The sequence below is a fragment of the Poseidonocella sp. HB161398 genome (assembly GCF_005870025.1).
GTDB lineage: Bacteria > Pseudomonadota > Alphaproteobacteria > Rhodobacterales > Rhodobacteraceae > Mangrovicoccus.
In genome coordinates, this window is the sequence record NZ_VATA01000031.1 from 1 (window position 1) to 55,630 (window position 55,630).

Genomic DNA, 55,630 nt, shown 5'->3' on the forward strand with positions numbered 1-55,630 from the left:
GAACCCAAGCCCTATCGCTGGCACAAGTCCGCAGACGAAATTCTCGCCTCAGTGAAGCGCTTCTGCCAAAAGACCGTATGTCAGGGACTTTAGTTCCAGGTGACTAATCCCCCGGATCAATTCCTGATCCTCCTTACCGCTGCGTGCCTGCCCGCGGGGGCGCCCCACGGAAGGCGCCGCTGCCCATTGCATCGAAGGATCGAACCAGACGGTCTGCGATCCGCGCTGCCTCGGCGCCTCGCTCGCCGTTGCGCTCGGACCGGTGGCGCGCAACGGCTCGCTAGCTACGCCAGTTGGTGGTCTTGTGCGCGGTCTTCGCCGGTCTGCTTATGGCCGCCAGCTATCATGCTGGATTCGGCAGTGAATCCCCAGACGCATTTGCGCAACAAGGCCTCTCGGGATCAATCCCTGATCCGGCTGCGATCTGTCCTGTCTTCCAATCCTCCATCTGGCTCGAAAGCCGGCTTCAGGGAGGACCGCTTTTCAGGGGCAAGGCCGGCCGGAGATGGCCGGAGGCGCGGCCCGCCGCGGGCGTGGTCAGATCAGGTAGGGCTCCAGGGCGCGGGCGATGCGGGCCCGGACCAGGTGGCGGAAGCGGCTGCCGCCGGCCCGGGACGGCAGGTCTGCGCCGGGCATGTACTGCTGGAGGAGCGCTTCGGGCAGGGCCTCTGCCGTGTCGATGCGCTCGGCCAGGGCCGCGACGGCGTCCTGCACGCCGGGCTGCGCCCAGTAGTAGCGGATCCTGTCGGCCAGGCCGAAATGGCGCATCAGCTTGACGTCATGCGCGTTCGAGCCGTGGTAGTGCCCGCGCCAGGGGCCGGGATCGGCCTGCATCGCCGCCTCCATCAGTGCAGACAGATGCGGGGTGCCGTTCAGCCAGCCATCGACATGCGACAGCGCATAGACCGCCTCGCGATAGGCGAAGGTCAGGGCCGGGCCGACCTTCAGCACGGCGAAATGGCGCCGGGCTAGCTCGGCGAAGACCGCGGCCTCCTGGTAGTCGGTCGAATGCGCCTCGAAGGCGAGGCCGGGGAAGCCGTCGAGCACCGGGCTGAGGAGATCGGGCAGCGCGGCGTCGAAGCGGTCGACATGGGCGGGGCCGAATTCCAGCCCGGGCTGCACCACCAGCGCGGCGACGCGCGGCCAGGCATGGGCGAGGCCCGCGGCGGCGAAGGCGTCGCGATGGGCGGCGAGGGTGCGGCGGGCATTGGCCGGATCGGTCGGCGCGACCAGCTCGCCCTCCTGCCGCGCGCCGCCGGGCGGCGGCACTTCGGTGCCGATGACATAGCTCAGCCGCGACGGGTCGGGCGCGGCCGCCTCGCAGGCCAGCGCCAGCCGCGCGGCGCGGGCGGCCACGGTAGCATCGCCGAGCTGGCGCGGCTCGCCCAGGCAGCCCTCGGAGCAGTCGAGATGGATCTTGGTGAAGCCCGCCCGGACGAAATCCGCGACCAGGGTCCCGGCCAGGGCCAGCGCCTCCTCGGCGGGGCGGTCGCGCCAGGGCTGGGTGCCCAGATGGTCGCCGCCATAGCTGACCAGCTCCGCCGGGCAGCCTTCCTGCCGCGCGAGGTCCTCGGCGAAGCGGCGGAACCCGGCCGGGGTCATGCCGCTATAGCCGCCGAACTGGTTCACCTGGTTGCAGGTGGCCTCGACGATGACCGGCCGGTTGCGGTCGCGCGCCAGGCCGAGCGCGGCGGCCAGCACGTCGGGATGGGAGGAGCAGACCGAGGCGAAGGCGAAATCGCCCCGGGCGCGGTTGCGGCGGATGCCTGCGGGCAGGTCGAGCATGGCGCGCGCTCCTCAGGCCGCCCAGGGGTAGAGCGTCACCCCCGAGACCACGCGCGAGAGCGTGCCCGCGGAGAAGGGGTTGTCGACCTCGAGCCCGAGCTCCGCCGACCAGCGCACCGCCCAGACTTGCGCGGCCAGCACATGCAGCACGGCCGCCGCGCGGGGATCGCCCGCGGCGACCTCCAGATCGCAGCCGTCCGGGCCCAGCGTGACGACGGCGATGCCCGGATACTGGCTGCGCAGCTCGGCCGCGACATCGAGATCGTAGCGCGCGGTATAGGGGTCGGGATGGATCATCACGGCGACCAGCGTGCCCGGCGCGATCGCCGCCTTCGGCCCGTGGCGGTAGCCGAGCGGGCTGTCCCATTGCGTCGGGCAGGCGCCCGCGGTCAGCTCCAGCACTTTCAGCGCCGCCTCCCGCGCCAGCCCCTTCAGCGGACCGGCGCCGAGGAAGACCGCCCGCTCCGGGCAGCGTGCTTCGGGCTCGGCGGCGAGCGCGGCCAGGAGCGTTCCGGCCTGATCGGCCAGCTCCGGCAGCTCGGCCGCGGCGTCGAAGCCGGGATCGAGGCAGGCCAGCGCCGAAAGCAGCATCGTGGTGAAGCTCGAGGTCATGGCGAAGCCGGTGTCATGGGTCGCCTCGGGCAAGCGCAGCACGCGCAGCCGCCCGGGATCGGGCGCGGCGCGGCAGGCCAGCGCGCCCGTGGGATTGCAGGTGACATGCAGCCGGTGCGCCCGGGGCATCGCCGCATCCAGGAGGTCGAGCATGCCGATGCTTTCCGAGCTGTCGCCGGAGCGGCCGAACTGCACCACCAGAAGGCCCTCGCCGCTGCCGACATAATCGGCCGGGCAGGCCACCGCATCGGTCGTCGCCACCGCGCGGATCCGTGCGCCGCCCGGACCGGTGGCGATGCCCGCCGCAAGGACGTCGCCGATGAAGGCCGAACTGCCCGCGCCGCAGAGCCAGATTTCGCGGATGCCCGCGGCCGCGATCCAGTCCCGCGTCGCGGCCGCCTCGCGCGCCAGCGGCTCCGCCCAGCCGCGCCAGATTTCCGGCTGGGCGAGGATTTCGGACCAGGTGGCGGAAGAATGTTCGAAACTCATTGTCTTGCGTCTTTCATCGGAGGGGCCGGGTCAGCGCGCGGCGGCGCGCAGCGGTTCGGAACGGAGCACCGGGTCGATGCGGGTTCCGCTGCCGGGGTCGAAGAGATGCGCCGCGCCGGGCTTCGGCGCGATCCGCAATTCCTGGCCGGGCGCCAGCGGCAGGCGCTCGCGCAGGAGCAGGCAGAGGCTGCCTTCGCCGAGGATGGCCGGGTTGCGCAGCATGACGATGGTCTCCGCGCCGGTGGGCTCGATCACGTCGATCTCGAAGGGGATGCCGGTCTCGGAGGGCAGCAGGTCCTCGGGGCGCAGCCCCAGCCGCAGGGCGCGGCCCGCGCCGCCCTCGACATGGCCCGGCAGCGCGACATGGCTGCCGTCGCCCAGCACCGCCGATGCGCCATCCGCCGAAAGCACGGCATCGAGCATGTTCATCGAGGGCGAGCCGAGGAAGCCCGCGACGAATTCGTTGGCCGGACGGTCGTAGAGCTCGATCGGCGGGCCGGCCTGCTCGACGATGCCGTCGCGCATCACCACGATCCGGTCGCCCATGGTCATCGCCTCGACCTGGTCATGGGTGACGTAGATCATCGTCGCTTTCACCTTGCGGTGCATCTGCTTGATCTCGGTGCGCATCTGGACGCGCAGCTTGGCGTCGAGATTTGAGAGCGGCTCGTCGAAGAGGAAGAGCGCGGGCTCGCGCACCACCGCGCGGCCCATGGCGACGCGCTGGCGCTGCCCGCCCGAGAGCTGGCGGGGGAAGCGGTCGAGCAGATGGCCGAGCCCGAGGCTTTCGGCGGCGGCCTCGACGCGGGCATTGCGCTCGGGCAGGGGCACCTTGCGCAGCTTCAGCGAGAAGCCCATGTTCTCGCGCACCGTCAGATGCGGGTAGAGCGCGTAGTTCTGGAACACCATGGCGATGTCGCGCTTCTTGGCCGGGACCAGGTTCATCACCCGCCCGTCGAAGGCGATCGCGCCCGAGGTGACGTCCTCGAGCCCGGCGATCATCCGCAGGAGCGTGGATTTCCCGCAGCCCGAGGGGCCGACCAGCACCACGAATTCGCCGCTTTCCATGGCGATGTCGATGCCGTGCAGCGCCTCGTGATGGCCGTAGGACTTGCGCAGCTGCGCGATCTGGACCTGGGTCATCGGCGCGCCCTCAGCGAAGCTGCGGCAGCATGTTGCCATGCGCCTCGATCATGTCGGAGACAAGGGCCGCGATCTCGTCGGGGGCGAGTTCGGCGGCGGTGTGCGGGTCGAGCATCGCGGCCTGCTCGACATAGTGGCGCTTGCCGGTCAGGGCGGCGGCGACGGTCAGCTCCTGGACATTGGTGCTCAGCCGGATGACGGCGGCAAGCTCGGGCGGCATGCGGCCGATGCGCACCGGCTGGATGCCGTTGCGGTCGACATGGCAGGGCACCTCGACCGAGGCCGCCGGGTCGAGATTGGAGATCAGCCCGCGGTTCGGCACGTTGCCGTAGATCAGCTCGGGCTCGCCGGTGACGACGGCATTGAGGATGGCGGAGGCGTATTCGTCCGAGCGGCAGACCTCGATCGGCCTGGCGCCCTCGAGCTCGCGGCGCTGCTCCTCCCATTCGCCGATCCGGCGCTCGCAGCGGCGGGGGTATTCGTCGAGCGGGATGTTGAGCCTGTCGATCAGCTCCTCGTGCCCGCGCTTGATGTACCACGGCACGTATTCCGAGAAATGCTCGGAGCTTTCGGTGACGAAATGGCCGAAGCGGCGCAGCATGTCGAAGCGGACGCGGTCGTCATCGGGCACCTGTCCCGAGCGCGCCAGCTCCTGCAGGCGGGGATAGAGGTCCTCGAACGAACCATCGGCATGGCGCTTGCCGTATTTCAGCATGAAGGCGACGTGGTTGATGCCCGCCGAGACATAGTCGATGTCGCGGATGTCCTCGCCCAGGCATTCGGCCAGGTGCTGCGCGGTGTGCTGGACCGAATGGCAGAGCCCGACGGTCTGCAGCTCGGGCGCCAGTTCCGCCAGCGCCCAGCAGTTCATCGCCATCGGGTTGACGTAGTTCATCAGGAGCGCGTCCGGACACAGCTCCTCCATGTCCTGCGCGATGCCCTGGAGCACGGGGATGGTGCGCAGCGCGCGGAAGATGCCGCCGATGCCCAGCGTGTCGGCGATGGTCTGGCGCAGCCCGTATTTCTTCGGCACGTCGAAATCGATCACGGTCGAGGGCCGGTAGCCGCCGACCTGGAACATCAGGATGACGAAGCGCGCATCGGCCAGCGCCGTGCGGCGGTCCATCGTCGCCTCGATCCGCACCTTGGACAGCCCCAGCGCCTCGCAGATGCGGCGGGTGACGATCTCCGAGGTGGAGAGCCGGTCGCCGTCGATGTCGTGCAGCGCGATGGTGCAGTCGGCGAAGGCGGGGCGCGAGAGGATGTCGCCGAGGATGTTCTGGGCGAAGACGGTGCTGCCCGCGCCGATGAGGGTGATCTTGGTCATGGGTCTCTCCGAAAGGTCTACTTGCCGGTGCCGGCCATCAGGCCGCTCAGCAGGAAGCGGTTGAGGAAGATCACGACCAGCGCGGGCGGGATCATCGCGAAGACCCCCGCGGCGTTGATCAGGCCGTAATCGACATAGTTTTTCGTGGCGAATTCCGGGATCAGCACGGTCAGCGGCTTGGTCGCGGCAGTGGGCGCGAAGACCAGCGGCACGGCGAACTGGCCCCAGGCGCCGAGGAAGGTCAGGATCGCGGCCGCGATCAGCCCGGGCAGGGCCAGCGGCATGACGATGCGGACCATCGTGTAGAGCCGTCCCGCGCCGTCGAGGAAGGCGGCCTCCTCGATCGACAGCGGCAGCGACTCGTAGACCGAGCGCATCAGCCACATCGAGAGCGGCAGGTAGGCCGAAATGTAGATCAGGATGATCCCGCCATAGGTGTCGACCCAGCCGAGCCCGACCATCATCCGGTAGAGCGGGATGAGCACCGTGTAGCCCGGCACGGCCAGCGTGGCGACGATCATGTAGAAGACCAGGTTGCGGCCCGGGAATTCCAGCCGCACGGCGGCATAGGCGGCGATGGCGGCGATCGCCGTGGTGGCGATGGTCGCGCCGCCCGCCAGCACCAGGCTGTTCCCCAGCGCGCGCAGGAAGTCGCGCCAGATCCCGGTCTCGTCCGGCTGGCCGAAGAGGCCGCCCACCAGCTTGGCGTAATGCTCGAAGGTGATCGACGGCGGCACCAGGTTGACCGGCGAGGCGGCGATGTCGGTGGGCTTCATCAGCGAAGTGGCCAGCGCCCAGTAGACCGGGCCGAGCGACCAGATCAGCAGGAGGATCGCGGCCAGCGCCATTCCCGCCCGGCGCAGATGGAGGGCAGTCATCAGTCGAACCTCGTTTCGCGGTAGATGCGCAGCACGTAGACGGAGGAGACCAGGATCGAGACCAGCATCACCGTGATCGACATCGCCATGCCGTAGGAGAATTTCAGGTCCTGGAAGGCGGTCATGTAGATCTGCCCCTGGATCGGCCGGGTCAGCGCGCTGGCCTTGGCGAGGATCCAGGCCTCGTCGAAGATGTTGAAGGCGGTGATCGTCGATTGCGTCAGCGCGATGCCGAGCGCGCCCGAGATCAAGGGCAGCGTCACCAGCCGCAGCGTTTTCAGCCGTCCCGCGCCGTCGACCTCGGCCGCCTCGTAGAGCTCGCGCGGGATGGTCTGCAGCGCCGCCAGCAGGATCACCGCATTCAGCGGCATCATCCGCCAGACATGGACCAGCGTGACGCAGATCAGCGCACTGGCCTGGTCGTTCATCCAGACCCGCGCCTCGCCGATCAGGCCGAAGCGCATCAGGAGCCCGTTCAGGAGCCCGTAATGCGGGTTGTAGATCCAGGACCAGACCATGGCATTGACGACCGGCGGCAGCGCCCAGGGCAGGATCACCGCCGCCAGCAGCCAGCGCCGCCCGTGCTTCATGCCGTTGAGCAGCAGCGCCGCGCCGAGGCCCAGCACCAGTTCCAGCGAGACCGCGGCGGCGACATAGAACCAGGTGTTCCACCAGGCATTGCGCACCGCCGGATCCGACAGCATCCGGGTGTAGTTCCGGAAGCCCACGAAGGGCTCTCCGGGAAGCATCGGCGTGACCCGGTGGAAGCTGTCCCAGGCGGTCAGCGCCACCGGCACGAAGACGAAGGCGGCCATCAGGATCACCACCGGCAAGGCCAGCACGATGCCGAGCCCGGCATCGCTGGAGACCCGCTGCAGAAGGCCGGGCTTCGGCACCTCGGCCGCGAAGGGTGGCGCCAGGGCGGCGTCGGGTGTGCTCATGCGGGCTGCCTCCGTCCTCTTGCCTGGCTCAGTACTCGGCCCGCGCGTCCTCGGCGGCGCGCGCGATCGAGGCGACGGCCTCGTCGACCGACATCTGGCCGATGGCGACCGCGTTCACGGCCGCGGCGGCGGCGTTGGAGAAGGGCGGGTACCAGGGCGGGGTGCCGCCGTCGAAGAGCGGTCCGACCGCGCCGACCTGCGCGACGATCGCGTCGCCCGATTCCAGCGTGCCGGCTGCGTTCAGATCGGCCAGCGCGTCCTTGCGCGTCGGCAGCGTGCCGTCGAGCGTGTAGACATTCTCCTGCATTTCCTTCGACATGACGAAGTTGATGAACTTGACCGCGGCATCCTTGGAGCCGGAGGCGGAGGGTACGGCCAGCGCCTCGGGCAGGCCGTAGGTGCGGGTCTCGCCCGAGACATTGGGCACGACCGAGGCGGCGCTCTGCCCGGCAATGGCGGATTTCTCCGGGTCGTTATAGGTCGACAGCGGCCCCGGCCCGTCGGAGAGGATGAAGGAGATGTCGCCGGCCTTGAAGGCCTCGCGCACCTCGGGGTTGCCATAGGCGGTGGAGGCCGGATCGATCAGCCCCTCCTCGACGGCGGTCCGGATGAACTCGAGCGCCTTGTAGCCGCCCGACTCGGGGTCGGTGAAGGCGGGGTTGCCATCGGCGTCGAAGAGGTCGCCGCCATACATCATGGTGATCAGGTACCAGGCGGTGGAGGTCGCCTCGCCGACCGAGAGGGGCAGGCCGAAGGGATGCTCGGTGATGCCCGCCTCCTTGACGGCGCGGCCTGCGGCCAGAAGCTCGTCCACGGTTGTGGGCGGCGCGGTGATCCCGGCCTTTTCGAGATGCGCGGTATTGACCACCATCATCTTGAAATCGTTGTTGTAGGGGGCGCCCAGCGTCTTGCCGCCGGCCTGGAAGATCGGCAGCACCGAGACCTGTTCCAGCGCCGAGGGGTCGAGCACGTCGTCAAGCGGCTCGAGCCAGCCGGCCGCGCCGAACTGGCCGACCCAGGACCAGTCGAGCTCGATCACGTCGGCCGGGGCGGTGCCCGCCACCAGCGCGGTGATGATCCGGGTGTGCAGCTGGTCCCAGGCCAGGGTCTGCTGGTCGACTTCGATCCCGGTCTCGGCGGTGAACTCCTCGATCACGCTCGCGGGATAGCCGCCGCCTGGCAGCAGGACGGTGATTTCCTCGGCTTGCGCCATGGCGGCGACAAGCGCGGCGGACAGGGCAAGGGGCAGTCCGAGCACGCAGCGGCGCGCGCGGAAATGGTCGGAGAACCGCATCTCTAACTCCATGTTGGGTGTCTTGTCGTTTTTTCCGGAACCGGACCCCGACATGAGTCCCGTTCTCTGAGGAAAGCGTTAAACGCTCAAATAAGATCATCAAGTCCTTTCTAACGTGAGCGATTAAAGACGCTATCTTGCCCAATATGTGAGCGATTCAATCAGTCGAACTGCCGAGATTTTGCGCGAAACGGCCGAATACGGCCTCATATTCAGGAAAGTCGGGGGATTTTGCGTCATGGGTGAGCGATAAAGTTTCGGAATCATGACGTATAATGAGCGAATGGCTTGACCCGGTGGCGCGAGTTTCGTTGACTGGGCGCGAACAATGCCGGGACATCGCCAATGAAATCCAGCCGCCTCGACGCCATCCTCGCCCATCTCTATGCCCATGGCACGACCAGCATCGGCGAGCTGGCCCAGGCGACAAATGCCTCGATCGCCACCATCCGCCGCGACCTCGCCCAGCTCGAGGAGGACGGCACGATCGACCGCTTCCATGGCGGAGCGCGGCTGGCGCAGGGCTCGAGCATCGAGCTGGGCTTCGACATGCGCGAGAGCCAGGACATCGCCGAGAAGCGCGCGATCGCCCAGGCCGCCTATGCGCTGATCGAGCCGCATGGCTCGGTCTTTCTCGATGCCGGCACGACGGTGATGCAGGTCGCCAGCCTGATGCGGCTGGAACCGGTCCCGGGGCTGGTCTTCACCAACGGGCTGCGGGTCGCGCAGGAGCTCTTCAATGTCGCGCGGCTCAGGGTCAACCTGATCGGCGGCACGCTCCGGAACGAGAATGCCAGCTTCGTCGGCCCGCTGGCCGAGCAGATGCTGCGGTCGATCTGGCTCGACACGCTGATGCTGGGGGTCGGCGCGATCGACGAGGCGGGGATGATCTATTCGGTCGACAGCAGCGAGGCGCAGCTCAACGCGCTGATGATCGAGCGTTCCAGCCGCCGGCTGATCCTGGCGACCGCGGCGAAATTCGGCCGCCGCGCGACCTTCGCGGTCGGCCATGTGCCGCGCGGCGCGACCATCGTCGGCAGCTCGGCTCTGGCGCCGGAATGGCAGGAACGGGCGCGCGACTGGGGCTGCGAGCTGATCATCGCCGAACCGGCCCCGGCGCTGACCCTGGCGGAGGGCGCGCGGAAATGACCCTGGTCCTCGGCTTCGACGGCGGCGGCAGCACGGCGCGGATGGCAATCGCGGAGGACGACGGCCAGCCGGTCTTCCGCGCCGAGGCGGGCGGGGTCAATCCGCAGGACAATCCCGCCTGGCAGGCTGCCTATGACCAGCTCTTCGCCGCGGCCGGAGCGCTGGCCGGGCAGGTCTCGGCCGCCTGTCTCGGCCTGCCGGGCTGGGGCGAGGCGGCGGCGCTCGACGCGCAGGTCGCGGACTATCTGCGCGCGCGGCTCTCCTGTCCGCTGGAGCTGATGAACGATGTCGAGCTGGCGCATTGCGGCGCCTTCGGCGGCGGCGCGGGCGTGCTGCTGCTGTCGGGGACCGGGTCCATGGCGGTCGGGCGGGCCGCGACGGGCGGCTGGCTCCGGGCGGGCGGCTTCGGCGCGGAGATCGGCGACGAGGGCAGCGCCCATGCCATCGGCCGCGCCGCGCTGGCGCGCCTTTCGCGCGAGATCGACGGGCGCAGTCCCGGGACGGATTTCGGCCGGGCGCTGCTGGCGCATCTGGGCGGCGCGGGCGATCCGCTGCAGCGGCTGATGGGCTGGCTGGCGGCGGCGGCGCATCCGCGCTCGGCGATTGCCGGGCTGGCGCGCAAGGTCGACGCGCTGGCCGGGGCGGGCGATCCGGTGGCCGGTGCGCTGCTGGCCGCGGCCGGCGCCGCGCTGGCCGAGCATCACGCCGCGCTTGCCGCCCGCACCGGTCCCTGCGCTTGGAGCCATGCCGGCAGCACCTTCCGCTCTGCCGCCTTCGCCGATGCCGTCGCCGCCGCGGTCGGCACCCCGCCGCAGCCGCCGGTCCGCGACGCGCTCTCCGCCGCTCTATTGCGCGCCGCCGCGGCGGCCGCCCGCCCGGCAATGCGCCGCGGGGCATGACGCGCGGATTCAGTCCCCGTCGCCGGGCAGGGCCGGTTTCTCAGCGTTGCCGCGTCATTCGAATTGCGGTTGGCCGCTCGGCGATGTGACGCGTGGCGCTCGGACTTCGTCTCCGGGGCAAAGCGACGCTGGTTTCTTGAGCTGCCGCGTCGTACGGATTCTGGTCGCCCGCCCTTTGATAGGTCGCAGCGCGTGACGTGCGGCGCTCGGTCCTCGTCGCGGCGCCGGGCACAGCCGGTCTCCTTGAGAGGCTGCGCCCACGGGATTGCGGCCGTTTGCACAGTGATGCGTCGCGGGGCGTGATGAATAGAGGTCAGTTGCCGGGCAGGGCGGTGCCGGTCTCCTTGAGCGCCCGCGCCAACCGGCTCATCGCGGCATAGAGCGCGCCGGCCTCCGGGCGCCAGGCGGTCACGGCAGCTTCCTGCAGGCGCATCAGATCGGTGTCGCCGCGCGCGGCAGGGCCGGTCAGCGCTGCGGCCGGGCCGAGGCGCCCCACGCTTTCCGCCGTGCCTGAGAGCAGCGTCCGGCCGAGCTCTGCGGCGATCTCCTCCGGCACCCCGGCCTCCAGCCAGGCTTCGCGGGCGACCGCCTGCAGCACGGTGGCGAAGTTGTTCGAGAAGACCGCCGCCGCGTGGTAGAGCGCCTTGCGCTCCGGATCGACATCGAAGGGCACGCCGCCGCAGTCCGAGACCAGCCGGCGGGCCAGCGCCACGGCCGGGGCGTCGCCCTCGATGGCGCAGCAGGTGCCGGGGAACTGGCGGGCGGCGATCTGCGGATCGGCAAAGCTCAGCACCGGATGGCAGCTTGCCGCAGCCCAGCCCTGCGCGCGCAGGGGCTCGAGCGCCTGCGCCGGGAGGAAGCCGCTGCAATGGAGCGCCGCGGCCGCGTCGCCGCGCGCTTCGGCCAGTGCTTGGGCCACCTTGGCGATGCTGTCATCGGGCACCGAGAGCACCCAGAGATCGGCGGGGCGCATCCCGGCGAGCGTGGCCGCGGCGCGCCCGGCGCTGGTGGCGGCGACGGCCTCCGCGGCAGAGGCAGGGCTGCGGCTCAGGACGTCGCGCAGCTCCGTGCCGGGCAGCGCGGCGACCAGCGCCATGAGCGTGCGCCCGACCTTGCCGGTGCCGATGATGTTGACGCTGGGCATGATCCGCTCCCTCCGTTGACGGGGCCTGCTATGGCCCATCCGCGGCGGACGGCGCAAGCCGGGGCGCGCTATTCCGGCAGGCGCGGCCGCGGCATGGCGAAGACGGTCTCGATCGCGCCGAAATCGGCATAGCCCAGCCGGGTCAGCGGCTTGTAGCGGGTCACGTCGAAACGGCCCTCTTCGGTGACGCAGTCGTCGCGCAGGTGAATCGCCTCGATCCGGGCGATCATCAGCCGGTTGGCCTCGCCCTCCAGGTCGACCACCTGGATCAGCCGGCATTCCAGCGACGCCGCGGCGCCCGCCAGGCGCGGGCAGTCGATGGTCTCGCATTCGGCGAGTTCCAGCCCCAGATGCGCGGCCTCGTTCACCCCGGCCGGAAAGGGCGCGGAGGAGGCATTGACCGCCTCGCGGTCCTCGTAGCCCGCGATGTTGATGCACAGCATGCCCGTGGCCGAGGCCTGGGCGAAAGTGTCCTTGCCGGCATCGCGGTCGGGCTTGTTGCCGATCGAGGAGACGATGACCTGCGGCGGGCTGTAGGCCACGGCGGTGAAGAAGGAATAGGGCGAGAGGTTCACCTGTCCGTCGGCGCCGCGCGTGGTGATCCAGGCGATCGGCCGGGGCGAGACGATGGCGGTCAGCGGATCGCGCGGCAGCGGGCGGTCATCGGCAATGCGGTAGAACAAGGCACTCTCCCTTCGGGGTCTGGGGCGGGCAGGGTGCCCGCCCGGATGTCACAGGCTCTCCAGCCAGGCGGCAATGTCGTCCGCATCGGTGACATCGGCGTATTTCTGGCCCATGTCGTAAAGGTTCGCGTCATGCGGCGCCTGCGCCCGATCGGCGCAGCAATCGGCCGGGACCAGCACGTTGAAGCCAGTCTGGACGGCATCGACCACGGTCGCGCGCACGCAGCCCGAGGTGGTGGCGCCGCAGACCACGACCGTATCCGTGCCTGCCCCGGTCAGGAGCGCGGCCAGGGTCGAGCCGAAGAAGGACGAGGCGCCTTTCTTGGTGACGACGGCGTCCTGCGGCTGGATGCCGGTGGCGGCGTCGATCTCGACGAGGCGGGTTCCCTCGATCAGCGCGCGCATGCCGGTGGCGACCTTCAGCCAGGGCAGCTTGTCCACTTCGCCCGGATGGTAGGCGATGGTGGTGAAGACGACCGGATAGCCCTTGGCGCGGGCGATGTCGCAGAGCCGCTTGGTCGCCGCCATCTGGGCGGCGGCATCCGAGGCGGTCGGGTATTGCAGGTCGGTGAAGCCGTAGGAGAAATCCACGACGACGATGGCGGGACGGGTGCCGCGCGGCACGTCGGCGCCGAAGCCTGCGGCCTTGTAGGTCTGTTCCTGGGACATGGGATCCTCGTCAGAAGGCGCGCCCCGCGCCGGGGGACATCCGGCGCGGGGCACAGGGGAGAGCGGCCGGTCAGGCGCGCTCCATCGCGATTTCCTTCACGACGATGTCGCCGTCGATGACGATCGGCTCGTCATCGAGGAAGAGCGAGCAGCCGCGCATCGGGATATCGAGGTGGCAGGCGGTGTCGTTCGGGCCGCCCAGCTCGTTGTTCGGGCCGGTGGAGAACATCACGTTGCCGTAGAAGGCGCGCGGCTCCATGCCCATGCCGCCCGGGAAGGCGCCGGGCACCATGTTGTGCCATTTGGCATTGGGGTTCATGCCCCAGCCGACATGGCTCATGCCCATGCCGCGGTTGTCGTTGAAGGCGGCCATGTAGGATTTCACCAGCTCGGCATCGAGCCCGCCGCGGATATCGGTGATCCAGCCCTTCTCGATCGTGTAGGTGATCGGGTCGCGGACATACATGTTCTGCGGCAGCAGGATGTCGCCCGGGGCCACCACGATGGTGCCGTCGACGCCGTCATCGTCGCCGCCGGTGAAGACGAAGCCCGAGGGCCAGTGGTCCCAGCGGCCCGGCTCGTCGGTGCAGGCATATTCGGTGACCGCGGGATAGGTGTTCAGCTTGTAGGTCACGTCGGTGCCGTGCGGCGAGGTGATGCGCATCACCTTGGCGGCGTCGACCATGGCGCCGGCGATGGTGACCTTCTCGCGGATCTCCTGGGTCGGCAGCATCCGCGCCAGCAGCTCCGGCGGCTCGACCGCGGTCAGGATGCGGGTGCCCGCGGCCTGGATGGCGAACTGCTCGGGGGAGAAGAGCAGGAAGATGCAGTCGATCAGCATGTCGCAGTTCTTCAGCGCCTCGACCGCCTCGGGCATCGCCGCCAGGCCGGTCTGGCCCACCGCCCAGGCGCCGACGACCGGCGGGGAGGGCAGGCGCATGTGGTACATGTTGGCGCCCAGCCGCATGCCCGCGGCCATGAAGGCATCGGCATAGTCCAGCCGCTCGTTGCCCTGGGTCAGGACAATCAGGCGCTCGTCCTTCTGCACGCCCGACATCTTCAGCTGATGCAGGCAGATCTCGGTGAAGCTCGCGTGATCCATGTTCCGTTTCCCTGTCGGTTATGCGTTGAAGTCCATGACGGCTTCGAGGAAGCCCTCCAGATCGTCCCAGGGGATCATGTGCCCGGCCTCCTCGACGATGCATTGCTGCATCTTCGGCGCAAGCGCGGCGATCTCTTCCTGGTCGGCCTGTTCGATGACCGTGGCGCCGCCGGCGATGACCAGCCGCGCGGGCTTCTCGATCTTCGGCAGATCCTGGTGGATGTCGTCGGTGTGGAAGCCGTCGAAGGCGATGCGGATCGCGCCCCAGTGGCAGGTATGCAGCCATTCGGCGCGCAGCGCGACCTGCTCGTCGGTCCAGGTCGGGCAGAAGGTCTTCATCTCGTCGAAGCTGATGGCGCGCTTCGACATCATGATGCTGTCGCCGTACCAGGGCCATTTCGACGGATAGGCGCGGCGGTTCGGCCCGGAGACGGGCGGATCGACCAGGATGTAGCCGGCGAAGGGCGCGGCGTTGCGGGCATTGGCGCGGATCGCGATCCGGGCGCCCATCGAATGGCCCATCAGGATGGGGCTGTCCATCTGCTCGGCGATGGCGATGGCGTCATCGGCCATGGCGTCGAGCGAATAGTCCAGGTCGCCGGTCTCCGACAGGCCGCGGCCGCGCACGTCGAGCACGTGGACCTCGAAGGTCTCCGCCAGCCGCTCGGCGACGAAGCCCCAGGTGATCGCGGGCGAGGTGATGCCCGGCACCAGAAGCAGCTGCTTCGCGCCCGCGGGCCCGTCCCAGCGGATCAGGTGCTGGCGGATGCCGTTCGCGTTGATGTTGTAGCCAAAGCCCATCTCGGCTCCTCTCTCGTCTTCTGCGCCGGGCGTCGCCGCCCGGCCTTGGTTCCTGTTCCCGCGGGCGCTCAGTAGGCGCCGGACAGGAGCGCGCCGCCACCCGGCACGCGGGTCGGCAGGTCGAGCGCCTTGAGCATCGACCAGGTGGTCGCGACCGCGGCGGTCAGCACCGGCTTGCCGCTCTGCGCCTCGACCGTGGTCACGGCCGGCAGCGATGGCATCTGCACGCAGGCCGACAGCACGATGACATCGGCCTCGGCGGTGTCCATCCCGGCGACGATGCCCGGCAGGTTCATCGGGTCATGCGCGGCGACGTCCAGGTTGTTCTGGATCTCCAGCGCGCGGTAGTCGACGACCTCGAAGCCCTCGTTGCGGATGTAGTCGACGACCATCTCGGTCAGCGGCTTCATGTAGGGGGCGACGACGGCGATCTTCTTCGCGCCCATCGCCTTGAGCCCCTCGACCAGCGCGCCGGCGGAGGTGATGACCTCGGCGGGCATGTCGTTGTCGCGGGTCACCTGGCTCAGCCGTTCGGCCGACTTGCAGTGGTAGCCATGGCCCATCGACATGATGGCGACGAGGCAGGCATAGCCCATCACGTCGACGCCGGCATCCGACAGCTCCAGCGCGCAGCGGTCGCTGTCGGCATCCATCTTCGCCAGCTCTTCCTTGGTCACGTGCTTCATCCGCATCCGCGACGAGTGGAAGGTGAAGCGTTCGGGCGCGACCATCTCGCGGGCGCGCAGGAGGGCCGGGATCTCGGTCTCCATGGTGATGTTGGAACTGGGGACGATCTGTCCGATGCGATAGGTTTTCATGTGGTCACCTTCCTCTGGGGTAGCTAACTTTATTATTCAGTCGATGAATAATGAAAAAATCACTTGTGTACATACAAACTCGGAAAAAAGATGGATTTTAGAGGTCTCTTGGGGCGTTTGCCTAAATTCCGGGCGCCTTTAGGCCGGCCGAGAGGAAGCGGACGAGCTGTTCCAGCATCTCCTCCTCGGCAATCTCGCGGATCTGGCCCTCGCTGAGATCGGCGAGTCGGCCGAGATCGTTCAGCATGAAGAGATAGGCGCCGACCAGGAAGGCCATGCGGGTGGCCACGAGGTCGCGCGGGATGCCCGGCAGCTGCCCGGAAAGCGCGTCGATATAGCGTTTCAGCGAGGGGTCGTAGACCTCGCGGCGCAGCTCCAGCGCATGGGCCTCGGGCTCGGCATGGACGCGGGCCTGAAGGGCGATGAAGGCGGCGCCGCCGGGGCCGGACTGCTTCATCTCCCATTGCGGGCGCAGATAGGCGCGCACCAGCGACTCGACCGAAGGTTCGGGCTCGGCCAGGGCGCGGTCCAGCAGCACATGCCGCCGCCCCGAGATCATGCCGCCGCGGCGGCGGAAGACCGCGTCGAAGAGATCCTGCTTGGAGCCGAAATAGTAGCGCAGCAGCGCCTGGTTCACCCCCGCCCGCGTGGCGATGTCGCGCAGCGAGGCGCCGGCGAAGCCCGCGGCGGCGAAGCAGGCCTCGGCCTGGTCCAGGATCGCGTCGCGCACGTCGCGCTGGTCGTCGCCCGCCTTGGGTCGGCCGGGCTTGCGGCGGGGTTCCTGCGTCTGGCTCATCGGGCTCCTTTCCGGCGGCATCCCTTCATGAACCATGGCAGAGAGGCCCGGACAAGGGATCCGGGAAAATAATTATTCAGTCGAGTAATTATTTCGCGGGCCGCGGGCCTAGCTGATCCGGCGCAGCAGCTCCAGCAGCGTGGCGGCCTCTTCGGGCTCCAGCGGGGCCAGCGTGTCGGCGGTAATCTGCTTCATCGTCGGCAGCATCTCGGCCAGCAGCTTGCGCCCCTCGGGCGTGGTGCGCAGCATGTAGCGGCGCTTGTCGACCAGGTCGCGCTCGGTCTCGACGAGCCCGCGCGCCTGCAGCCGCGAGATCACCCCCTTGGTGGTCGCGGCATCCATCGCCACCAGCCGCCCCAGCGCGTTCTGCGAGATCGGCCCCGGTTCGGTGGCCAGCCGGTAGAGCGTCGAGAACTGCATCGAGGTCAGCCCGCCGGGATTGTGCTCGGAGAAGATGGTCATGTGGCGCTGGTACGCCTTGCGGAGCGCAAAGCCCACCTGCTCGTCAAGCTTGTACTCGGCATCTTCTTCCAGCGGCGCCATGACCTGTCTTCCTTCTTCGGGGAACCGGCGATCCCAGTCTTGCCCGGGATTCGGAGCTCCGGGATGGCATCCTTTCGCCGCGGCCGACAACCGGAAAACGTTTCGCGGGGGTATTTGCCCAATCGCGTTGCAAATTGCACATTTCATCAGCACAATTTCGGTCCGGATGGCCCGGAATGCCGGTTTGGGCTGCCCTGGACGCCGAGAATGTTTGTATACATCCAAAATGCCGGGCAAGGGATCCGGACCGACCCGAAAGGAGCAGCCGTGTCCCCGCAATCCGTATCCTTCACGCTGAACGGCCGTCCGGTCACGGCCGAGACCGACCGCCACCGGGTGTTTCTCGACCTTCTGCGCGGGGAGCTGGGGCTGAAGGGGCCGAAATACGGCTGCGGCATGGCGCAATGCGGCGCCTGCTCGATCCTGGTCGACGGCCGCCCGGCAAGGGCCTGCGTGCTGCGCGCCGCGCGGGTCGAGGGCGCCGATGTCGTCACGCTGGAGGGGCTGGCCGGTCCGGACGGGCTGCACCCGGTGCAGCAGGCCTTCGTCGAGGCCCAGGCGGCGCAATGCGGCTACTGCCTGAACGGAATGGTGATCTCGGCCGTGGCGCTTCTGCGCGCCAATCCGCGCCCGAGCCGCGACGAGATCCGCCAGGGGATGCGCGACAACCTGTGCCGCTGCGGCACGCATCAGGAAATCATCGAGGCAGTGGAGCGCGCGGCAGAGCTGCTCGCCGCCGCCGGGGGAACCGCACATGTCTGAAACCGGCCTGATCTCCGTCTTCGAGGACCGTCCCGAAGGCCGCTTCACCCATGTCCAGATCGACGGCGACGGGCTGGCGACGGCCTATAACGGCCATGTCGACCTGGGCACCGGCGTCGAGACCGCGCTGGCGCAGATCGTGGCCGAAGAGCTCGATCTGCCGCTGGCGCGCGTGGCGATGGTGCTGGGCGACACGGCCCGCACGCCGGACCAGGGGGCGACCATCGCCTCCGAGACGATCCAGATCGCCGCCGTGCCGCTGAGGAAGGCCGCCGCTCAGCTGCGCCACTATCTGGCGGGCGAGGGCGCGCGCCGGCTCAACGCGCCGATGGACGGGGTGGAGAGCCGCGACGGCGCGATCCTGTGGAAGGACACCGCGGTCACCTATGCCGCGCTGGCCGCGGGCAAGGACGTGGCGATGCGGCTCGACGACGAGATGCCGGTCAAGGATCCCTCCGCCTACCGCATCGTCGGCACGCCCGCGGGCCGGGTCGACCTGCCCGCCAAGGTGCAGGCGGATTTCTCCTACATCCAGGATCTCGTGGTCGCTGACATGGTCCATGGCCATGTGGTCCGTCCGCCCTATGCCGGGCGCGACAGCGGCGATTTCATCGGCCGCAGCCTGATCTCCCATGACGAGGCCGCCGTCTCGGGCCTGCCGGGCTTCATCGCCGTGGTGCGCGAGGGCGACTTCCTCGCCGTGGTCGCCGAGACCGCGCACCAAGCGCAGCGGATCGCCGAGGCGCTGCCCGTCAACTGGCGGATGCCGCCGCCCGCGCCGGATCTGTCGGATCTGAAGCACGCGCTGAAGGCCGCGCCCTCGACGCCGCGCGCGCTCGACCGCTCGGGCGATTTCGACCGCGCCATCGGCGAATGCGGCATCCGGCTCGACCGGACCTATGTCTGGCCCTACCACCTGCACGGCTCGATCGGGCCCTCCTGCGCGGTGGCCGACTGGAATGGCGGCAAGCCGATCGTCTGGAGCGGCACGCAGAACCCGCACATGCTGCGCGGCGACCTGGGGCTGCTGGCCGGGCTCGACCCGGAGGCGGTGGAGATCCGGCGGCTGCAGGCGGCCGGCTGCTACGGCCGCAACTGCGCCGACGATGTCTGCGGCGACGCGCTGATCCTGGCCCGCGCCATCGGCCGCCCCGTCCGGGTGCAGCTGACCCGCGCGCAGGAGACGCTGTGGGAACCCAAGGGCGCCGCGCAGCTGATGGAGGTCTCGGGCGGGATCGGCGGGGCAGGGGATCTGCATGCCTATGCGCTCGACACCTGGTACCCGTCGAACCGCGGCCCGAACCTGTCGCTCTTGCTGACGGGACGCATCTCGCCCGAGCCGCGGGACTCCGACATGGGCGACCGCACCACGGTGCCGCCCTACCGCGTGCCCAACAAGAAGATCACCGTCCACGACATGGCGCCGATGGTGCGCGCGGCCTGGATGCGCGGCGTCTCGGCCCTGCCGAACACCTTCGCGCATGAGAGCTTCATGGACGAGCTCGCGCATGAGGCGGGCGAGGATCCGGTCGCCTTCCGGCTGCGCCATCTCGACGATCCCCGCGCCGCCGACCTGGTGCGCCGCACTGCCGCCGAGGCGGGCTGGGAAGAGCGCACCGGCCCCCGCTTCCGCCGCGAGGGGCGGATGGCCTATGGCCAGGGCTTCGCCTACGCGACCTATGTCCACGGCACCTTCCCGGGCAAGGCGGCGGCCGCCGCGGCCTGGGTCTGCGATGTCACCGTCGACACGCTGACCGGCGAGGTCACGCTGACCCGCGTCTTCGTCGGCCAGGACCAGGGGCTGGTCATCAACCCCGACGGGGTGCGCGCGCAGATCCACGGCAATGTCATGCAGACCGCCAGCCGGACGCTGCATGAAGAGGTCAGCTTCAATTCCCTCGCCCCGGCGCCGCAGAGCTGGGCGAATTACCCGATCCAGACCTTCGACAAGCTGCCCGAGATCCGCTCCATGCTGATCGAGCGCCCCGAGGAACCGGCGCTCGGCGTCGGCGAGAGCGCTGCCGTGCCAGCCGCCGCCGCCATCGCCAACGCGATCTTCGACGCGACCGGCGTGCGGCTGCGCGAGGCGCCCTTCACCCCGGGCAAGGTCCGCGCCGCGCTGGCCGAAGCTGCGGGCACCCCCGCCGCGCTGGCCCCGCCGCCCGCCGCGCCCAAGGCGCGCAAGCGGTTCCTCGGCCTGGCCGGCGGCCTGGCGGGGATGCTGACGCTGGGCGCCGTCGGGATCCCGATGGCCCGCTCGATCCCGCCGCAGCCCGCGCCCGCCGCCTCGACCTTCTCGGCGGAGACGATCGAGCGCGGCCGCCAGGTCTTCGCCGCGGGCGACTGCGCGGTCTGCCACACTGCCGAAGACGGCATCGCCAATGCCGGCGGGCGGGGGATGGAGACGCCCTTCGGCACGGTCTTCACCACGAACCTGACGCCCGATCCCGAAACCGGGCTGGGGCTCTGGTCCTTCGCCGCCTTCGACCGGGCGATGCGCAAGGGCATCTCGCGCGACGGCCACAACCTCTATCCGGCCTTCCCCTATACCTCCTTCGCCAAGATCGACGGCGCGGACATGCAGGCGCTCTACGCCTATCTGCAGACGCTGGAGCCGGTGAAAGCCGAGACGCCCGCCGCGCAGATGGTCGCCCCGGTCAACCTGCGCCCGGTCAATGCGGTCTGGAACACGCTTTTCCACGATGCCTCCGGCTTCACCGCCGATCCGGCGCAGAGCGCGGAATGGAACCGCGGCAAGTACCTGGTGGAGGCCGCCGGCCACTGCTCGGCCTGCCACAGCCCGCGCAACCTGATGGGCGCGGAAGCGACCGGTGCCAAGGCGCTGTCGGGCGCGGTGATCGACGGCTGGTACGCCCCGGCGCTGGCCGGGACGGCGACGGCGACGCGCGGCTGGGACGCGGATGCCTTCTTCGCCTATCTGCGCGAGGGCCATGCGCCCGGCATCGCCAGCGCCTCGGGGCCGATGGGCGAGGTGGTCGACAGCCTGACCGCGCTGCCCGATGCGGATATCCGCGCGATGTCGGTCTACCTGGCCGGGCTCGCCGCGCCCGGCACCGCCCCGGCGCCGGTTCCGGCCGAGGCCGCGCTGCTGCCCGATGCCAGTTCGCGGCTTTTCCGCGCCGCCTGTTCCAGCTGCCACGAGCCCGGGCTCGCCGACACGCTGACTGCCGCGCAGGTGCCGCTGGGCCGGTCCGCGGCGATCCGCGCGCCCTCGGCGGAGGGGCTGAAATCGGTGATCCGCGACGGGATCGAGGCGCCGCTTTCGCTGCCGCTGCGCGACATGCCGGGCTTCGGGGCCGAGCTGTCCGAGGCGCAGATCGACGAGCTGGCGGGCTATCTGCGCGCCCGCTACGCCCCCGACCTGCCGTCCTGGAACGGCACGCCCGCCGCGCGCTGATCCCCGGCCGCGAGTCGCCTTCCGCCCCCGGCCCCCTGTCGGCCGGGGGTTTGCGTTTCTCCGGACTGTCCCGAAAAGTTGTTAGTGCAATAACGAGTATTTCCCGCGCATTTCTGCCTTAAATTTGTGCAAACGGCAGAAATCCCCATCGCAGATCCGCCTTTCGGGCAGGAAAATGATGCAGGACAAATATCGTTAGTGCACAAACAAAAAATCAGAGGACAGCCGGAAGGACACAGGACATGACCACGGTCGAAGAAATCGATATTGCCGTCGTCGGCGCAGGGCTCGGCGGCGCGGCGGCAGCGGCGCTGCTGACCGAGGCGGGCTTCTCGGTGCACAGCTTCGAGCAGGCCCCCGAATTCACCCGCCTCGGCGCCGGCATCCATATCGGCCCGAACGTCATGAAGATCTTCCGCCATCTCGGCCTGGAAGAGCGCCTGGCCTCGATCGGCTCGCATCCCAGCCACTGGTTCTCGCGCGACGGCCTGACCGGCGAGTACCTGTCGGAGATCCCGCTGGGCGAGTTCGCGCTGAAGGAATACGGCGCCCCCTACATCACCATCCACCGCGGCGACATGCATGCGGTGCAGATCGAGGCGCTGGATGCCTCGCGCGTGCATTTCGGCCACCGCCTGACCGATATCCAGGAACGCGACAATGACGTGCTGCTGAGCTTCGACAACGGCAAGCAGGTCGCGGCCAAGCTGGTCGTCGGCGCCGACGGCATCAACTCGATGATCCGCGAGAAGCTCCTGGGCGCCGAGAAGCCGCGCTTCTCGGGCTGGGTCGGCCACCGCGCGCTGGTCAACATGGACAAGCTGCGCAATTCCGGCCTGGAATACGAGCGCTGCGTGAAATGGTGGTGGGAGCAGTCGCGCCACATCATGGCCTATGCGACCAAGAATGACGGCTCGGAATACTACTATGTCACCGGCGTTCCGGTCGATGGCTGGGAGCACGAGTCGAGCTTCGTCGAAAGCTCGCGCGAGGAGATGGAAGCCATCTTCGGCGGCTCGCACCCGATGGTGCAGGGGCTGATCGACGCCACCGAAGAGGTCACCAAATGGCCCTTCTGGAACCGCGATCCGATGGGCCTGTGGTCGCGCGGCCGCCTGGTCATGCTGGGCGATGCCTGCCACCCGATGCGCCCGCACATGGCGCAGGGCGCCTGCATGGCGATCGAGGACGCGGCCATCCTGGCGCGGTGCCTGTCGCTGACCGGGGCCGAGGACTACGCCAATGCCTTCCGCCTCTACGAGAACACCCGCAAGGACCGCGCCACCAAGGTGCAGACGATCTCCAACGCCAATACCTGGCTGAAGGAGCCCGAAGATCCGGCATGGGTCTATGCCTACGAGCCGTTTGGCGTAGAACTCGCCTGAACGGGTGCCGCGTCCGGCGGTTCAGCACGCCGGACGCGGCCCTGGCCAACACCGACAGGGAAACGCGAATGACCCGCAAGACAGCACTGGTGCTTCTCGCACTCATCATCCTGGCATGCTACGCCGTGCCCTACCTCTTCATCGGACAGATCGCCGCCTGGTACGGAAGCTTCCTCTTCTGGTCGCTGGCCGGCATCGCCGTCATCATTCTCAATGCAGTGGCCATGGCCGGCTACGGAAAGGACGGCGAATGACCGCCTCGCTCGTGATCTGGGGGATCGTGATCTACATCGTCATCTCCTGCGTCGTCGCCTATCTGTCGCGCGGCGGCTCGGACAAGGCGACCTCGTCGATGTCCGAGTACTTCCTCGGCGGCCGCCACATGGGCGGCATGATCTCGGCGCTGTCCTATTCCGCCACCACCTATTCCGCCTTCATGATGGTCGGGCTCGCGGGCCTCACCTACAAGGGCGGCGTCGGCGCGCTCGGCTTCGAGATCGTCTATTTCGCCGGGGTCTCGCTGGTCGCGATCTTCGGCCCGCGCTTCTGGGCGGCGGGCAAGCGCCACGGCTATGTCACCCCCTCCGAGATGCTCGGCCACCGCTACGGCTCGCGCTGGGTCGCGGTCGCGGCCGGGATCACCAGCCTGGTCTTCCTGATCCCCTATTCCGCCGTGCAGCTCTCGGGCGTGGGCTACCTGCTGTCGGGCATGACCGACGGGGCGATCTCCTTCTCGGCGGGCATCATCGTGGCGACCGTGCTGGCGATCTTCTTCTCCTATGTGGCGGGCATCCGCTCGGTGATGTGGACCGACAGCCTGCAGGCGCTGGTGATGATCGTCGCCTCCGTGCTGGTCGGCGTGCTCGTCGTGTCGGAACTCGGCGGCTTCACCGGCATGTTCGGCACCATCGCCGAGACCCGTCCGGAGATGCTGCAAGTGCCGGGACCGGGGCTGTTCAGCTTCACCACCTTCCTCGGCCTGACCATCCCGTGGTTCTTCTTCTCGATCTCGAACCCGCAGGTCAGCCAGCGGCTCTTCATGCCGGCCTCGCTCGGCGCGCTGAAGCGGATGCTGCTGATCTTCCTGTGCTTCGGGCTGGTCTACACGATCGTCTCGGTGACCTGGGGCTTCTCGGCGCTGGTCGCCTTCCCGGAACTCGAGCGCGCGGACCTGGCGACGGCGACGCTGCTGTCCTCGGACTACGTGCCGCCGCTTCTCGGCGTGATCGTGATGGTCGGAATCCTGGCGGCGGCGGTCTCCACCATCGACTCGATCCTGCTGACGCTCAGCTCGATCTTCGCCCGCGACGTCTACGGCAACCTCGCCCAGTGCACCGATGACGCGCACCAGCTGAAGATCGGCAAGGTCGTGATCCCGGTGATCTCGGTGCTGGCGCTGGTCTTCGCGGCGATGGAGTTCTCGATGATCGCCATCCTGTCGGTCGCGGCCTCGGCCGGCCTGATCGTCGCCGTCCCGGCCATCATCGGCGCCTTCTTCTGGAAGCGCGGCACCGCGGCGGGCGCCTTCGCCTCGATCGTCGGCGGCGTGGCCTTCGTGATCTGGATGTACCTCACCGGCAACAAGCTCTTCGGGCTGAATGCCGGCGTGCTCGGCCTGCCGGTCTCGACGGTGCTCTTCGTCGCGGTCAGCCTGGCCACCCGCCCGGCAAAGGCGGCAGTCACCGAGGGCTTCCTCGACGGCGAGGCGGAGCCCGCGGGCGCCGCCCCGGTTCCGGCCGAGTAATCCCCGGGGTCCTGGGCGCCGCTCCCGCGCCAGAGGGCCCGCAGGCGCCCCGCCATCAGCCGATGGCGGGGCGTCTTGCGTTCCGGACCCGCGGTCTGCCGCGACGTCAGCCGGGCCCCGCGCCCGCGGGCGGCGGCAGCGGCGGCGTGGGCCGTTGCCAAGCGCCGAGGATCGGGACAATGTCCCGCGCGGGAGGTTCGCGCTGCGGACTCCGTCAACGTGAAGGGAGATCAACATGGATCGTCGCAAGTTCATCCGGGGCTCCGCCCTGGGCACCGTCGGAGCCGCGGGGGCTGCGCTTGCCAGCCCGGCCATCGCCCAGTCGCTGCCGAAGATCCAGTGGCGCTGCACCTCGTCCTTCCCCAAGTCGCTGGACACGATCTACGGCGGCGCCGAGGATGTCGCGAAATTCGTGAGCGAGGCCACCGACGGGAATTTCACCATCCAGGTCTATGCCGCGGGCGAGATCGTGCCGGGGCTGCAGGCCGCCGATGCCGTCGCCTCGGGCACGGTCGAGCTGTGCCACACCGCCGCCTACTACTATGTCGGCAAGAACCCCGCCTATGCGCTCGGCGCGACCATCCCCTTCGGGCTGAACGCCCGCGGGATGCATGCCTGGCTGCTCTATGGCGGCGGTCTCGACCTGGTGAACGAGTTCTACAATTCCGAGGGGCTGCACTACATTCCGGCCGGCAATACCGGCGCGCAGATGGGCGGCTGGTTCCGCAAGGAGATCAACTCGGTCGCCGACATGACCGGACTGAAGATGCGCATCGGCGGGCTTGCCGGGCGGGTGATCGAGAAGCTCGGCGCCGTGCCGCAGCAGATCGCCGGCGGCGACATCTATCCCTCGCTCGAGCGCGGCACGATCGACGCGGCGGAATGGATCGGGCCCTATGACGACGAGAAGCTCGGCTTCTACAAGGTCGCGCCCTACTACTACTATCCCGGCTGGTGGGAGGGGAACCTGGTCCTCAACATGTTCGTCAACCAGCAGAAATGGGCGGAGCTGCCGGAGGCCTACCAGAGCCTGCTGCAGACCGCGGGCAAGGCCGCGACGCTGGAGATGCTGGGCGAGTACGACTACAAGAACCCGGCGGCGGTCCAGCGCCTGGCGGCCAATGGCACGCAGCTGCGCCAGTATCCGCAGGACGTGATGGAGGCGTGCTTCAAGGCGGCGGGCGAGCTCTATGACGAGCTGAACGCGTCGAACCCGGCCTGGAAGAAGATCTTCGACTCGATGATGGAATTCCGCGGCGAGACCTTCCTGTGGCAGCAGGTGGCGGAGTTCGGCTTCGACTACTTCATGATGGCCAAGCAGCGCGAGGGGGCGCTGGCCACCGGCAAGTAGGCCGGAGGGCCCCCCTGAGACGCGAAAGGCCCGCTGGCGACAGCGGGCCTTTCCTTTTGGCGGCGGGGCGCGGGCGCGCGCCCTGCGGGGATCACTCGGCGCCGAGGCCCTGGAGCGGCGGCAGGCCGAGCACATTGCCCGCGTCCCGCGGCGGCTGCGGCGCGGCCGGGACGGAGGGCGCCGCCGCAGGGGCATCGAGCCCCTGCAGCGGCGGCAGGCCGAGGAGGTTGCCGCTGTCGGCCGGGGCTGCGGCCGGGCCTGCGGGCCCGGGGGTTCCGAAGCCCTGGAGCGGCGCGAGGCCGAGGCTGTTGCCGCCGCCCGCGGGCGCGCCGCCCGGTGCCTGTCCCAGGGGCGCCTGGCCGAGGGGCGGCAGGCCGAGACCGCCGTCATTGCCCCCCGAGCTGCCGCCCCCGCCCATAGGCGGCAGCGCCAGCCCGCCGCCCTGGGGCGGGGCGACCTGGATCTGCGCGGGCGGCGGGGTCACCGGCTGCTTCTTGTAGTGGGTCACCAGGTAGGGGAAGGAGATCACCGCCAGGATCATCGCCACGTTGATGAAGATGAAGGGGATCGCGCCCTTGTAGATGTCCGTCGTCCGGATCGCGGGCATCTTCCGCCCCGAGCGGTCGTCGTTCCACTCCTTCGCCGGGGCCACCGAGCGCAGGTAGAAGAGCGAGAAGCCGAAGGGCGGGGTCAGGAAGCTGGCCTGCAGGTTGATCCCGAGGATCACCCCGAACCACACCAGGTCGATCCCCAGCGCCGTCGCCACCGGCGCCAGGAGCGGCACCAGGATGAAGGCGATCTCGAAGAAGTCGAGGAAGCAGCCGAGGATGAAGACCACGACCGTCACGACCAAGAGGAAGCCGTATTCGCCGCCCGGCAGGCCGAGGAGCAGCTCCTCGAGCCAGACATTGCCGTTCACCCCGTAGAAGGTCAGGCCGAAGACCCGCGCGCCGATCAGGATGAACATCACGAAGGCCGAGAGGGTCGTCGTCGCCTGGACCGAGGATTTCAGAATCGAGAAGCTCAGCCGCTTCTTCATCAGCGCCAGCAGCAGCGCGCCGACCGCGCCCATCGCGCCGCCCTCGGTGGGCGTGGCGATGCCCAGGAAGATCGTGCCGAGCACCAGGAAGATCAGCGCCAGCGGCGGGATCAGCACGATGATGACCTGCTCGGCCAGATGCGAGATGATCCCGAGCTTCATCGCCCGGTTGACCAGCGCGAAGACGAAGATCGCGCCGACGGCGAGGGCCGCGGCGGCGACGAACTGGTTGGCCTCCGACAGATGGGTGAAGAGCAGATGCGTGCCGAGCATGTAGATCGCGACGGCCGCGGCGATCGAGACGATCAGCGACATCACCCCGCCGCCGAGCTTGCGCTCGGAGGCCGGAAGGGCGGGAACCAGGGCGGGCCGGAAGATCGAGAGCAGGAAGATGTAGAGGCAGTAGGCGCCGACCAGGATCAGCGACGGCCAGAGCGCGCCGATATACATGTCGCCGACCGAAACGCCGAGCTGGTCGGCCATGACGATCAGGACCAGCGAGGGCGGCACGATCTGCGCCAGGGTGCCGGAGGCGACGATCGTGCCGGTGGCGACCGAGGGCGCGTAGTTGAAGCGCTGCATGATCGGCAGCGAGATCAGGCCCATGGCGATCACCGAAGCGGCGACGACGCCGGTCGTGGCGGCAAGCAGCGCGCCCACCAGGATCACCGCATAGGCCAGCCCGCCGCGGACCGGGCCGAAGAGCTGGCCGATCGTGTCGAGCAGGTCCTCGGCCATGCCGGAGCGCTCGAGGATGAGTCCCATGAAGGTGAAGAACGGGATCGCCAGCAGCGTGTCGTTCGACATGATGCCGAAGACCCGTTCGGGCTGCGCGCCGAGCAGGGGCCAGAAGAGGTTGATCTGGTCGGGCGCGATCTCGGAGAGGCCGACGCCGACCACGAAGAAGAAGAGCCCGCCGGCCGCCAGCGTCAGCGCCACCGGATAGCCGATCAGGAGCATGCCCATCACCGTGATGAACATGATCGGGGCGAGGTTGTGGGCGATCAGCTCAAGCATTGGGCCGGCCTTCCTCTTCCATCATGTGGGCGTGCTCGCGCAGCTCGGGGGGCAGGTGGTCCTCTTCGCCGTCAGAGGGCAGGGGCAGCCGCCCCGAGAGCATCGCCACGGTCTTCACGATCTCCGAGACCGCCTGGCAGACCAGCACGGCGAAGCCCGCCAGCACCAGGAATTTCGCGGGCCACAGGATCAGCCCGCCGGCATTCATCGAATATTCGCCCGTGGTCCAGGAGCGCAGGAAGAACGGCCAGGAGAGCCAGGTCATCAGCACCGCGAAGGGCGTCAGGAACAGGATGTGGCAGAAGAGGTCGATCCACAGCCGCGTCCGCTGCGACAGATGCGCGGAGACGACGTCGATGCGGACATGCTCGTTCTTCTGCAGCGCCCAGGCGGCGGCCAGCATGAAGACCGCGCCGAAGAGGTACCATTGCAGCTCGAGCCAGGCGTTCGACGACAGGTCGAAAGCCTTGCGGATGACGGCATTCGCGGCACTGACCACCACCGCGGCAAGGATCAGCCAGGAGATCCCCCTGCCGATCCAGGCGGTGACACGGTCTATGCCCCGGCTCAGCCGGATGAGAAGTTCCAAGATGTTCTCCCTTGCGCTCGGCTGCCGGGACGGTCCGTCGCAGCGCGGCGGCGCCCCGGACGGGGCGCGGGCGGGCGGCGACCCGGCAGGCGTTTACCAAGGATCTCTTAAGTCCGGCGCGGCGCTGCCGCAACATCGTCCGCTCGCCCTGGCACGGTTTCCGAACGGAAAGCGGCGCGGCGCTTGCGCCGGGGGCGGTTCTGGGCCACCTCTTGGGCCCGATCCGTGCCGAAACTGCGAGGCTCCCATGACCACCCGGCTCCCGCTTGCAACGGCCGACGCGCCGCAACCCTGGCTGGACGATCCCGGCCACCGCGCCTTCCTCGCAGCCGATGCGCGGGCGCAGTTCGCCTTCTTCCGCCCCGCGCTGCGCGCCGATGGCGGCTTCGACCAGCTTGACGGCGCGGGCCGGCCCGTGCCCGGCGCGCCGCAGGAACTGCACGCGACCACGCGGATGGTGCATTCCTTCGCGCTCGGCCAGAGCTGGGGGCAGCCGGATTGCGCGCCGGTGATCGAGGCCGGGCTCGCCTTCCTGGCGGAGCGCCACCGCGATCCGGTCCATGGCGGCTATGCCTGGTCGGTCGCGGACGGGGAGATCGCCGACGGCACCAAGCTCGCCTATGGCCATGTCTTCGTGCTGCTTGCCGCCTCCAGCGCGAAGCTCGCGGGGTTCTCCGCGGCCGATGCGCTGCTGGCGGATATCGCCGAGGTGCTGGAGGCGCGCTACTGGGACGAGGCGGCCGGGCTCTACCGCGACGAGTTCGCCCGCGACTGGCAGCCGTTTTCGGCCTATCGCGGGATGAATGCCAACATGCATGCGGTCGAGGCGCATCTGGCCGCTTTCGAGGCGACCGGAGAGGCGATCTGGCTGGCGCGCGCCGGGCGGATCCTCGAGTTCTTCACGGCGCAGATGGCGCCGCGCCATGGCTGGCGCATCCCCGAGCACTATAGCGAAGACTGGCAGGTCGACCCGGACTATGCGGGCAATCCGATGTTCCGCCCGGCGGGGACGACCCCGGGCCATTCGCTGGAGCTGGGGCGGCTCCTGCTGCAGCACTGGGATCTGGCGGGGCGCCCGGAGAGCGGCGCGCCGGAGCGGGCGCGGCAGCTGATCGGAACGGCCGTCGCCGATGCCTGGCTGCCCGAGGGCGGCTTCGCCTACACGCTGCGCGCCGATGGCACGGTCGATGTCGCCGACCGCTACTGGTGGCCGGTGACCGAGGGGATCGGCGCGATGGCCGCGCTCCTGAAACTGGCGCCCTCGGCGGCGGACGAGGCGCTCTACCGCCGGTTCTGGCAGTTCGCCGAGGCGCATTTCATCGACCATGACCATGGCGGCTGGTTCCCCGAGATCGACGCCGCGGGCCGGGTGGCAGAGACCCAGTTCCGCGGCAAGCCGGATATCTACCACGCGCTGCAGGCCGCGCTCTTTCCGCTGGTGCCGGGGCTGTCGCGGCTGCAGGCGGGGCTGGGCCGGCTTAGCAGTTGAAGCGCGGCGCCCGCTTCTCCAGGAAGGCGGCCATGCCCTCCCGCTGGGCGGGCAGGCCGTAGAGCGCGTGGTAGATCTGCCGCTCGTGCCGGATCCCGGCGGCCAGCGGCATCTCGTCGGCGGCATTGACCGCCGCCCGCGCCATCCGCGCGATGTCCCTCGGCTGCGCGGCGATCGCCTCGGCCATCGCCATGGCGCGGCAGGCGAGCTCCGCCTCGGGCACGACCGCGGTCGCCAGGCCGATGCGCAGCGCCTCCTCCGCGCCGATCATCCGTCCGGTCAGGATCATCTCCATCGCCCGGCCGCGCCCGACCAGCCGCGCCAGCCGCTGGGTGCCGCCGATCCCGGGGATGCAGCCGATGCCCAGCTCGGGCTGGCCGAAGCGGGCGGTGTCTGCCGCCAGCAGGATGTCGCAGAGCATCGCCACTTCCAGCCCGCCGCCGAGCGCATAGCCCGCCACCGCCGCGATCTTCGGCAGGCGCAGCGCCGCGACCCGGTCCCAGCCGGAGAACCAGTCAGCCTCCTGCATGGACCCGTAATCCTGCGCCGCAAGCTCGGAGATGTCCGCCCCGGCGGCGAAGGCGCGGCCGTCGCCCGCCAGGACCAGGCAGCCGATCCCCGGATCGGCATCGAAGGCGGAGGCGGCCTCCAGCACCTCCTCCATCAGGCGGGTGTTCAGCGCGTTGAGGTAGTGCGGCCGGGCGAAGCGGATGGTGGCGACGCGGCCGGTGACGTCGGTCGAGATGGTCTCGTGCATGTCAGCTGTCCCAGATGGCGCCATAGGCGGGAATGCCCAGGGCTTCGAGCTCGTGCACCACATGGCGCGTGAGCCGTTGGTTGGAGATCACGATCACCGCCTCGGCGCGGAAGTCGCGCACCGCCTCGAGCGCCAGCCGGGCGAGATCGGGCTTGCCCGCGGTCGCGGTGTCCCAGATCAGCGGATCGGCGGTGGCGCCTGCGATCTCGTCGAAAAGCGCGTCGCCATAGGTCTGCCGCGGCGAGCGGGCCGCCCAGACCAGCCGTGCCGGCACGGCGCCCGCCAGCAGATGCGGCAGCACCGGGCCGATGCCCGAGCCGGTAGCGACATAGACCACGCGGGAGAACAGCGTCTCGATCCGCGCCACGCCCGAGGTGGTGATCCCCTTGACCCAGACATGGGCCGGCGGCTGGTCGATGACGCGCCCGGTCCAGTCGCCCGCCCGGCTGACCGCCATGCGGTAGCCGCGCGCGCCCGGCGCGGGGATGGTGGCGAAGGCGTGGTACTCGCCGAAGGGGCTCCGGGCGATGGCGTTCGAGGAACCCGGGAAGGGCGTCTCGCCATAGTCGAAGCGCAGGATCGCGGCATGGTCCGAGGGCGTCTCGACCGCGACCCTCACCCGCTTCAGGCTCAGCCAGGGCGACGCGACCGAAAGGGTCAGGAGGCCGAGCAGCGGATAGGGGGCCACGCTTCCGGCGTCATTGGCCAGGCTCGTGGACTGTGCCCAGAGAAGCGCCAGGACCGTCCAGCCACCGAACCGGTGGACCCGTTCGAAGAGGTTGTGCCGCCGTGCCCGGACCGGGCCATGCGCGGTCCCGGCGATCAGCAGCAGGAGCATCACCATCGCCGCGCTGAGCCACAGCGTCCGGTCCGAGACGGCCGCGCCGCCCGAGAGCCGGTCCGCCGCCATCGCCCAGAGCATCAGCCCGCTCCAGCCGGTGCCGCAGAGCGCGGCGCCGACATGCAGCCCGCCGAAATGGTAGACCTTGCCCGCCCCGCGGCGCAGCCAGAGCGGCGCGCTGGGGGGCAGCCGCGTCGCCAGCCAGAAGAGCGCGTTGATGACCCGCTGCTGCCGGACGAGGACGGCGAGGGCGACATTGGCCAGCGCCGCATCGGCCAGCGCGGCGGGCGTCCAGCCGCCCTCGGCGCCGCGCATCAGCACCCAGAGATTGACCGCCAGGACCAGCAGCATCAGCCGGCGGTACTCCATCAGCGCCGGGTGGCGGGCGATCCGGCGCCAGGCGCGGGGCCGGGCGGAGGCGAGGGCGCTCATGCGTCTGCCTCCGCGCCGCGGGCCAGCGCTGCCAGCGCGCGCTTGTCGATCTTGCCGCGCGGGGTGCGGGGCAGCTCGTCCAGCGCAATGATCCGGGCGGGCAGGCAGTAGTAGGGCAGCCGCTCCATCACCGCCTCGGCGGCCTTGCCGGGATCCGCGTCGGCCGGGCTGACGAAACCGACCAGCGTCCGGCCGTCGAGCGCCAGCGTCGCCGCGCGGCGGCAGCCCGGCGCGGCCTCCATCGCCGCGGAGACGCCGTCGAGCTCCACCCGGAAGCCGCGGATCTTCACCAGGTCGTCGACCCGGCCGAAATGCTCCAGCTCGCCCTCGGGCGTCCAGCGGCCGAGATCGCGGGTGCGGAACATCATCTGGCCGGGGCGGAACGGGTCGGGGCGGTAGCGCTCGGCGCTGAGCGCGGGATTGTCCAGATAGCCCGGCGTGACGCCCGCGCCCCCGGCCCAGATCTCGCCCTTCTCGCCGATCGGCAGCGGCGCCAGCGCCTCGTCGAGGATGTAGACGCTGTTATTCGGCGTGGGCCGGCCGATCGATAGCACGGGCTTGCGCGGATCGTGGCGGGCGGCGGTGTTGATGATCGTGGTCTCGGTCGGGCCGCAGGAATTGTAGAACGCTGCCTGCAGACTCCACAGATCGGCCAGCGGGCGCGGGCAGGGCTCGCCGGCGACGGCGACGGTGCGGATGCGGCGGCAGCGCGCGGGATCGAGCCCGGCCAGGATCGAGGGCGTGGCGATCAGGATGTCGACCCGTTCCGCGGTCTCCTGGATGTCGCGGCCGCGCAGCACCAGCGTCGCGCCGTTGGCCAGCGCGCCCAGCGTCTCCCAGGCGGCCATGTCGAAGGCGATGGACAGGATCTGCCCGACCCGCAGCCCCGGCGCCATGCCCAGATCGCCGGGCGCGGTCAGCAGCACATTGGCCAGGTTCGCCTGGGTGACCTGCACGCCGTTCGGCAGGCCGGTCGTGCCCGAGGTGAAGAGGATCATCGCGGTGTCCTGCGGCCCGGGCGGCGGCATCTCCGGCAGGCGGCGCGGCGCCGGATCGGCCATGTCGCGGTCGATCTCGATCACCCGGACCCCGCAATCGGGCAGGGCGGGCGCATGGGCCGAGGTGGTCAGCACCGCCCTTGCGCGGGTCTGCGCGGCGATATGGACGAGCGCGCCCTCGGGCGCGACGCCGACATGCTGCGGCACATGGGCGGCGCCGAGCTTCTGCAGCGCCGCGATGCCGACGACCATCTCGACCGAGCGGGTCAGGTAGAGGCAGACCGCATCGCCCTGCCGCACCCCGGCGGCATGGAGCGTCGCGGCCAGGCGCAGCGCGTAATGCTCGAGCATGCCGTAGCTCAGACGCCGGTCTCCGTGCTCGACGGCGGTCTCCTCGGGGTGCTCTGCCATCTGGCGGGACATTGCCGCGGCGACGGTGGCAAAGCGCGGCGTCTCGCGCGGGCCCCAGCCGAAGGCGGCAAAGCGCGCGGCATCGGCATCGCAGAGCCCGTCGAGCCCGGGAATGTCCGGGCGTTCCGGCTGCGCGGCCGGGCAGGGCGCGGGCGCCGGGGCGAGGGCGGAAAACAGGCTGGAATAGGTCTGCATCGGAAAAGCCTTTCGTTGGGTCAAGTTGATGCAGGCTTGATAATGGGAAAATTTCCCATTACAAAATCAACAGCGATCACCGCTTGTGACGCCCGCGTGCGGTGCTGAAACAAAAGCTGACAAGCCCCTGGAAACCTGCAGGATGGTTCGCGTGACCGATGCTGCCGACGATCCCTTCGACCGCGCGCTCGCCGCGCTGCTTGCCCCGCTGGCCGAGGCGATCCTGGCGCGCGGCCTGCCGCTGCCGGCGGTGACGGAGGCGCTGAAATCCGCGCTGGTCGCGGCCGCCTTGCGCGCCGATGGCGAGACGGCCAGCGACAGCCGGGTGAGCCTGCGCACCGGCATCCACCGCAAGGACGTCAAGCGGCTGCGCACCGCCGAGGCGCCGAAGCCGACGTCGCTCGGGGCGGCCGCGATGGCGGCGAGCCACTGGGCCGTTGGGCCGGGCTGGCAGGATGCCTCGGGCGCGCCGCGGGTGCTGTCCAGGGCGGAATTCGACGCGATGCTGCGCGAGACCCGGGCCGACATGGCGCCGGGCACGGTTCTGGCGCTGCTCGAGGAGCAGGGCACGGTCGAGGCCCTGGAAGGGGGCGGGCTGCGGCTGGCCGCCCGCGCGCTGGTGCCGAAGGCCGGGACGCCCGAGCAGGTGGCCGCCTATGCCGCGACGCTGGCGCCGCATCTGGCGGCGGCGACGCACAATCTGACCGCGCCCCCCGGCACGCCCCGGCACTACGACCGGGCGCTGCGCTATTCGCATCTTTCCGCCGCCGCGCTGGCGGAGCTCGAGGCGCTGGCGCGTGCGCGCGCACAGGCCGCGCTGGAAGATCTCGACAGCCGCGCGCGCGCATTGCAGGACAGGGAGGGCGCGGCGCGCGGGCATTTCGTCTTCGGCGCCTATATCCTGCCCCGGCCGGGTCCGGAGGAGAGGACGGAGGAGGACGGCACATGACGGCAGGACCCCTGGCGCGGCTCGCGCTCTGTCTCGCGCTTCTGGCGGCGGCGCTGCCCGCAGCGGCGCAGGAACCGGCCGAGCCCGAGGGCGGCATCGTCGGCACCGGCATCTCCGGCACGATCACCGCGCTCGGCTCGATCATCGTCAACGGCCAGCGCATCGCCATCGACCCGGACCAGCCGGTGCGCGACGGGCTCGGCCCCGAGGCCGCGGGCGCGCTGCGCCCCGGCGACACGGTCGCGGTGGTGGCCGAGGCCGAGGCGGATGGCAGCTGGCGCGCCCGCTCGATCCGCCGGGTGCTGCCGCTGGTGGGCCCGGTCGCAGGGCTCGGCGGCGGCGCGTTCCGCGTCCTGGGCACGACGGTCGAGGCCGGGCCGCTGGCCGAGGGGCTGTCGGAGGGCGACTGGGTGGCGGTCAGCGGTCTCTGGCGCGAGGGCGGGGTCGCCGCCTCGCGGATCGAACCGGTGCCGCCGGAGCTGCGCATCGCGCGGGTGATGGGCTCGGCCTTCCCGGTCGAGGGCGGCAGCGACCTGATGGTCGGCGGCACCCGCGTGACCGGCATCGCGACCAGCCATCTGCGGCCCGGCGACGTGATCCTGGCGACGGGCGCGCCCTCGCCCGGCGGGCTCTCGGCGCGCACCATCGCCACCGGGCTCTTCGACCAGCCAGTCGGTGCGGTGCTGGCCGAGGGCTATCTCTCCACGGCGCGGGCCGGCGGGCTCTACACGCTTCTCGGCAGCGGGCTGGTGGCCTGGACGGAGAATCCCGGCATGATCGACCCCGGCGGGCGGATCCTGCGCTGCGGGATCGACGGCGCGCTCGAGCCCCAGGACCAGGCGCCGGGCGGCCCCTTCCCCTGCCGCTGAGGCGGCGGGGCGGCTTCGGACCGTGTCGGCCGCAGCCGCCGGGCGATGCGGTCCGTCCGGCGACGTCCGGCGCGGCCGTGGCGCTGCCCGGCAGGCTTTGCATGCGGATCGCCGGTCCGCCCCCCGGGATGTCCTGCGCCGCCGCGGCCGGAGGAGCGGCGGTCGATGCCGCCGTTCCGAAGGCGTCCGTTCCCCGGTGCCGCGCCCAATGGCGGGCCCTCGCTCGGCCGGGGATGGCCGGAGACGGGCCCGGAATGCGGGCTCATGACGTCGCAGCCGGAGCCGTGATGACGCGATGAGCACGTCGGCACAGTCGTTTCTCGCGGTCCGCTCATTCCGGGTTGCGACTTTCCCGAAGTGTCCGAGCTCGTCGAAAACCCGCTCGATCAGCTTGGGCTAGATCGCGGCATCGTCTGAGCGTCGTGGAGAAATATGCGCTCGGCCGCCCTGGACCGCGGTCGGCTAAGGGACCGCTCGCGCATCCTGGCCGCGGTCGGCACCCGGGGTCTCTGGGCGCCGGATATGCGGCCGGAACGCGCGCCAAAGCCGCCTTGTCCGAGACCGGCGCAGAGGAGAGGCGGATCGCCAGCGGCCGCCCTCGGGTCACTGCCATCGCGGTGATCTCGGGCTTCAATCCGCCATGACAGTGATGGATGGCGTGATTTTCGTCCCACTATTGCCGTCGGCTGCGTGCTGGCGGGCACGGATGAGCGGCCTGTCGATGAGCGGCATGGAAGCCGGGGATCTTTCCGCCAGCGCGCCGGAGCTGCGGACGCGGGCACCTGCTTTGGCCCAGCGGCTGACGCGCTTGCAGATGGTTGCATGCAGGCGGTGCCGCCCCGGCAGATCCCGTCCGCAGCACCCGGCAGATGCCGTTCGGCGCCCGTCGGCCGTCAGCCTGCGCCAGGCCGCGAGGCTTGCCCGGACGCAGAGGCCGGATCAGCACCCAGTCGCCATCCGGGACATCAAGACGGGCCGTGGCTTGCCTCCGGTGCCCGACGCGGATCACGGGCACGGCGGGGTCAGAACCTCTTCTGTCGGTCCAGAACCTAGATGTTTAGTCCCAGGGCGTAGTGGTCTACTATTCCGTGATCATCAGAAGGATGCCCTATGGGACAGGTTCTTCGCGGCAGCGCCACGATCCTCTGACCGGCAGGCGAATGCGCGGATTCGCCGAGAGGGGCGCACGCCATCCGGGCTCTCATACAGCGATCGAAAGCTTCGAATGCGGCGCTGCGGCGGGAGCTTGGCAGCGAGGCGGAATGGAAAACGATCTGGGGGATCGTTTTCCCGGCGAACGTCAAGACCGTGGCCAAGTGGCGGAAGCGGGAGCGCGTCGAGGATGCCCGGATGGGCCCCAGGGAGGTGCGATCAACCGCTCTGAGCCCGGAAGAGGAAGCTGCGGCAGTGGCTTTCCGGCGCCACACGCTGCTGTGCCCCTGGAGTTCAAGCGTCCCGAAATCGATCCGGGGGATCGATTTCCGCGCAGAACGGCCTCTCTGCCTTGCAGCCATCTATCCCGCATCCGCCGACCGGCAGGCGATTGCGACGCAATCTGCCGAGAGGTTGACGCGCTCGTCTGTGCACCGATGCCTGCAGCGATGAGCCATCAGGGCGCCATCGGTTCGAGCCCGATGGCGAATGGATCAATCGGCTGCCCGATGGGGAGGGCGGCAAACCGAAGCGGAAATTCAAGGCTTGCCCGACCGGATACTTCCACATCGACATTGCGGAAGTTCGTTCGGAAGAAGGAAAAATATACCTGTTCGCGGCGATTGACCGACCCTCGAAATTCGCCTTCGTCGAGTTGCACCGGAAGGCCGGAAAGATGGCGTCCGCGCAATTCCCCGGAAGTCTCGTGGCAGCGCTGCCCTACCGCATCCATGCCGTGCTCACCGGCTTGCCGATGGCTGCGCCACCGGTCCGAGCGGCCATTGGCGATGGAGTCCAGTTCGCCAATCGTCAGCAGGACCGCCCCGCAATGGCCCGCATTTTCGGCAGGGCCTGCGAAGAGAACGCCATCCAGCAGCGGCTCACGAAGATCAGCCAGCCTTGGACCAACGGCCAAGTCGAGCGGATGAGCCGCACGATCAAGGAGGCGACCGTCCAACGGTATCACTACGACACGCACGCGGAACTGGAAGGCCACCTGGCCGCGTTCATCGCGCCTACAATTACGCCCGGAGATTGAAAACGCTGAGGGGCCCAACACCGTTCGAGTTCACCTGCGGAAAATAGACAAAAGAGCCGGATCGCTTCAAAGCCGATCCGACCCATCACACCCCGGGACTAAACACCTAGCGCGTCACTTCGGCCATGGTGCAGCCCAGCACCCGCTGCAGCTCGGCAGGGGCGATGCGGATCTGCAGGCCGCGCTGGCCGCCATTGACATGGATCGAGGCCAGTCCGCCCGCCGCCGCGTCGAGCACCGTCGGCACCGCCTTGCGCTGCCCGAGCGGGCTGACCCCGCCGACCTTGTAGCCGGTCTGCCGCTCGGCCTCGGCAGGCGGCATCATCTTCGCCGATTTCGCGCCGAGCGCGGCGGCGAATTTCTTCATGTTCAGCTCGGCATCCGAGGGCAGGACCGCGCAGGCGGGGCGGCCGTCGGCCAGCACCATCAGCGTCTTGAACACCTGGCCCGGCGGCACGCCCATCGCCTCGGCCGCCTGCAGCCCGACGCGCTCGGCGCCGGGGTCGTAGTCGTAGCTGTCCAGCTCGAAAGCGGCTTTCGCGCGGATCAGCGCCTGGGTGGCCGGGGTGCTCTTGGCCATGTCGCGTCCTCTCGGGTCGGTCGGATCAAAGGGTGGCGGCGCCGCGGCGCGCCAGGGCGGGCAGGCGCAGCGGCAGGGTGACGATCACCAGGCTGGCGAGGACCAGGCCGATCCCGGTCCAGCCGAGCGCGGCGAGTTGCTCGCCCAGCACCAGCGCGGCCAGCAGCGCCGCGACCGCGGGTTCGAGCAGGGTGAGCGTGGTGGCCAGGCTGACCGGGACCCGCGCCAGCCCGTAGCCGAAGGCCAGGTAGCCCAGGAACATCGGCACCAGCGCCATGTAGAGCCCGGTCGCCGCATTGACCCAGCTTTCGAGGAAGGGCCCGCCGGTCAGCAGGAGGACCGGCATCAGGAAGAGCCCGCCCAGCCCGAAGGTCGCGCCCATCGCCTCGCGCCCGGGGATGCCGCGCTGCATCATCCCGCGCGCGGTCCAGGAATAGAGCGCGTAGCTCGCCGCGCCGAGGAGCCCCAGCAGGATCCCCGTCGCCACATCCGGCCCGGCCGCGGCGTGCCCGGCGCTTTCGGCCAGGCAGATCGCCAGCACTCCCGCCACGCCGCAAAGCGCGCCTGCGAGCCAGCGGAGGCTCAGATGGCGGCCCTCGAGCAGCCGTTCGATCAGCCCGGCGAGAAGCGGCGCGGCGCCGATCGTGACCACGGTGCCGATTGCGACGCCCGCGAGGCGCATCGACGCGTAGAAGGCCAGGGGATAGAGCGCCACCGCAACGGCGCCCGGCAGGAGCAGCCGCCATTGCCGCCCGATCGCGCGTGCCCCGCGGCAGAGCCCGGGCAGCACGGTCAGCGCCTGCAGGAGCCCGCCGATCCCCATCGCGGCCGCGCCGATGGCGGCGGCGCTGACGGCGGGGGCGAAGGTCGCGGCAGTGCCGGTCGTGCTCCACAGGAGCGCGGCCAGCAGGATCGCGGCGGTGCCGGTGCGGCGGTCGGCGGCGGTCATCTCAGAGCGTCTCCAGCAGGTCTTCGGCCATGGCGCGGGCCGCGGCGATGCAGGCGCCCGAGCCGTCGAGCCCGGCCCGGGTGATCGCGCCCTCGAGCAGGAAGGCCAGCTGCAGCGCCAGAGGCGCGGCGCGGCCGGGGTCGTCCGGCAGGAGCAGGGCCAGTTCGCGGCAGAGGATGGCTTCGACCTCCTCCTTGTGGGCGCGCACCGCGGCGCGCCCGGCATCGCCCGCGGGCAGCTCGGCCGCGGCATTGAGCAGTCCGCAGCCGCGGAAGCCATGCAGATAGCCCGCCTCGGCATGGTCGCGATAGGCGTCGAACACCGCGAGGATCTGCCCGCGTGGCCCCTCGGCCTCTGCGGCGCGGGCCGCGAAGAGGTCCAGCCACTCGCGGTGGCGCGCCTCAATATAGGCGGCGACCAGATCGGATTTTGAGGCGAAGTTGTTGTAGAGGCTCTTCTTCGCCACCCCGGCCCGGCGGATGATCGCGTCGATCCCGGTGGCGCCGATCCCCTGGTCGTAGAACAGCTCGGCCGCGGCCGCGAGGAGCCGCGCGCGCGCCGGGGCGCGGAGATCGGAAGGGGCGTCGGGCATGGCGGTCTCCGAGTCTGTAGGTAGACCGGTCTACCTACTCCGGTCTGCGGACGCAAGGGGCGTTGACACGGCGGCCGCGGCTGCCATCGTCGGCCCGGCAGGGGCAAGGGAGGATTCCATGCAGACGAACAGGTTCAAGGCCGCGCTGAAGGAGATGCGGCGCCAGGACGGGCTGTGGTGCACCATGTCCGATCCGCTGGCGGCCGAGATGATGGCGGCGCTCGGCTTCGACTGGATGCTGTTCGACACCGAGCATTCGCCGATGGACGCGATCTCGGCGCTGCCGCTCTTGCAGGCGGCGGCGCCCTATCCGGTGGAGCCGATCCTGCGGCCGACCCATCTGAACGCGCCGGAGATCAAGAAGCTGCTCGATCTGGGCGCGCGGACGCTGCTGATCCCGATGGTCGAGGATGCCGAGATGGCCGCCCATGCGGTGGCCTGCATGACCTATCCGCCCGCAGGGATCCGCGGGGTCTCGGGGATGACGCGGGCGACGGGCTTCGGCACGGTTGCGGGCTATCACCGCAATGCCAGCGAGGAGCTCTGCCTGCTGGTGCAGGTGGAATCGGCGGCCGCGCTGGCGCAGATCGAGGCGATCGCCGCGGTGCCCGGAGTGGACGGCATCTTCGTCGGCCCGGCCGATCTGGCGGCGTCCCTGGGCCATCCCGGCGAGCCGGGCCATCCGGAGGTGCGCGTGGCGGTGGCCGACGCGATCCGCCGGATCCGCGCGGCCGGGCTGCCGCCGGGGATCCTGGCGATGGACCCGGCGCTCCACGCCGCGGCGCTCGAGGCGGGGGCGGTCTTCGTCTCCGGCGATCTCGACATCATCGCGCTGAGAAAGGGCCTGCTCGCCGGGCCGGGACTGGCCGCGAAGGGCTGACTGCGCTGAAAAGCGCGCGCCCGCGCTCGCAGGCCCCGAAATCGCGGGAACACCTTCCAAGACCGGGAGAATCCGCTTCGAAGAGCGGTTTCTTCAGCCATGCCGGAGACCGAATTTCCAGCTCCGGATGGTCTTTCGACCGGAGCCGGGGGGTTTCGACAGTATCGGCTGAGCCCGGGCGGCGGTGCGACAGGCAGCGCCCCTGGATCCCGTCAGCGGGCAGGGGGCGATGGCGGGAAAGCGATCTTCAGGCAGTGCCCGGGGATCATCGCCGGAAGCACCGGCGCCTCGGGGCGGACGACCTTGGCCCGCGGGTGGCCGGTGTCGGCCGCGCCGCGCATCGGAGGAGTTTCGCGCCTACGGGCGGAATGGTTTTCCCGGACAGGATCACCGTCACCGCGCGGAACCGCATCGGCGCGAGGCAGCAGGCGGCGATCGCCGGGACGGTGATCGGGACGGTGCCTGCGCGCGCCGAGCGCGCGCAAAGGACATTCCCGGCCCCCCGCAGGTTCGATGAATTCGGGTGCGGGATGGCCTGGGCGCCAGTGTCCGGGGCATGTCCGCGATTGTCACGGCGGCGGTGATTGAGGGGGCACATAGCCGAGACGCCGGTGCCGTCCGGCGCCGGGGCCGAAGCGCCCGCCCGCCGCGCATCCGCCAGATCCGGGCATGGCGGGCGTCGAAGAGCGCGGGTGGCCCGCCGCGGCGGCGACATTGCCGAGAAGCCCGGAGATCGGCTTCACGGTTGGCAAATGCGGGGCGACTGCCGAATGGATCTGGCTCGGGAACATGGCGGCTGCGCTCCGCCTCGGGCGCGGCAGAGCCCGGCCAGCTGCGTGGCGACGGATCATCCGGAGGATGGGCGCCGGGATGCCGGAGAGGCGGCGCTCCCGTCGGTCATTGCTCAACGCTGCCGAGGGGCGCGTCGGGACCCCGGATCGCGAAGAGCGCCGCGACCAGCCCGGGGCCCCGGGGGAGGATCGCGGGGGACGGCCAGAGCGGCAGCCCCGGCAGGATGGCCGCATCGCCGGACCCGGTCGCGGCCGGCGCCCGGCTGGGCCGCGCGGCGGCAGAGCGCGCCTGGCCGGCACGCCCCTTTCGCGGTGGCTGTTGCGCCGGCGCGGCAGGACGGGCGGGGCAGCATAACGGATTGATGCGCGGAATCACCGGCCTGTGGCAGGATCGGGGGGCGATCCCAGACCAGAAAGGTAGGTCCCATGTCATTCCTGTCCCGCTTCGAGCCCCATGTCCTGTCGCTCTTGCGCGTCATGTCCGGCCTTCTGCTCCTGCAGCACGGCTTCACCAAGTTCCTCGGCTGGCCGGAGACGCCGATGAGCGGAATCGCGGTCAGCTCGATGCCGGGCATCGCAGGGCTCTTCGAATTCGCCGGGGGGATCCTCCTGGTGGTGGGGCTCTTCACCCGGCCGACGGCCTTCCTGCTCTCGGGCGTGATGGCGGTGGCCTATTTCAGCGTCCATGCCCCGCAGGGCTTCTTCCCGATCGTCAATGGGGGCGAGCTGGCGGCGACCTACTGCTTCGTCTTCCTCTATCTCTGCGTGGCCGGACCCGGCCCCTGGTCGATGGATGCGCAGCGCGGCAAGCACGCGAAGACCTGACCTCGGGGCGGCGGGCGGTTCCATCCGCCCGCCGGTCCCCGGCCGCTGCCGGAAGAAGGGCGGCCTGCACTGGCAGGCCTCCGCCCGGTGCCGCGCCGGCGGGGGGGCCGCGGTGTCCTGCGGCATCTGCGATGCGGCAACCGCGCTGCTGGCAGGCGGCGTGTCCTGTTCAGGCTCCGGAGCCTCTGCCGGCAATGCAAACGGACATGGGCGGCATGGGCCCCGGCCGGCCTCGTCCAGGCGGGTCGGCATGGGCGGCGACGTCGCCAGCGGTGCCGGTCTGTTGGGCACATCGCGCGGGCCACAGGTGGTCCGGCCTTTCGTTGCGGGATCGGTGCGGCCATGCGGGCGAGGGCAGAGCCTGCCGGGCATGATGCAACGGCCCCGCGCCGGTGCCCGGGTCGGCGATGGCAGGCGGGAGGGGGATGCCCCCTCCCGCACCCGCCCCCATGCGCGGCGGCAGATCCGGGTCTATTGACCCGACCGTGCCGCTGCGGGCGGCGTTCGCTTAGGCCGGACAATGGGGCGGAGCCCGATCCGAGCCTGCCCGAAGGCCGCCGGCCCCGCCGGGAAAGGTGGCGGCAGGGGGGAGCCGCTTTGGAGACACGAATGCCTGCCCGATCTGCTGCCGGGCTCCGGGACCGGAAAGGCGTACCCGCGGCTTTCCTGAGGGGGATGCGGGTGCCTGCCCGGCGCGGCGGGCAGGCCGAGGGGGTGTCCTGCAGGCTGTTCTTGATCGGGCATCCTCACGGGGCAGGCAGACTGCTCTTCCGGCCCAAAGGGTACGGGGCCTGCGGCGGGCGGGACGGCGTGGACCCTGCAGAAGGTTCTCGGGGCCGGACCGCAGGCCCGCGAGGACGGGATCAGGGAACCGCGCTGGCGCTGTTCTTCTGCGCTCGAGGGCGGCTGCCTGACTTGGCGGCGCCGGCTGCGGCCGGGGACCTGGCCGCGATGTGCCGGAAGGCCGGGTGCGATGCCGCGGTTCCGGCCGCCAGGGCAGGCGCCATGCGGCACGCAGCGAGGCATGCGGCCGGATCTGTCCGCGGCCGCGGAGCGGCGGGCTAGCCGTCCGGATGCTCGTGCTCGGCCAGGCATTCGCCATGGTCGCGCAGCACCTCGAGCACGCGGCAGTCCGAGACCGTGCCGCCGGAGCATTCGCCGATCATCCGCGTCAGCTCGCCGCGCAGCGCCTCCAGCCGGACGATCCGCGCCTCGACCGCGCGCAGCTGCCGCCGGGCGATGGCGTCGACATCGGCGCAGGGGCGCTCCGGCCGGTCGGAGAGGCCGAGGAGCTCGCGGATCGCGTCGAGCGAGAAGCCGAGCTGCCGCGCATGGCGGATGAAGGCCAGCCGGTCGCGCGCCGCCCCGTCATAGCGGCGCTGCCCGCCGGCGCTGCGCCCTGGCTCGGGCATCAGCCCGACCTGCTCGTAGTAGCGGATGGTCTGGACCTTGGTGCCGGCATGGCGGGCCAGCGCGCCGATCGTGTACATGGGGGCCTCCGGGCTCTGTTATGTCGCCTTGGCAGATAGCGCAGATTGCCGCTTGAAGCTACAGTTGCTGTAGGTCCTATGGTCCGCCCCGACTCGGAATTGGGAAGCGGAGAGGCAGATGGAAGCGGCAGGCACGACGCGCGCGGAATGGCGGGTGACCGGAATGGATTGCGGCTCCTGCGCGGCGAAGGTGCAGGGCGCGGTGGAGCGGCTGCCCGGGGTGAGCCAGGTCGAGGTCGCGCTGATGGCCGAGCGGCTGCGGCTGGTGCTGGCCCGGGACGGGACCACGCCGGACGAGGTGGAACGGGCGGTCCGCGCGGTGGGCTTCGGTATCTCCGCGCCGGAGGCCCCGGCCGAGCGTGTCGCGGGCAGATTCGTGCTGCCCGGCGAGGCGGTTGCTCCCGCGGCGGCACCGGCTGCCCCGGCGGAGGAGAAGCGCGCGACGCTGCCGGGCTGGGCCCGGAGCCGCAAGGCGCAGATGGTGGCGGCGACGGGGGGGCTTCTGGCGCTCGCCTGGGGGATCGCGCTGACGGTCGGCGGGCCTGCCGCGGAGGCGGGCTTCGTGCTGGCGACGCTGGCCGGAGTGGCGCCGGTGGCGCGGCGGGCGCTGGCCATGGCGCGGGCGCGCATGCCCTTCACCATCGAGATGCTGATGACCATCGCCGCGCTTGGCGCGCTGGCGATCGGCGCGCAGGGCGAGGCCGCGGTGGTGGTCTTCCTCTTCGCGCTCGGCGAGCTGCTCGAGGGGCTGGCGGCGGGGCGCGCCCGCGACGGCATCCGCGCGCTGGCGGCGCTGAAGCCCGCGACCGCGCGGCTGGTCGTCGGGCCGCGCATCCGCGAGGTGGCGGCCGAGAGCCTGGCACCCGGTCATGTGCTGCAGATCCGCCCCGGCGACCGGGTGGCAGCTGACGGGGTGGTGATCTCGGGCCGCTCCGGGGTCGACCAGTCGGCGGTGACGGGCGAGAGCATGCCGGTGGCCAAGGGGCCGGGCGACGAGGTGCTGGCGGGCTCGGTCAATGCCGATGCCGAGCTGCGGCTGCGGGTGCTGCGCGCGGCCGGGGAGAGCGCGATCGACCGGATCCTGCGGCTGGTCGAGGAGGCCGAGAGCGCCCGCGCGCCGGTGGAGCGCTTCATCGACCGGTTCAGCCGCTGGTACATGCCCGCGGTGGTGGGCACGGCGGCGCTGGTCGCGGTGCTGCCGCCGCTGCTTCTGGGGGCGGGCTGGGAGGTCTGGATCTACCGGGCGCTGGCGCTGCTGTTGATCGGCTGCCCCTGCGCGCTGGTGATCTCGGTGCCCGCGGCGGTGGCCTCGGCGCTGTCGGCCGGGGCGCGGCAGGGCCTCTTGATGAAGGGCGGCGCGGTGCTCGAGGCGGCGGCGGGGACCGAGCTTGTCGCCTTCGACAAGACCGGGACGCTGACCGCCGGGCGGCCGCAGGTGACGGCGCTGGAGCCCTTCGGGACGGATGGAAAGACGCTCCTGCGGATGGCGGCAGCGGTGGAGCAGGGGGCGAGCCACCCGCTTGGCCGCGCGATCCTGGAGGAGGCGGAGGCGGCGGGGCTGGCACTGCCGCAGGCGGCGGAGGCCGGGGCGACGCCGGGCCGCGGCGCGCATGCGCTGGTAGAGGGGCTGCGCTGGACCGTCGGCTCGCCGCGGCTGGCGATGGAGGCGGGCTGTCTCGGCGAGGCGGCCGCGACGCGGGCGGCGGCGCTCGAGACAGAAGGCAGCACGGTGGTGGCGGTCTTCGCGCCGGACCGGCTTCTGGGGCTGATCGCGCTGCGCGACGAGCCGCGCGCGGATGCGGCGGCGGCGATTGCCGAGCTCAAGCGGATGGGCGTGCGGACCGTGATGCTGACCGGCGACAACCTGCGTACCGGCCGGGCCATGGCCGAGCGGCTGGGGCTGCCCTGCCGCGCCGGGCTGCTGCCCGGGGAGAAGGTCGCGCAGATGCAGGCGCTGGCGGCCCAGTCGCGGGTGCTGATGGTCGGGGACGGGATCAACGACGCCCCGGCGCTGGCCGCGGCGCAGGTCGGGATCGCGATGGGCTCGGGCACGGATGTGGCGCTGGAGACGGCGGACGGGGCGCTCCTGCGCGACCGGGTGGCGGATGTCCCGGCGCTGCTGCGGCTTTCCCGGGCGACGATGGCGGTGATCCGGCAGAACGTGGCGCTGGCGCTGGGGCTGAAGGCGGTGTTCCTGGCGACGACCGTGGCGGGGATGACCGGGCTCTGGATCGCGGTCCTGGCCGATACCGGGGCGACGGTGCTGGTGACGGCGAATGCGCTGCGGCTTCTGCGGGCGCGTCCCGGCGGGGACTGAGCGGAGGGGAAGGAAGGCCCGACCCGGCTGCCCGCGCGCGAGGGGCCGCGGCCGGTCGCGGTCGGGCCCGCGCGCCTGCCAGGGGACGGCGCGAGGCGGCGGGCCGGGTCAGAAGGCCAGCGCCCGCAGCGGCAGGCAGGCGGCGCCGATCGCCGGGGTCTCGCCGCCCAGATCCGAGATCTCGAGCCGCGGCAGCGGGTTCAGATGGCCATGGCGCGGCCGGGCGTAGAACTCTGCCCGGGCGATGAATTCCCGCGCCAGCGTCCGCGGCACCTGGCCGCCGAGCACGATGCATTGCGGATCGGCGATGGCCGCGACGGCATTGACCACGCGGTTGAATTGCGGCGCGACCAGATCGGCCCAGTCCGCCACTTCGGGCCAGAGCGGCGACATGGCGCGGTCGAGATCGCCGATGGCGCGCATGTCATGGCCCGCCGCGCGCAGATGCTGCAGCAGGAGCCCCAGCGCCGGGCGGCGCCGCGCCTCTTCGGGGGTGAAGATCATGCCGATCTCGCCGGCATTGCCGAAGCCGCCGCGCATCAGCGCGCCGCCCGCGACGATGCCCGCGCCGAAGCCGTAGTTGAAGGAGAGATAGGCCAGGTCCCGGTAGCGGCGGCCATGGCCGAACATCGCCTCGCAGAGCGCTGCCGTGTTGGCGCTGTTGTCGGTCCAGCAGGGCAGGGCGAAACGCTCGGACACGGTGCGGGCGAGGTCGGTCCCGGCCCAGTGGGCCAGCGGGTCGGGCGGGTTGTAGCGGCCGTTCTCCATCAGGAAGCCGGCGATGGCGAAGCCGATGCCGAGCACGTCCGCCTTCGCGAAGCGCATCTGCGCCAGCAGCGCCTCCGCCTCCTCGGCGATGCGGTCGAGCACCGCCTCCACCGGATCGCCGGCGATCGGGAAATGCCGCGTGGCATGGCCGCCGGCGAAATCCATGCAGGCGATGCCCACCCGGTCGGTGTCGAGCGACATGCCGAGCGCGCAGCCGAAGCGCGGGTTCAGCAGGAGCTGCGGGCTGGGCTGGCCCTTGTGCCGGGGCGGCCTGAGCGGGCCGAAGAGCACCATCCCCGCCCCCTGCAGCGCGGCCAGCAGCCGGTGCACCGATTGCTGGGTCAGCTCGGCCTCCTGGGTCAGCGCGGCGCGGGTCTGCTCCGGCGCCTGCCAGATCGCCGCGAGGAGCTGGCGCTCGGTGCGGCTGGCCACTTCGGTGCCATGGCGGCGGAAGCGCGGCGCGAGCAGTCTTGCAGGGTCGTCGGGATGGGCCGGGGGCAGGGGTCTCATGTTTCCACAGGCAAAGTTCGTCTCTGACGTCTTCACCAGAAAACAGCCGTTGCTGCAACGGAGCTGCAGCGTCACGCTCTTGTCACACGTAAAGTGTTAATACGCCCTCGAGCCGAGTCAGGCCGCCCCCGAACCCGCCGAGGACCGCAATGCTGAAGACATCCGCCCTTTCCGCCCTGGCCATGCTGGCCGGCAGCGCCGCCCTGCAGGCGGCCGATATCGAGTTCTGGTACGGAAATACCGGCACCGGCGAGGTCGCCATCCAGGCCGCCTGCGACGCTTTCAATGCCGCGCAGGACGACCATGCCGTGGCCTGCATGGGCCAGGGCAGCTACGAGACCGGGATGCAGAAGGCGATCGCCGCCTACCGCTCGGGCCGCCATCCGGCGCTGATTCAGTTCTTCGATGCCGGCACGCTCGACCTGATGCTCTCGGGCGCGGTGCTGCCGGTGGAGGAGCTGGAGCCGGAGGTCGACTGGGGCGACTACATCAACGGCGCCCGCTCCTATTACGAGACCTCGGAGGGCATGCTCTATTCGCAGCCCTATAACGGCTCGACGCTGATCTTCTACGGCAACCGCGAGCTGCTGGAAAAGGCCGGGATCGAGGCGCTGCCCGCCACCTGGGAAGAGCTTGCCGATGCTGCGCGCCGGCTCAGGGAGGCGGGCGTCGACTGCCCCTTCGTCACCGATGCGCATCCCTGGCGCGTGCTCGAGCAGTTCTCGGCCCGCCACGGCCTGCCGATCGCCAGCCGCGACAACGGCTATGGCGGGCTCGACGCCGAATACACCTTCAACACCGGCAAGGTCGCCGAGCATCTGCAGAACCTGCATGACTGGCGCGAGGAGGGGCTGGTCAAGCTCAACGAGGACACCGCCGCGGGCAATTACACCGTCGCCTTCAATACCGGCGAATGCGCGATGATGGAGGGCTCGACCGGCTCCTACGGCGCCGCCTTCGCCGCGCTCGGCGACAAGGTCGAGATCGCCATGGCGCCGATGTACCAGGGCTACGAGCGGCACAACACGCTGATCGGCGGCGCCTCGGTCTGGGTGATGAAGGGCCATGACGAGGCGTCCTACGAGGCCGCCCGCGCCTTCCTCGACTTCCTGCGCGGCGATGACCGGCAAATCGCCTTCACCCGCACCACCGGCTACATGCCGGTGACGAAAAGCGCGCTCGCGGCGCTGGAGGCCGAAGGGCTGGCGGCGGAGCCGGATTTCGCCACCGTGCCCACCGGCGTCGGCAGCCTCGACCAGCCGGGCGGCGAGGGCAGCCGCGGCGTGCGGCTGGGCTTCTACGTGCAGTTCCGCGACATCTTCATGGAAGAGACCCAGAAGGCCTTCACCGGCGGGCAGAGCATGCAGGCCGCGCTCGACACCGCCAAGGAGCGCGGCGACGCGCTGCTGCGCCGCTTCGAGGACACCTACAAGGGCGTCGCGCTGCCCTGAGCCGCGCCCGTGTCCGATCCTGCCGGTCCCTCCGGGGGCCGGCGTTCCGCCAGCTGAAAGTCCCGCCCATGAAACAGGAAATCTTCCGCGCCCGGGCGCTGCCCTGGTGGCTCTGCGCGCCGCAGCTCCTGGTGCTGTTCCTGTTCTTCTACCTGCCGATCATCCTGGCCTTCTTCTGGGCCTTCCACCTGGAGCAGCCCTTCGGCGGCGGCTCGCAATTCGTCGGCTTCGCCAATTTCCGCCGCGTGCTGGGCTCGGGCGAGTTCTGGTCCTCGGCCCGCGCGACGCTGGCCTACATGGTGCTGGCCTCGGGCAGCTCGGTCGGCACCGCGCTGGTGCTGGCGCTGGCCGCCGACCGCAGGCTGCGGCTGTCGGGGATCGCGCGCAACATCTTCCTCTGGCCGAAGGCCGTGGCCTCGGCCTCGATCGGGGTGATCTTCGTCTTCCTGCTGAACCCCTATCTCGGCATCCCTGCGCCGCTGAACGAGATCTGGCCGGGGCTGTGGAACCCGCGCACCAACCCGCTCCACGCCTATGCGATGCTCTTCGTTGCCAATGTCTGGAGCGCGATCCCCTTCAGCTTCATCATCCTGCTGGCCGGGCTGCAGGCGATCCCCGAAGAGCTGCACAAGGCCGGGGCGATCGACGGGGCCGGGCCCTGGCGGCGGCTGCGCGACATCCAGCTGCCCCTGCTGACGCCGCAGCTCTTCGTGGTCGTCGTGCTCGAGGTCGCCGACAGCCTCTCGGGCTCCTTCGGGCTGATCGACACGATGACCCGGGGCGGCCCGGGAGGGGCGACCAACCTCTTGGTCTACAAGATCTATTCCGACGGGTTCAAAGCCTATGACCTGTCGGGCGCGGCGACCCAGACGGTGATCCTGATGGCGCTGGTCGCTGTCGTCACCGGGGCGCAGTACCTCTTCCTCGAACGCCGGGTGCGATACGACCGATGATCGAAAACTCCCGTTCCATCGACCGCTGGGCGACGGCCATCCTGCTCTGCGGCCTCGTCTTCGTGCTGACGCCGATGGCCTTCGTCATCGTCACCGCCACCCAGAGCTACGAGGAGTTCCTGCGCCGGAACTTCTCGCTGATCCCCGGCGGGCATTTCGCCGAGAACCTGCGCGAGGTCTGGACCCGCACCGACCTGCCGCGGCAGACGCTGAACTCGATCATCGTCGGCGCCATCGCCGCCACCGGGCGCATCGCGCTGGCCGTGACGACGAGCTATGCGGTGGTGTTCTTCACCGGCCGCGGGCGGGGGCTGGTCTATGCGCTGGTCGTGGCCTCGATCATGCTGCCGCTGGAGCTGATGATCATCACCGCCTATCAGGTGACGGCCAATGTCGCGCTGCCGCTCAATGCCCTGGCCAATGCCGGGGGCCTGTGGAGCGCGCTGGCGGGCCGGCCGCTCGACCTGCAATGGAACCTGCTCGACAGCTATGCCGGGATCGCGATCCCGCTGATGGCGCAGGGCTCCTGCACGCTGATCCTGGTGCAGTTCTTCCGCACCATCCCGCCGCAGCTCGCCCGCGCGGCGATCATCGACGGCGCGGGGCCGCTGCGCTTTCTCTGGGACATCCTGCTGCCCCTGTCGAAGGGACCGCTGACCGCGCTTGGCATCTACATGTTCATCAGCGCCTGGATCCAGTACATGTGGCCGCTGGTGGCCGCCTCCTCGCCCGCGCGGACCATGGCCGTGGTCGGCCTCGCCCGGCTGCAGGAAGAGGGCGAGCGCATCCCCGATTTCCCGCTGCAGATGACCGGGGCGATCCTCGTCACGCTGCCGCCGCTGATCCTGATCGCGGTCTTCCAGCGCCGCATCGTCCGCGGCCTCACCCTGTCGGAGAAATGACCATGACCGCCACCAACGCCCCCGCCGCGATCGGGCTCCACGGGCTGCGCAAGTCCTATGGCGCCACCGAGGTCCTGCCCGCGCTCGAGGCCGAGCTACGCGGCGGCGAGTTCACCGTCATCCTCGGCCCCTCGGGCTGCGGCAAGTCCACGCTTCTGAACTGCATCGCCGGGCTGGAGCGGCTCAGCGCGGGGCGGATCACCATCGCCGGGCGCGAGGTGCAGGAGGCCGAGCCCAAGGACCGCGGCATCGCGATGGTGTTCCAGAACTACGCGCTCTATCCGCACATGAGCGTGGCGGGCAATATCGGCTATGCGCTGAAGGTCGCGCGGGTGCCCCGGGCCGAGCGCGAGGCGCGCATCGCCGCCGCCGCGCGGATCGTCGATCTCGGGGACTATCTGCACCGCCGCCCCTCCGAGCTGTCCGGCGGCCAGCGCCAGCGCGTCGCCATCGCCCGCGCCGTGGTGCGCGAGCCGCAGGTGCTGCTCTATGACGAGCCGCTGAGCAATCTCGACGCCAAGCTGCGCCAGGACATGCGGATGGAGCTGGCCGGGCTCCACCGCCGGATCGGCGCCACCAGCGTCTTCGTCACCCATGACCAGGTGGAGGCGATGACGCTGGCCGACCGGATCATGGTGCTGAACAGGGGCCGGATCGAGCAGTTCGCCACCCCGCAGGAAATCTACCACGCCCCGGCCACGGCCTTCGTCGCTGGCTTCATCGGCGCCCCGGCGATGACGCTGCTGGACGTCGCGGGCGAGGGCGGCTGGCTGCGGCTTTCGGACGGCACGGTGCTGGCGCGGCACCGCCATCAGGGCGCGGCGCTTCTGGGCATCCGCCCCGAGCAGGTGCTGGCCGATCCCGCGGGCGTGCCCGCAAGGGTGATCTACCGCGAGGATCTGGGCGCGCATTCCGTCCTGACCCTGCAGCTCGGCGATGGCAGCCGGCTGCAGATGGCCGCCGGGCCCGGCCGTCCGGTCGCGGCCTCGTCCGACATCCGCATCGCGCTGCCTGCCGGCGCGCTGCATCTTTTCGACCCCCTGACCGGCCGGGCGTTCGCGCGCCATCCGGTCCCCAGCGACGCCATGAAAGTGCAAGATGACGCAATTCCGTCCTGACCCGATCGCCTATCTGACCGGCCGCGCCACAGGCGGCGCGCTGCCGCCGGGCATCTCCGCGCCCGGCAAGGGCGGCAAGTTCGCCCCCGACGGCACGCGGCTCGACTGGCCGGGCAACACGATGATCTGCCATGTCGACCGCGGCAGCGACGCCCATGCCGCGCTGGTGGCGATCAAGGACGGGCTCGCCGCCGGTCCCCATGGCGGGCACTTCTCATTCCTGCCGGACGCCTCGCTGCACATGACGGTGTTCCAGGGCATTTCCGGCCCCTTCGCCAACCGCTTCGACTGGCCCGAGGGCGTGGACCGCAACGCCACACGCGACGAGGTCACGGCCATTCTGCGCGCCCGCCTCTCGGGGATCGCGCTGCCTGCCAGCCGCCGCATCCGCGCGCTCAATGTCCATGCCGGGCATTCGATGACGGTCGACGGGACCGGTCCGGACGAGGAAGGGCTGCGCGCCACCCGCGCGGCGCTGCGCGAGGCGACCGGGATCGCCCCGGCGGGCTTCGGGACCTACACCTTCCACATCACCCTGGCCTATCCGCTGCGCTGGCTGAGCGAAGACGAGGCGCGCGCGGTCATCGCCCTTGGCGACGCGCTCTTCGCGGCGCACGGCCCGCGGCTGCAGGACATCGTCCTCGGCCGGGTGGAGCTGTGCAATTTCGAGCACATGCACCATTTCGAGACGCTATGCCTGCTGTGACCGGCACGCTGGCCGCAGATGAGGCCGAGGCGCTTACCGCCCTGGTCCGCGACACGGCGCGGCGGCTGATCCTGCCGCGCTTCCGCAATCTCGACGCCACGGAGATCGCCGCGAAATCCGATCCGCTCGACCTGGTGACGGTGGCCGACCGCGAGGCGGAGGCGGCGATTGCCCAGGGCGCGCGCCGCATCCTGCCCGGCGCGGCGATCATCGGCGAGGAGGCGGTGGCCGCCGATCCGCGCCTGCTGGACGCGCTGGGGCAGGGCGGCACCGCGGTGTTGATCGACCCGGTCGACGGCACGCTGAACTTCGCCCGCGGTCTTTCCGTTTTCGGCGTCATCCTCGCGGTGGTGCGCGAGGGGCAGACCGTCTTCGGGCTCTTGCATGATCCGGTGATGGATGACTGGGTGGTGGCGCATCGCGGCGGCGGCGCCTGGCATGTCTCGGCCCGCGGCGCGCGGCGGCGGCTCAAGGTGAGCGACTGCCGCGCTCTCGGCGAGGCGGAGGGCATCCTGCCCTTCGAGACCGGCCATGGCACGCGGCGGGCACAGGCCATGGCCGCCTTCGCCGGGGCCCGCAGCCTGCGGTCTCTGCGATGTTCCTGCCACGAATACCGCATGCTGGCGGCGGGCCAGGCGGACTTCTCGGTTTCGGCGCTACTCAACCCATGGGATCATGCCGCGGGCATGCTCGCGGTCGAAGAGGCCGGGGGCTGGGGTCAGGTCGAAGGGGGCCGGCGCTATGTTCCGACCCTGCGCGACGGACGCGCTGTGGCTGCGGCCGGGCCGGAGCTCGGCCGCGCAGTTGCGGCGCTTGCCTGGCGCGATTCGGTCTAGGCGGGCAGGTGCGTCTTGGTGCGGATGCGGGTCATCTCGAACGGCAGGACATCGGCGGCGGGCTTGCGCGGGGCGCGCTCCTGCGCCTTGCGGCGCTCGAGCCCGGCGAAGAGTACCAGGGCGATGACCGGAGAGACAATCAGCAGGCCAATCGAGAGCCCGACCAGGAAATGCAGCATGTTTTCTTCCTCCCTGGAGAAAACGCTAGCACGGATCGGTTGCAACACAATGACGCAGCTGCGGGGGCGGACTACGACTTTAGTCGTAGAAACGCCGCGGGGACAGGATGCCGCATTGCGGCATCCGCCCGGAATTTCCCGGCCCGCGAGGGCCGGGAGCGCGGGTAATCAAGTACTTCAGGCGAGGTGCGGTTCGGCCGCGGCCGGGGCGGCCGCGGGACGGCGGCGCGGCGCGCTGTAGCGCTCCAGCCCCAGGTCGGTCGCGTCGATTTCCGGACGCCCGCCGGAGACCAGATCCGCCAGCACCCGGGCCGATCCGCAGGACATGGTCCAGCCCAGCGTGCCATGGCCGGCATTCAGCCACAGGTTGCGGAACTTGGTGCGGCCGATGATCGGCGTGCCGTCCGGGGTCATCGGGCGCAGGCCGCTCCAGAAGCTGGCCTGGGCGGTGTCCGCCGCGCCGCCGAAGAGCGAGTCGAGCGAGTTCAGCAGCGTCGCGCGGCGACGCTCGGACAGGGACAGGTCGAAGCCCGCGATCTCGGCCATGCCGCCGACGCGGATGCGGTCGCCGAGCCGGGTGATCGCCACCTTGAAGGTCTCGTCCATCACGGTCGAGGCCGGCGCGCGCGCGGCGTCGACGATGGGCGCGGTGATCGAGTAGCCCTTGACCGGCGAGACCGGCAGGCGGATGCCCAGAGGCTTGAGGAAGGCGGTGGCGTAGCTGCCGAGTGCAGTCACGATCGCGTCGGCCGTCACCAGCCCGGCGCCGGTGCGGATGCCCGTCACCCGGTCGCCCTCGGTGACGAGCCCGTCGATCGAGGTGCCGTACTGGAAGGTCACGCCCAGCCGCTCGCATTCCTGCGCCAGCGCATTGGTGAAGAGGAAGCAGTCGCCGGTCTCGTCGCCCGGCAGGCGCAGCCCGCCGACGATCTTGTCGCGCGCCGCTGCCAGGCCCGGCTCGGCGGCGATGCAGCCCTCGGTGTCCAGCACCTCGAAGGGCACGCCGTCAGCCTTCAGCACGGCCACGTCCTTCGCCATCGCCTCGACCTGCTTCTGCGAGCGGAAGAGCTGCAGCGTGCCCTGCTGGCGGCCGTCATAGGGCAGGTCCAGCCCGGCGCGCAGCTCCTTGAGGCAGTCGCGGCTGTACTCGGCGACGCGGACCATGCGCGACTTGTTCACCGCATAGCGCGCCGAGGTGCAGTTCTTCAGCAGCTCGCCCAGCCAGCGGATCGTGCCCAGGTCGTTCTTGGCATGCAGGATCAGCGGCGCGTGCTCCATCATCAGCCACTTGATCGCCTTCAGCGGGATGCCCGGCGCCGCCCAGGGGGCGGAATAGCCCGGCGAGACCTGGCCCGCATTGGCGAAGCTGGTCTCCAGCGCGGGGCCCTCCTGGCGGTCGATCACGGTCACCTCGTGGCCTGCGCGGGCGAGGTAGTAGGCCGAGGTCACGCCGATCACGCCGGCGCCGAGGATTGCGACTTTCATTGCGTCTCTCACTAGTTAACCGGTGGACCGGGAGGGGTGCTGCCGGGCTGGCAGCGGGCATGTCCGCCTTCTAGGACGGATGATTTGGCAGAAGGCGCCTATCTTCCGCAGAATGTTTCAATTAATGTCGCAGAACCGACGATAATATCACCACGACGCAAGGATCCGCATGTCCGGCCTCGACCAGATCGACCGCAAGATTCTGAACCTCCTCCGGCAGAACGCGAGGATCGCCAATGTCGATCTGGCCAGTGCCGTCGGGCTCTCGGCCTCGGCCTGCCTGCGGCGGGTGCGGCTTCTCGAAGAGAGCGGCACGATCCTGGGCTACACGGTCGTCACCGGCACCGTCTCGGGCGAGCCGACCATTGCGGTGATCGTCAATATCACGCTGGAGCGGCAGACCGAGGAGGTCTTCGACCGCTTCGAGGCGGCGGTGCGCAAGCATCCCGAGATCCAGGAATGCTTCCTGATGACCGGCGGCTCCGACTACCTCCTGCGCGTCCAGGCCGAGAGCGCCGCGGATTTCGAGCGGATCCACAAGGAGGTGCTGTCGCGCCTGCCGGGCGTCCTGCGGATCCATTCCAGCTTCTCGATCCGAAACGTGCTGGCGCCGCGCCGGAAACGCTGAGGGGCAGGGGCGCCGATCGGGCTTTGACATTCCTAGACGACTCGGTCTACGAATTCGCCATGAGCACCGGCACCCCCGCCTCCGACCCTGTCCCGCCGCGCCGCCGCGGCCGTCCGCGCAGCGATCCCGCGCGCTCGGAGACCCGCCGCCGGCTGGTCCG

The 55,630-nt window shown here is 70.3% G+C and carries 49 protein-coding genes and 1 pseudogene (1 of these 50 cut by a window edge); 23 read left to right on the forward strand and 27 right to left on the reverse strand.

All coding sequences use genetic code 11. The features are described from left to right. Window positions 1-537: 537 nt before the first annotated feature. From FGX59_RS21485 to FGX59_RS21515, 7 genes are read right to left on the reverse strand one after another with little or no spacing between them, the layout of a single operon-like run. Window positions 538-1,785: a class II D-tagatose-bisphosphate aldolase non-catalytic subunit gene (locus tag FGX59_RS21485; protein WP_138469182.1), complete on the reverse strand. Its 1,248-nt coding sequence runs from the start codon at window positions 1,783-1,785 to the stop codon at window positions 538-540. A gap of 12 nt (window positions 1,786-1,797) precedes the next feature. Further along, window positions 1,798-2,886 carry a phosphosugar isomerase gene (locus FGX59_RS21490; RefSeq protein WP_138469183.1) on the reverse strand — a complete coding sequence of 363 codons (1,089 nt, stop codon included), beginning with the start codon at window positions 2,884-2,886 and terminating at the stop codon, window positions 1,798-1,800. Between the two features lie 30 nt (window positions 2,887-2,916). Then, complete coding sequence (locus tag FGX59_RS21495) at window positions 2,917-4,068, reverse strand: ABC transporter ATP-binding protein (protein WP_305036030.1); 1,152 nt, start codon at window positions 4,066-4,068, stop codon at window positions 2,917-2,919. After that, entirely contained in the window at window positions 4,040-5,356 is a 1,317-nt protein-coding gene (locus FGX59_RS21500) for an alpha-glucosidase/alpha-galactosidase (RefSeq protein ID WP_138469184.1), read from the reverse strand. The genes FGX59_RS21495 and FGX59_RS21500 overlap by 29 nt, the downstream gene beginning before the upstream one ends. A gap of 17 nt (window positions 5,357-5,373) precedes the next feature. Beyond that, the gene (locus FGX59_RS21505; RefSeq protein ID WP_206078405.1) at window positions 5,374-6,234 is read right to left on the reverse strand and encodes a carbohydrate ABC transporter permease; all 861 of its coding nucleotides are present in this window, start codon (window positions 6,232-6,234) and stop codon (window positions 5,374-5,376) included. Continuing rightward, window positions 6,234-7,175, reverse strand: coding sequence for a carbohydrate ABC transporter permease (locus FGX59_RS21510; RefSeq protein ID WP_138469185.1), 942 nt, complete (start codon window positions 7,173-7,175; stop codon window positions 6,234-6,236). The genes FGX59_RS21505 and FGX59_RS21510 overlap by 1 nt, the downstream gene beginning before the upstream one ends. A gap of 28 nt (window positions 7,176-7,203) precedes the next feature. Continuing rightward, window positions 7,204-8,481, reverse strand: a complete 1,278-nt coding sequence (locus tag FGX59_RS21515) for an ABC transporter substrate-binding protein (RefSeq protein ID WP_206078406.1) — start codon at window positions 8,479-8,481, stop codon at window positions 7,204-7,206. 333 nt (window positions 8,482-8,814) lie between these two features. Between FGX59_RS21515 and FGX59_RS21520 the strand changes: the two genes are divergently transcribed. Then, a complete protein-coding gene (locus tag FGX59_RS21520) occupies window positions 8,815-9,618 on the forward strand; it encodes a DeoR/GlpR family DNA-binding transcription regulator (protein ID WP_138469186.1) in 804 nt (267 codons plus the stop codon). Then, on the forward strand, window positions 9,615-10,517 hold the full coding sequence (locus tag FGX59_RS21525) for an N-acetylglucosamine kinase (RefSeq protein WP_171060766.1): 903 nt from the start codon (window positions 9,615-9,617) through the stop codon (window positions 10,515-10,517). The genes FGX59_RS21520 and FGX59_RS21525 overlap by 4 nt, the downstream gene beginning before the upstream one ends. A 313-nt stretch (window positions 10,518-10,830) precedes the next feature. On the opposite strand, the gene FGX59_RS21530 is transcribed toward FGX59_RS21525, so the two are convergent. From FGX59_RS21530 to FGX59_RS21565, 8 genes are all read right to left on the reverse strand, one after another. After that, window positions 10,831-11,700 carry a Rossmann-like and DUF2520 domain-containing protein gene (locus FGX59_RS21530; RefSeq protein WP_138469188.1) on the reverse strand — a complete coding sequence of 290 codons (870 nt, stop codon included), beginning with the start codon at window positions 11,698-11,700 and terminating at the stop codon, window positions 10,831-10,833. A 29-nt stretch (window positions 11,701-11,729) separates the two neighbouring features. Beyond that, complete coding sequence (locus FGX59_RS21535) at window positions 11,730-12,344, reverse strand: flavin reductase family protein (protein ID WP_138469189.1); 615 nt, start codon at window positions 12,342-12,344, stop codon at window positions 11,730-11,732. 48 nt (window positions 12,345-12,392) lie between these two features. Continuing rightward, a complete protein-coding gene (locus FGX59_RS21540; protein ID WP_138469190.1) occupies window positions 12,393-13,013 on the reverse strand; it encodes an isochorismatase family protein in 621 nt (206 codons plus the stop codon). Window positions 13,014-13,083: 70 nt separating this feature from the next. Then, window positions 13,084-14,115 carry a leucyl aminopeptidase gene (locus FGX59_RS21545; RefSeq protein WP_138469191.1) on the reverse strand — a complete coding sequence of 344 codons (1,032 nt, stop codon included), beginning with the start codon at window positions 14,113-14,115 and terminating at the stop codon, window positions 13,084-13,086. 18 nt (window positions 14,116-14,133) lie between these two features. Further along, window positions 14,134-14,916, reverse strand: a complete 783-nt coding sequence (locus FGX59_RS21550; RefSeq protein ID WP_138469192.1) for an alpha/beta fold hydrolase — start codon at window positions 14,914-14,916, stop codon at window positions 14,134-14,136. Window positions 14,917-14,984: 68 nt separating this feature from the next. Then, complete coding sequence (locus FGX59_RS21555) at window positions 14,985-15,686, reverse strand: Asp/Glu racemase (protein ID WP_138469252.1); 702 nt, start codon at window positions 15,684-15,686, stop codon at window positions 14,985-14,987. A gap of 169 nt (window positions 15,687-15,855) precedes the next feature. Beyond that, window positions 15,856-16,530, reverse strand: a complete 675-nt coding sequence (locus FGX59_RS21560; protein WP_138469193.1) for a TetR/AcrR family transcriptional regulator — start codon at window positions 16,528-16,530, stop codon at window positions 15,856-15,858. Window positions 16,531-16,638: 108 nt separating this feature from the next. Then, complete coding sequence (locus FGX59_RS21565; protein WP_138469194.1) at window positions 16,639-17,073, reverse strand: MarR family winged helix-turn-helix transcriptional regulator; 435 nt, start codon at window positions 17,071-17,073, stop codon at window positions 16,639-16,641. Window positions 17,074-17,340: 267 nt separating this feature from the next. On the opposite strand from FGX59_RS21565, the gene FGX59_RS21570 reads away from it, so the two are divergent. The 6 genes from FGX59_RS21570 (at window position 17,341) to FGX59_RS21595 (ending at window position 25,733) form a co-directional block, all read left to right on the forward strand. Next, window positions 17,341-17,835: a (2Fe-2S)-binding protein gene (locus FGX59_RS21570; protein WP_240722627.1), complete on the forward strand. Its 495-nt coding sequence runs from the start codon at window positions 17,341-17,343 to the stop codon at window positions 17,833-17,835. After that, the gene (locus tag FGX59_RS21575) at window positions 17,828-21,253 is read left to right on the forward strand and encodes a molybdopterin cofactor-binding domain-containing protein (protein WP_138469196.1); all 3,426 of its coding nucleotides are present in this window, start codon (window positions 17,828-17,830) and stop codon (window positions 21,251-21,253) included. Before FGX59_RS21570 ends, FGX59_RS21575 begins: the two co-directional genes overlap by 8 nt. A gap of 242 nt (window positions 21,254-21,495) precedes the next feature. Continuing rightward, window positions 21,496-22,638, forward strand: a complete 1,143-nt coding sequence (locus FGX59_RS21580; RefSeq protein WP_138469197.1) for an FAD-dependent monooxygenase — start codon at window positions 21,496-21,498, stop codon at window positions 22,636-22,638. A 68-nt stretch (window positions 22,639-22,706) separates the two neighbouring features. Continuing rightward, a complete protein-coding gene (locus FGX59_RS21585) occupies window positions 22,707-22,892 on the forward strand; it encodes a hypothetical protein (protein WP_138469198.1) in 186 nt (61 codons plus the stop codon). Beyond that, on the forward strand, window positions 22,889-24,382 hold the full coding sequence (locus FGX59_RS21590; RefSeq protein ID WP_138469199.1) for a sodium:solute symporter: 1,494 nt from the start codon (window positions 22,889-22,891) through the stop codon (window positions 24,380-24,382). Before FGX59_RS21585 ends, FGX59_RS21590 begins: the two co-directional genes overlap by 4 nt. Before the next feature lie 235 nt (window positions 24,383-24,617). Beyond that, entirely contained in the window at window positions 24,618-25,733 is a 1,116-nt protein-coding gene (locus FGX59_RS21595; RefSeq protein WP_138469200.1) for a TRAP transporter substrate-binding protein, read from the forward strand. Between the two features lie 91 nt (window positions 25,734-25,824). On the opposite strand, the gene FGX59_RS21600 is transcribed toward FGX59_RS21595, so the two are convergent. Both FGX59_RS21600 and FGX59_RS21605 read right to left on the reverse strand, forming a co-directional pair. Continuing rightward, on the reverse strand, window positions 25,825-27,789 hold the full coding sequence (locus FGX59_RS21600; RefSeq protein ID WP_138469201.1) for a TRAP transporter large permease subunit: 1,965 nt from the start codon (window positions 27,787-27,789) through the stop codon (window positions 25,825-25,827). Continuing rightward, on the reverse strand, window positions 27,782-28,378 hold the full coding sequence (locus FGX59_RS21605) for a TRAP transporter small permease subunit (RefSeq protein ID WP_138469202.1): 597 nt from the start codon (window positions 28,376-28,378) through the stop codon (window positions 27,782-27,784). The genes FGX59_RS21600 and FGX59_RS21605 overlap by 8 nt, the downstream gene beginning before the upstream one ends. 247 nt (window positions 28,379-28,625) lie before the next feature. On the opposite strand from FGX59_RS21605, the gene FGX59_RS21610 reads away from it, so the two are divergent. Then, window positions 28,626-29,867, forward strand: coding sequence for an AGE family epimerase/isomerase (locus tag FGX59_RS21610; protein WP_138469203.1), 1,242 nt, complete (start codon window positions 28,626-28,628; stop codon window positions 29,865-29,867). Here the strand turns inward: FGX59_RS21610 and FGX59_RS21615 are convergent. From FGX59_RS21615 to FGX59_RS21625, 3 genes are read right to left on the reverse strand one after another with little or no spacing between them, the layout of a single operon-like run. Continuing rightward, window positions 29,857-30,624, reverse strand: a complete 768-nt coding sequence (locus FGX59_RS21615; protein WP_138469204.1) for an enoyl-CoA hydratase-related protein — start codon at window positions 30,622-30,624, stop codon at window positions 29,857-29,859. The two genes, FGX59_RS21610 and FGX59_RS21615, sit on opposite strands and share 11 nt — an antisense overlap. Window position 30,625: 1 nt before the next feature. After that, window positions 30,626-31,897, reverse strand: a complete 1,272-nt coding sequence (locus tag FGX59_RS21620; RefSeq protein ID WP_138469205.1) for a hypothetical protein — start codon at window positions 31,895-31,897, stop codon at window positions 30,626-30,628. Continuing rightward, the gene (locus FGX59_RS21625; protein ID WP_138469206.1) at window positions 31,894-33,501 is read right to left on the reverse strand and encodes an AMP-binding protein; all 1,608 of its coding nucleotides are present in this window, start codon (window positions 33,499-33,501) and stop codon (window positions 31,894-31,896) included. Before FGX59_RS21625 ends, FGX59_RS21620 begins: the two co-directional genes overlap by 4 nt. A 151-nt stretch (window positions 33,502-33,652) precedes the next feature. On the opposite strand from FGX59_RS21625, the gene FGX59_RS21630 reads away from it, so the two are divergent. The 3 genes and pseudogenes from FGX59_RS21630 to FGX59_RS39740 all read left to right on the forward strand — a co-directional run bounded on the left by FGX59_RS21630 (window position 33,653) and on the right by FGX59_RS39740 (window position 37,620). Further along, on the forward strand, window positions 33,653-34,450 hold the full coding sequence (locus tag FGX59_RS21630; RefSeq protein WP_240722629.1) for a DUF6502 family protein: 798 nt from the start codon (window positions 33,653-33,655) through the stop codon (window positions 34,448-34,450). Further along, the gene (locus FGX59_RS21635) at window positions 34,447-35,319 is read left to right on the forward strand and encodes a DUF5666 domain-containing protein (protein ID WP_138469208.1); all 873 of its coding nucleotides are present in this window, start codon (window positions 34,447-34,449) and stop codon (window positions 35,317-35,319) included. The genes FGX59_RS21630 and FGX59_RS21635 overlap by 4 nt, the downstream gene beginning before the upstream one ends. A 1,191-nt stretch (window positions 35,320-36,510) precedes the next feature. Further along, window positions 36,511-37,620, forward strand: a pseudogene (locus FGX59_RS39740) (integrase core domain-containing protein). On the opposite strand, the gene ybaK reads toward FGX59_RS39740, so the two are convergent. From ybaK to FGX59_RS21655, 3 genes are read right to left on the reverse strand one after another with little or no spacing between them, the layout of a single operon-like run. After that, complete coding sequence (gene ybaK, locus FGX59_RS21645; protein WP_138469209.1) at window positions 37,617-38,090, reverse strand: Cys-tRNA(Pro) deacylase; 474 nt, start codon at window positions 38,088-38,090, stop codon at window positions 37,617-37,619. The pseudogene FGX59_RS39740 and the gene ybaK overlap by 4 nt on opposite strands. A 25-nt stretch (window positions 38,091-38,115) precedes the next feature. Continuing rightward, entirely contained in the window at window positions 38,116-39,039 is a 924-nt protein-coding gene (locus FGX59_RS21650; protein WP_138469210.1) for a DMT family transporter, read from the reverse strand. Window position 39,040: 1 nt separating this feature from the next. Continuing rightward, complete coding sequence (locus FGX59_RS21655) at window positions 39,041-39,631, reverse strand: TetR/AcrR family transcriptional regulator (RefSeq protein WP_138469211.1); 591 nt, start codon at window positions 39,629-39,631, stop codon at window positions 39,041-39,043. A gap of 118 nt (window positions 39,632-39,749) precedes the next feature. Between FGX59_RS21655 and FGX59_RS21660 the strand changes: the two genes are divergently transcribed. Together FGX59_RS21660 and FGX59_RS21665 are read left to right on the forward strand one after the other, a co-directional pair. Then, window positions 39,750-40,511, forward strand: coding sequence for an HpcH/HpaI aldolase/citrate lyase family protein (locus tag FGX59_RS21660; RefSeq protein WP_138469212.1), 762 nt, complete (start codon window positions 39,750-39,752; stop codon window positions 40,509-40,511). A gap of 1,217 nt (window positions 40,512-41,728) precedes the next feature. Then, complete coding sequence (locus FGX59_RS21665) at window positions 41,729-42,127, forward strand: DoxX family protein (RefSeq protein ID WP_138469213.1); 399 nt, start codon at window positions 41,729-41,731, stop codon at window positions 42,125-42,127. Between the two features lie 1,061 nt (window positions 42,128-43,188). Here the strand turns inward: FGX59_RS21665 and FGX59_RS21670 are convergent. Then, window positions 43,189-43,617: a helix-turn-helix domain-containing protein gene (locus FGX59_RS21670; protein ID WP_138469214.1), complete on the reverse strand. Its 429-nt coding sequence runs from the start codon at window positions 43,615-43,617 to the stop codon at window positions 43,189-43,191. Between the two features lie 118 nt (window positions 43,618-43,735). Here FGX59_RS21670 and FGX59_RS21675 point away from each other — a divergent pair, with 118 nt between their 5' ends. Beyond that, on the forward strand, window positions 43,736-45,934 hold the full coding sequence (locus FGX59_RS21675) for a heavy metal translocating P-type ATPase (protein ID WP_240722634.1): 2,199 nt from the start codon (window positions 43,736-43,738) through the stop codon (window positions 45,932-45,934). Window positions 45,935-46,042: 108 nt separating this feature from the next. On the opposite strand, the gene FGX59_RS21680 is transcribed toward FGX59_RS21675, so the two are convergent. Next, the gene (locus FGX59_RS21680) at window positions 46,043-47,212 is read right to left on the reverse strand and encodes an ROK family transcriptional regulator (protein WP_138469215.1); all 1,170 of its coding nucleotides are present in this window, start codon (window positions 47,210-47,212) and stop codon (window positions 46,043-46,045) included. Between the two features lie 149 nt (window positions 47,213-47,361). On the opposite strand from FGX59_RS21680, the gene FGX59_RS21685 reads away from it, so the two are divergent. From FGX59_RS21685 to FGX59_RS21710, 6 genes are all read left to right on the forward strand, one after another. After that, the gene (locus tag FGX59_RS21685) at window positions 47,362-48,663 is read left to right on the forward strand and encodes an extracellular solute-binding protein (RefSeq protein WP_206078407.1); all 1,302 of its coding nucleotides are present in this window, start codon (window positions 47,362-47,364) and stop codon (window positions 48,661-48,663) included. A gap of 68 nt (window positions 48,664-48,731) precedes the next feature. Continuing rightward, the gene (locus tag FGX59_RS21690; RefSeq protein WP_138469216.1) at window positions 48,732-49,616 is read left to right on the forward strand and encodes a carbohydrate ABC transporter permease; all 885 of its coding nucleotides are present in this window, start codon (window positions 48,732-48,734) and stop codon (window positions 49,614-49,616) included. Then, window positions 49,613-50,518: a carbohydrate ABC transporter permease gene (locus FGX59_RS21695; RefSeq protein WP_138469217.1), complete on the forward strand. Its 906-nt coding sequence runs from the start codon at window positions 49,613-49,615 to the stop codon at window positions 50,516-50,518. The genes FGX59_RS21690 and FGX59_RS21695 overlap by 4 nt, the downstream gene beginning before the upstream one ends. Window positions 50,519-50,520: 2 nt before the next feature. Next, entirely contained in the window at window positions 50,521-51,636 is a 1,116-nt protein-coding gene (locus FGX59_RS21700; protein ID WP_206078408.1) for an ABC transporter ATP-binding protein, read from the forward strand. Beyond that, a complete protein-coding gene (locus tag FGX59_RS21705) occupies window positions 51,617-52,342 on the forward strand; it encodes a DUF1868 domain-containing protein (protein ID WP_138469219.1) in 726 nt (241 codons plus the stop codon). Before FGX59_RS21700 ends, FGX59_RS21705 begins: the two co-directional genes overlap by 20 nt. Beyond that, complete coding sequence (locus FGX59_RS21710) at window positions 52,330-53,178, forward strand: inositol monophosphatase (protein ID WP_138469220.1); 849 nt, start codon at window positions 52,330-52,332, stop codon at window positions 53,176-53,178. The genes FGX59_RS21705 and FGX59_RS21710 overlap by 13 nt, the downstream gene beginning before the upstream one ends. Here FGX59_RS21710 and FGX59_RS21715 read toward each other — a convergent pair. Beyond that, window positions 53,175-53,357, reverse strand: a complete 183-nt coding sequence (locus FGX59_RS21715) for a hypothetical protein (protein ID WP_138469221.1) — start codon at window positions 53,355-53,357, stop codon at window positions 53,175-53,177. The two genes, FGX59_RS21710 and FGX59_RS21715, sit on opposite strands and share 4 nt — an antisense overlap. A 177-nt stretch (window positions 53,358-53,534) precedes the next feature. Further along, window positions 53,535-54,842, reverse strand: coding sequence for a D-amino acid dehydrogenase (locus tag FGX59_RS21720; protein WP_138469222.1), 1,308 nt, complete (start codon window positions 54,840-54,842; stop codon window positions 53,535-53,537). A gap of 169 nt (window positions 54,843-55,011) precedes the next feature. Here FGX59_RS21720 and FGX59_RS21725 point away from each other — a divergent pair, with 169 nt between their 5' ends. Further along, on the forward strand, window positions 55,012-55,470 hold the full coding sequence (locus FGX59_RS21725) for an Lrp/AsnC family transcriptional regulator (RefSeq protein ID WP_138469223.1): 459 nt from the start codon (window positions 55,012-55,014) through the stop codon (window positions 55,468-55,470). A 23-nt stretch (window positions 55,471-55,493) separates the two neighbouring features. Beyond that, a protein-coding gene (locus FGX59_RS21730) for a TetR/AcrR family transcriptional regulator (RefSeq protein WP_240722636.1) crosses the window boundary here: on the forward strand, window positions 55,494-55,630 show its start. It continues 547 nt past the right edge of the window; the window shows 137 of its 684 coding nt (coding positions 1-137); it begins with the start codon at window positions 55,494-55,496; its stop codon lies off the right edge, out of view.

Bases quoted from the DNA above. Each gene is read 5' to 3' on its own strand.
- FGX59_RS21615 (WP_138469204.1), bottom strand. From the start codon at position 30,624: ATGCACGAGACCATCTCGACCGACGTCACCGGCCGCGTCGCCACCATC.
- FGX59_RS21595 (WP_138469200.1), top strand. From the start codon at position 24,618: ATGGATCGTCGCAAGTTCATCCGGGGCTCCGCCCTGGGCACCGTCGGA.
- FGX59_RS21720 (WP_138469222.1), bottom strand. From the start codon at position 54,842: ATGAAAGTCGCAATCCTCGGCGCCGGCGTGATCGGCGTGACCTCGGCC.
- FGX59_RS21650 (WP_138469210.1), bottom strand. From the start codon at position 39,039: ATGACCGCCGCCGACCGCCGCACCGGCACCGCCGCGATCCTGCTGGCC.
- FGX59_RS21540 (WP_138469190.1), bottom strand. From the start codon at position 13,013: ATGTCCCAGGAACAGACCTACAAGGCCGCAGGCTTCGGCGCCGACGTG.
- FGX59_RS21485 (WP_138469182.1), bottom strand. From the start codon at position 1,785: ATGCTCGACCTGCCCGCAGGCATCCGCCGCAACCGCGCCCGGGGCGAT.
- FGX59_RS21690 (WP_138469216.1), top strand. From the start codon at position 48,732: ATGAAACAGGAAATCTTCCGCGCCCGGGCGCTGCCCTGGTGGCTCTGC.
- FGX59_RS21580 (WP_138469197.1), top strand. From the start codon at position 21,496: ATGACCACGGTCGAAGAAATCGATATTGCCGTCGTCGGCGCAGGGCTC.
- FGX59_RS21575 (WP_138469196.1), top strand. From the start codon at position 17,828: ATGTCTGAAACCGGCCTGATCTCCGTCTTCGAGGACCGTCCCGAAGGC.
- FGX59_RS21610 (WP_138469203.1), top strand. From the start codon at position 28,626: ATGACCACCCGGCTCCCGCTTGCAACGGCCGACGCGCCGCAACCCTGG.
- FGX59_RS21625 (WP_138469206.1), bottom strand. From the start codon at position 33,501: ATGCAGACCTATTCCAGCCTGTTTTCCGCCCTCGCCCCGGCGCCCGCG.
- FGX59_RS21505 (WP_206078405.1), bottom strand. From the start codon at position 6,234: ATGACTGCCCTCCATCTGCGCCGGGCGGGAATGGCGCTGGCCGCGATC.
- FGX59_RS21600 (WP_138469201.1), bottom strand. From the start codon at position 27,789: ATGCTTGAGCTGATCGCCCACAACCTCGCCCCGATCATGTTCATCACG.
- FGX59_RS21495 (WP_305036030.1), bottom strand. From the start codon at position 4,068: ATGGCAACATGCTGCCGCAGCTTCGCTGAGGGCGCGCCGATGACCCAG.
- FGX59_RS21620 (WP_138469205.1), bottom strand. From the start codon at position 31,897: ATGAGCGCCCTCGCCTCCGCCCGGCCCCGCGCCTGGCGCCGGATCGCC.
- FGX59_RS21520 (WP_138469186.1), top strand. From the start codon at position 8,815: ATGAAATCCAGCCGCCTCGACGCCATCCTCGCCCATCTCTATGCCCAT.
- FGX59_RS21525 (WP_171060766.1), top strand. From the start codon at position 9,615: ATGACCCTGGTCCTCGGCTTCGACGGCGGCGGCAGCACGGCGCGGATG.
- FGX59_RS21490 (WP_138469183.1), bottom strand. From the start codon at position 2,886: ATGAGTTTCGAACATTCTTCCGCCACCTGGTCCGAAATCCTCGCCCAG.
- FGX59_RS21510 (WP_138469185.1), bottom strand. From the start codon at position 7,175: ATGAGCACACCCGACGCCGCCCTGGCGCCACCCTTCGCGGCCGAGGTG.
- FGX59_RS21585 (WP_138469198.1), top strand. From the start codon at position 22,707: ATGACCCGCAAGACAGCACTGGTGCTTCTCGCACTCATCATCCTGGCA.
- FGX59_RS21560 (WP_138469193.1), bottom strand. From the start codon at position 16,530: ATGAGCCAGACGCAGGAACCCCGCCGCAAGCCCGGCCGACCCAAGGCG.
- FGX59_RS21685 (WP_206078407.1), top strand. From the start codon at position 47,362: ATGCTGAAGACATCCGCCCTTTCCGCCCTGGCCATGCTGGCCGGCAGC.
- FGX59_RS21695 (WP_138469217.1), top strand. From the start codon at position 49,613: ATGATCGAAAACTCCCGTTCCATCGACCGCTGGGCGACGGCCATCCTG.
- FGX59_RS21545 (WP_138469191.1), bottom strand. From the start codon at position 14,115: ATGGATCACGCGAGCTTCACCGAGATCTGCCTGCATCAGCTGAAGATG.
- FGX59_RS21715 (WP_138469221.1), bottom strand. From the start codon at position 53,357: ATGCTGCATTTCCTGGTCGGGCTCTCGATTGGCCTGCTGATTGTCTCT.
- FGX59_RS21660 (WP_138469212.1), top strand. From the start codon at position 39,750: ATGCAGACGAACAGGTTCAAGGCCGCGCTGAAGGAGATGCGGCGCCAG.
- FGX59_RS21550 (WP_138469192.1), bottom strand. From the start codon at position 14,916: ATGGGCTTTGGCTACAACATCAACGCGAACGGCATCCGCCAGCACCTG.
- FGX59_RS21705 (WP_138469219.1), top strand. From the start codon at position 51,617: ATGACGCAATTCCGTCCTGACCCGATCGCCTATCTGACCGGCCGCGCC.
- FGX59_RS21655 (WP_138469211.1), bottom strand. From the start codon at position 39,631: ATGCCCGACGCCCCTTCCGATCTCCGCGCCCCGGCGCGCGCGCGGCTC.
- FGX59_RS21675 (WP_240722634.1), top strand. From the start codon at position 43,736: ATGGAAGCGGCAGGCACGACGCGCGCGGAATGGCGGGTGACCGGAATG.
- FGX59_RS21680 (WP_138469215.1), bottom strand. From the start codon at position 47,212: ATGAGACCCCTGCCCCCGGCCCATCCCGACGACCCTGCAAGACTGCTC.
- FGX59_RS21515 (WP_206078406.1), bottom strand. From the start codon at position 8,481: ATGGAGTTAGAGATGCGGTTCTCCGACCATTTCCGCGCGCGCCGCTGC.
- FGX59_RS21565 (WP_138469194.1), bottom strand. From the start codon at position 17,073: ATGGCGCCGCTGGAAGAAGATGCCGAGTACAAGCTTGACGAGCAGGTG.
- FGX59_RS21555 (WP_138469252.1), bottom strand. From the start codon at position 15,686: ATGGAGACCGAGATCCCGGCCCTCCTGCGCGCCCGCGAGATGGTCGCG.
- FGX59_RS21725 (WP_138469223.1), top strand. From the start codon at position 55,012: ATGTCCGGCCTCGACCAGATCGACCGCAAGATTCTGAACCTCCTCCGG.
- FGX59_RS21670 (WP_138469214.1), bottom strand. From the start codon at position 43,617: ATGTACACGATCGGCGCGCTGGCCCGCCATGCCGGCACCAAGGTCCAG.
- FGX59_RS21500 (WP_138469184.1), bottom strand. From the start codon at position 5,356: ATGACCAAGATCACCCTCATCGGCGCGGGCAGCACCGTCTTCGCCCAG.
- FGX59_RS21665 (WP_138469213.1), top strand. From the start codon at position 41,729: ATGTCATTCCTGTCCCGCTTCGAGCCCCATGTCCTGTCGCTCTTGCGC.
- FGX59_RS21700 (WP_206078408.1), top strand. From the start codon at position 50,521: ATGACCGCCACCAACGCCCCCGCCGCGATCGGGCTCCACGGGCTGCGC.
- ybaK (WP_138469209.1), bottom strand. From the start codon at position 38,090: ATGGCCAAGAGCACCCCGGCCACCCAGGCGCTGATCCGCGCGAAAGCC.
- FGX59_RS21710 (WP_138469220.1), top strand. From the start codon at position 52,330: ATGCCTGCTGTGACCGGCACGCTGGCCGCAGATGAGGCCGAGGCGCTT.
- FGX59_RS21590 (WP_138469199.1), top strand. From the start codon at position 22,889: ATGACCGCCTCGCTCGTGATCTGGGGGATCGTGATCTACATCGTCATC.
- FGX59_RS21635 (WP_138469208.1), top strand. From the start codon at position 34,447: ATGACGGCAGGACCCCTGGCGCGGCTCGCGCTCTGTCTCGCGCTTCTG.
- FGX59_RS21530 (WP_138469188.1), bottom strand. From the start codon at position 11,700: ATGGGCCATAGCAGGCCCCGTCAACGGAGGGAGCGGATCATGCCCAGC.